The organism is Intrasporangium sp. (assembly GCF_035688975.1).
Lineage (GTDB): Bacteria > Actinomycetota > Actinomycetes > Actinomycetales > Dermatophilaceae > CALMNV01.
On the sequence record NZ_DASSMH010000085.1, the window covers coordinates 1 to 49,909 of the forward strand.

The following is a 49,909-nucleotide window of genomic DNA, read 5'->3' on the forward strand; positions in this document are numbered from 1 at the left end:
AACAACACCCGAGGCCTCTTCACCTCCACCGACCCCCTCGCAGGCGGCAACACCACCGCCTACACCTACCCACAAGATCCCGTCAACGGATTGGATCTCGACGGTAACTGCTGGTCGTGGGCTCAGTGGGCTTGCGACGGAGCAAGGGCAGCGGGTGGCTGGGTATGGGACCACAAAGCGGACGTCGCTCTCACGGCAGTCTCCTTTGTGCCCGTGGTGGGCCCAGCCGCCTGGGCATATCGAGCCTTCCGGATCGTCAAGTTTGCTCGGGACGCGCGACGGTTGGTAGACGGCGTGCGGGCAACGCGAGCGACAAGTTGGCTGGCAGGTCGACTGTGGACCGGTAGAGGCGCTCAAGCTGGTTTTGCGCGGAACGGAGTGACCAAGATGAGAACAGCCCAAAATGGCGGTCGGACTTGGCGAGGTCCTTCTAAGTCGGGCAGGGGATACAAGTCCAACTTCACGCAGGGGGTAGAGGGCACTCACCGCTACGGCAATTATCACGTAAACCACAGGCGACCACGACGTTGGGCGCCATGGTGGTGACAGAGAACCTACCGGCCCTCTACGTTGGAGCGCTATTTCATGAGGGTACTATGTTCGGCCAAATCGCTTTGTATGAAGAGGTGTGGCTAACCAAGCAGCGCGTCGGTTTCAGGACCAGAAGGAGTCTTCGACGCACGGTCGATTGGCGCATTATCTTCGATGCTCGGGAATTCAACGAGTCAGGGCTGGTTGACGCGGAGACTTACGCCTCCCTCCGGGACGCGGCCCAGTTCTTCCACGGGGGAACCATACTTCAAGTAGCAGACATTCAATCGCGAGTGGCGAGACTTAGAGCAGTTGAGCGTTTCATGGCTGAGGAGGTTATGCAGAAGTTCCATCTATTCCCAACTCTGGCAGCCTTTTGTGGGGCGATCGATATGCAGAGCAAGGACGTCGACCTGGACTAGCCCTGGACTAGCCCAGGAGGACCTAGCCTTGGGTTAGGCCGAGTCTAAAGAAAATGCCAGGTCGCGGCCACGTACTGGACGCCGAATGGGTCGTCGGCGAAGGGCACCCCCGCCGCCATCCGGCGCCCGGCGGCGCCCTGCAGGGCCGCTCCGGCGAGGATCTGCAGCGCAGCCCGCCCCTCGCAGAGCAGCTCCGCGGCCAGCTGCGGGTCCAGGTCGAGCAGCGGCTGCGGATCCCCGGCCCGCACCGCCCCCACCCAGGCGGCGTCGAAGCCGGCGGCGCGGGGGTCGAGGTAGCCGGGGGCCTTCTGCGTGCGGCGGGCCGAGCCGTCGGCGAGCACGAGCAGCACGACGGGCTCCGGACCGGACACGAGCGAGGCGCCGAGGCGCACGCAGCCCGCCACCGGCTCGCCGAGTGCCACGGCCTGCAGCGCGTCGACCCGGCAGCCCGCGGCGGTGAGCAGCTGGCGGCCGAGGGCCACGGCATACGGCAGTTCCTCCGGGTCGGAGGCTCGGCGCGTGCCAAGGAAGGCGGCTGCCGAGCTCGGCTCGTCGGGGCCGTGCGAGCGCGTCCGGGGGCCGCCGGCGACGACGACGACCCGCGCCCCGGCCTCCTCGGCACGGCCGCGCACCCACGAGGCCACGTCGGCGCAGGCGGCCCGCAGCTCGGGCACCGGGTCGACGGAGCCCCGCAGACCGTCGAGGAGCAGGGGCGGGTGGGGGCACAGGCCCGCGGCGATCAGCACGACCGGCTCCTCGGGGCCGTGGGGGCCGGGCCGGTCACGCCAGGCCTCGCACGAGCCGCGCGGGCGCCCTGGTGCCGCGGATCGTGGCGACCATGTCAAGCACCTGCTTCGTCTCGCGCACCTGGTGGGCGCGGTAGACCCGGGCGCCCTGCCACGCGCACACGGCCGTGGCGGCGAGCGTGCCGAAGACGCGCTCCTCGACCGGCAGGTCGAGCGACTCGCCGACGAAGTCCTTGTTGGACAGGGACACGAGGACGGGCCAGCCCGTCGCCGTCAGCTCGTCCAGGCGGCGGGTCACCTCGAGCGTCTGGGGGGTGTTCTTGCCGAAGTCGTGGGCCGGGTCGATGAGGATGGACTCGCGGGCCACCCCGGCGGCGAGCGCGCGCTCGGCATACGCGACGGTCGCGTCGACGACGGTCCGCACGACGTCGGCGGGGTAGGCCACCCGGTGCGGGCGCACCCGCGGCGCGAGCCCGCCTGCATGCGTGCAGACGATGGCGGCGTCGTGCTCGGCCGCGACGTCGACGAGCGCGGGGTCGTGGCCGCCCCACGCGTCGTTGAGCAGGTCGGCACCGGCCCGGCACACCTCGCGCGCCACCTCGTGACGCCACGTGTCCACGCTGATGACGACCTCCGGGTGGGCCGCGCGCACGGCGGCGACGAAGCCGACGGTCCGGCGCAGCTCCTCGTGCACGTCGACCTCGTCGCCGGGCGCCGCCTTTACCCCGCCGATGTCGACGATGGCCGCGCCCTCCTCGACGACGCGGTCGACGCGCTCGAGCGCCACGTCGTGCGCGTAGGTCGCCCCGCGGTCGTAGAACGAGTCGGGCGTGCGGTTGACGATCGCCATGACGAGCAGCTCGTCGTCGTCGAAGACGTGTCGGCCGAGGCGCAGCATTCAGCGTCCTTCGCGGGAGGTGCGGCGGGCGGCCGGCACGGTGACCGCCGGCGGCCGCTCGGCGAGCGGGATCTGGCGCGAGCGCCAGGCCGGCGAGCCGTCCTCGCGGACGGGCTGGTGGAGCGCGGCCGAGGCGAGGGCGCCCGCGTGGCCGCGGCGCCGGTCGACGACCGCGAGCAGCTCGGCGGCCATGAGGCCGAGGTCGTGCACGTGCTGGTGCTCGTGGGCCCGGGAGCCGAGGTCCACCTGGGCGATGGCGTCGAGCCCGTGCCGCTCGAAGGTGTCGATGAGCGTGGCGATCTCGATGCCGTATGCCGTGGGCACCGGGAGCGTCTCGAGCAGCGCCCGGCGGATCGCCCACTCCCCGGCGAGGGGCTGCACGACCGCGGCGAGCTGGGGCCACCACAGGCTGAGCACCGGGCGGGCGACGAGCTCGGTGACCCGGCCGCCCTCGGTGCTGTGCGCGCGGCCCCCCTCGGCGAGGATCCGGTCGTAGAAGCCCTTCACGAGCAGCGTGCCCGGGTCGCTCAGCATCGGGCCGAGCAGGCCCGTGACGAAGTGCGTGCCCCAGTGGCGCAGGTCCGCGTCGATGAAGACGAGCAGGTCGCCGGTCGTGACGAAGAGCGACTTCCACAGGGCCTCGCCCTTGCCGGGATGCGTGCCGAGCTCGGGCGCGACGGCGGAGGAGGCGAACACCTGCGCGCCGGCGGTCGCGGCGACGTCCGCGGTGGCGTCGGTCGAGTCGGAGTCGATGACGACGAGCTCGTCGACGAGGGGCAGGCGCTCGACGAGGTCGCGCCGGACGAGCCGCACGACGCCGCCCACGAGGTGCGCCTCGTCCCGGGCCGGGACGACGACGCTGATGCGGTGCCCGCCGGCCTGCTTGAGCTCGAGCAGGCGCTCCGGCGGCCAGGTGGAGCTGTCGGTGGTGCGCCGGCCGTGCCAGGCGCGTGCCTCGTCCCAGGCGGTCGCGACCTCGGTCACGCGTCCTCCTCGTCTCGGGGCCGGCCGGGTCGTCCGGCCGAGGCAACCGTAACCCGCTGCGCTACGGTCTCCAGACGAGGTGCGAGGAGGGCGCCGTGGCCTGCGCCACCGGCGTCGCCGAGCACGCTGACGAACCCGACCGAGAGGACCCCTCCCGCATGAAGATCCACGGCAACGTCGCACTCGTCACCGGCGGCGCGTCCGGCCTCGGCGAGGCCACCGTCCGCCGGCTCGTGGAGGCGGGCGCCCGGGTCGTCGTCGTCGACCTGCCGAGCAGCAGGGGGGAGGCGCTCGCGGCCGAGCTCGGGGAGGGTGTCGTCTTCGCGCCTGCCGACGTCACCGACGAGGCGCAGGTGGCCGCGGCGGTCGACCGGGCCGGCGAGCTGGGCAGCTTCCGCATCGCCGTGAGCTGCGCCGGCATCGGGACGGCGGCCAGGACGGTGGGCCGGGACGGCAGCCCCCACCCGCTCGCGGACTTCACCCGCGTCGTCACGGTCAACCTCGTCGGCACCTTCAACGTCATCCGGCTCGCGGCGGCCCGGATGGTCGCCGGCACCGACGTCGTCGACGAGGAGCGGGGCGTCATCGTCAACACGGCGTCGATCGCGGCCTTCGACGGCCAGGTGGGGCAGGCGGCCTACAGCGCCTCCAAGGGCGGAGTCGTCGGCATGACGCTGCCCATCGCCCGGGACCTCGCGCAGTCCGCGATCCGGGTGGCCACCATCGCGCCGGGTCTCTTCCACACGCCGCTCCTGGCCGGGCTGCCCGAGGAGGCCATCGCGTCGCTCGGCGCCCAGGTGCCGCATCCTCCGCGGCTCGGCAGGCCGGCCGAGTACGCCCAGCTGGTGCAGGCGATCGTCGAGAACCCGATGTTCAACGGCGAGACCGTCCGCCTCGACGGCGCCATCCGGATGGCGCCGCGCTGACGACGCCGCGCTGACCGGAGGCGGCGGGTCGGGTGGGCATCCACATCGGCACCTCGGGCTGGAGCTACGCCCACTGGGAGCCGGAGCTCTACCCGCCGGGCACGCCCCCTGCCGGGCGACGGGAGATCTACACGCGCAGCTTCTCGACCGTCGAGCTCAACGCGAGCTTCTACCGGTGGCCCTCGAACCGGACGTTCGCCGGCTGGCGACGGGCGCTCCCGGCCGGATTCCTCATGTCGCTCAAGGCATCCCGCGGCCTGACCCACGCCAAGCGGCTCTACGCGCCCGAGGCGTGGACGGAGCGGCTCGCCGGGGCGTGGCACGAGCTCGGCGACCGCCGCGGCGTCGTCCTCGTCCAGCTGCCGCCGGGTCAGGAGCGCGACGACGCCCGTCTGGACTACTTCCTCGCCGGGCTCCCACCGTGGATGCGGGTGGCCGTCGAGCTGCGCCACCCGAGTTGGCACGACGAGGCGGTCTACGCGCTCCTCGAGCGGCACGGGGCGGCATACTGCGTCCTGAGCGGCGCCCACCTGCCGTGCGTCCTGCGCGCCACGGCGCCCTTCGTCTACGTGCGCCTGCACGGTCCCGACCACGACCACCTGTATGCCGGGTCGTACGGCGACGCGGACCTGCGCTGGTGGGCCGACCGCGTCGGCGAGTGGGACCGCGCCGGCCGGGACGTCTTCGTCTACTTCAACAACGACGGCGACGCCAACGCCGTGCGCAACGCCCGGAGGCTGCGCGAGCTCACCGGCTGGGGGTGAGCCTCGCCGTCGAACGCCGTTGCGCCAGACGGGGATCGGAGGGACGCTGGAGCGGCAGCACCCGCCCCCGATGGAGCCGCGGGGGAGTCGCGAAGGAGGCCCGATGAGCGAGCCCGTGATCCACATCGTGCCGGTGACGCTGCCGGAGGGGGTCAACCTCGTCTTCGGCCAGGCGCACTTCATCAAGACCGTGGAGGACCTCTACGAGGCGCTCGTGGGCTCCTCGCCCTATCTGCGCTTCGGGGTCGCCTTCTGCGAGGCGTCGGGGCCGCGGCTCGTGCGCAGGGCGGGCAACGACCCCGACCTCGTCGCCGGGGCTGTGGAGCATGCCACCGCGGTGGGGGCCGGCCACTCGTTCGTCGTGCTCCTGCGCGACGGGTTTCCCGTCAACGTGCTCAACCAGGTCAAGGCCGTCCCGGAGGTGTGCCGCATCTTCTGCGCGACGGCCAACCCCGTCCAGGTGCTCGTCGCCGAGACCGATCAGGGCCGGGGCGTCCTCGGGGTCGTCGACGGAGCGTCCCCGCTCGGCGTCGAGACCGAGGAGGACGAGCGGGCCCGCCGGGCGCTGTTGCGGGACATCGGTTACAAGTGCTGAGCGGCGGTGCCACACTGGCCTGCCGGGAGCCGATCAACGGGAGGTCGACATGTCGCGTGTGGTGCACTTCGAGGTCCAGGCCGACGACGTGGAACGCGCCAAGAGCTTCTACGCCGCCGTCTTCGACTGGTCCTTCGAGGACTACAGCTCGTTCACCGGGTCCACGTACTGGGGGGTCGTGACCGGACCGGACGACCAGGCCGGCATCAACGGCGGCCTGCTGCAGCGGCCCGCGCCCACGCCCGGCGCCCACCAGGGCACGAACGCCTTCGTCTGCACGATGCAGGTCGAGGACTACGACGAGACCGAGCAGCGCATCCTCGCCGCCGGCGGGCAGGTCGCCCTGCCGAAGGCCGCCTTGCCCGGCATGGCGTGGCAGGGCTACTACCTCGACCCGGAGGGCAACACCTTCGGCATCCACCAGCCCGACCCCGAGGCCGCCTGACCGCGACGGCAGAGGCCGCGTCCCGTGGCCGGGTGGGCGCGGGGTTCCCTCCGGACCCCGCTGGGGCCTACGTCACTGCTCCACTTTCTGCAGCAGTGACGTAGGGCTAGCCGTGACGTAGGGCTCAGAAGTCGCCCGCGCCCGAGCGCAGGGTGGTGAGGACGCGAAGCAGCGTGCGCAGGTCGGCGCCGGGCAGGCCGAGGCGGCCGAAGACCTCGTCGTTGAGTGCCGCGGTGGCCTTCTCGGCGAGAGCGCGGCCCTCGGGGGTGAGTGCGACGAGGACCGCGCGACGGTCTTCGGCCGAGGGCGTGCGCGTCACGAGAGCGGCCGACTCGAGGCGGTCGACGGCATTCGTCACGCTCGTGGGATGCACCTGCAACCGGGAGCCGATGACCTTCATCGGGAGGGCGCCGCGCCGGCTGAAGAGCAGGAGCATGAGCACCTCGTAGCGGGCGAAGGTCACGCCCAGGGGGCGCAGCGTCGACTCGACGCGGGCCAGCACGATCTGGTGGGCGCGCATGAGCGACGTGACGGCCGCCATGCCGTCGGCGGCGTCGCCCCAGCCCCGCTCGGCCCACTGGGCGCGGGCGGCCTCGATCGGGTCGAAGGGAAGCCCGCGTCGCGGTGCGCCTGCTGCCATGCGGCCCATCCTAGGCCGAACCCGCGCCTTGTGTTGACGTCCGTTAGTCGGAGGTCCTACTTTTTAGGGGCCTCCCTTTCCTCCACAGCGCCCCCTGGAGTCGACCCGTGACCACACCTGCCCCCCTGCACCGGCCGACCTCCCACGTCCGGCTCGTCACGGCCTCCAGCCTCTTCGACGGTCACGACGCGTCGATCAACATCATGCGGCGGATCCTGCAGAGCCAGGGCGCGGAGGTCATCCACCTCGGCCACAACCGATCGGTGCAGGAGGTCGTCGACGCGGCGATCGAGGAGGACGTGCAGGGCGTGGCGGTCTCCTCCTACCAGGGCGGGCACGTGGAGTACTTCGAGTACCTCGTCGAGCTGCTCCGGGTGGCCGGCGCGGGCCACATCCGGGTCGTCGGCGGTGGCGGGGGCGTCATCGTGCCCGAGGAGATCGCCCGGCTGCGGGAGTCCGGCGTGACGATCTTCTCGCCGGAGGATGGGCAGCGGCTGGGCCTCGCGGGCATGATCAACACCGTCATCGCCGACTGCGACTTCGACCCGTGGGCGGTGGCCGCCCCCACGCTGGACGCCGTCCTCGCCGGCGACCGGGCTGCCGTGGCCCGGGCCATCACGGGCGCCGAGCAGGGCGAGCTCGGGGCGGACCTGCTCGCCGGCATCCGCGAGGCCGCCGGGAGGCGCTCCGTCCCCGTCCTCGGCATCACCGGCACCGGCGGCTCCGGCAAGTCCTCCCTCACGGACGAGCTCGTGCGCCGCCTGCGCCTCGACCAGCAGGACAAGCTGCGGGTGGCGGTCCTCGCCGTCGACCCCACGCGGAGCCGAGGCGGCGGCGCCCTCCTGGGCGACCGGATCCGCATGAGCACGCTCGACGGGGACCGGGTCTTCTTCCGCTCGCTCGCCACGAGAGGCGGCAGCCAGGTCCCGGACCACCTCCGGGACATCCTCGCCATCCCGCAGGCCGCCGGCTACGACCTCGTCGTCCTCGAGACCCCTGGCATCGGTCAGGGCGACGCCGCCATCGTCGACTACTCCGACGTCTCGCTCTACGTCATGACCCCCGAGTTCGGGGCCTCCTCGCAGCTCGAGAAGATCGACATGCTCGACCGCGCCGACGTCGTCGCGATCAACAAGTTCGAGCGGCGCGGCGCCGAGGACGCCTTGCGAGACGTGGGCCGCCAGCTGGTCCGGAACCGGGAGGCGTTCGGCAAGGGTCCGGCCGACATGCCGGTCTTCGGCACGTCGGCGGCCACCTTCAACGACGACGGTGTCACCGCGCTCTACCACCACCTGCGCGGGCTGCTCGCCGAGAAGGGGCTGCCGGTCGGCGAGGGAGTCCTGCCGCCCGTCGCGACGAAGCAGTCGACGCGCATCTCCACGATCGTCCCGGCGGCCCGGGTGCGCTACCTCGCCGAGATCGGGGAGACGGTCCGGCGCTACCACGCCGACACCCAGAGGTATGCCGCGCACGCCCGGAGGGTGCAGCGCCTCGAGGCGGTGCGCGGCGAGCTCGCCGCGGCGGGCGCGGACGACTCTGGCGTCTCGGCCCTCCTCGACGCCGCTCGCGCAGCCCTGCCCGACGAGGTGGCCGAGTTCCTCGCGGGCTGGCCGGCCCTGCGCGAGTCATATTCGGGCGACGAGCGGGTCGTCACCGTGCGCGACAAGGAGATCCGCACCCCACTGACGCGGGAGTCGTTGTCCGGCAATAGGATCCCTCGCGTAGCCCTGCCGCGCTACGCCGATCATGGCGAGCTCGTGAGCTTCTGGCGTCGCGAGAACCTGCCCGGCTTCTTTCCCTTCACCGCCGGGGTGTTCCCCTTCAAGCGGGAAGGGGAGGACCCTGCGCGCATGTTCGCCGGAGAGGGCGACCCGTTCCGCACCAACCGGCGCTTCAAGCTGCTGTCCGCGGACAGCCCCGCCACGCGGCTGTCGACGGCATTCGACTCCGTGACCCTCTACGGCCGCGACCCCGACCCCCGGCCGGACGTCTACGGCAAGGTCGGCACGTCGGGCGTGTCCGTCGCGACGCTCGACGACATGAAGGCCCTCTACGACGGCTTCGACCTCGTCTCCCCGACGACGTCGGTCTCCATGACGATCAACGGCCCCGCCCCGACGATCCTCGCGTTCTTCCTCAACACCGCCATCGACCAGCAGCTCGAGGCCTTCCGGTCCCGCGAGGGACGGGCGCCGACCGAGGAGGAGGCGGACGGCATACGGGCGCACACCCTCGCCACCGTGCGCGGCACGGTGCAGGCCGACATCCTCAAGGAGGACCAGGGGCAGAACACCTGCATCTTCTCGACGGAGTTCTCCCTGCGGATGATGGCCGACATCCAGCAGTGGTTCATCGAGCACCACGTGCGCAACTTCTACTCGGTGTCGATCTCCGGCTACCACATCGCCGAGGCGGGGGCCAACCCGATCAGCCAGCTCGCCTTCACGCTCGCCAACGGCTTCACCTACGTCGAGAGCTACCTCGCGCGGGGCATGGCCATCGACGACTTCGCGCCCAACCTGTCCTTCTTCTTCAGCAACGGGATGGACCCGGAGTACTCCGTCCTGGGCCGGGTCGCGCGACGCATCTGGGCCGTGGCGATGAGGGACAAGTACGGCGCCAACGAGCGGTCCCAGAAGCTGAAGTACCACGTGCAGACCTCGGGCCGGTCGCTGCACGCGCAGGAGATGGACTTCAACGACATCCGCACGACGCTGCAGGCGCTCATCGCCATCTACGACAACGCGAACTCCTTGCACACCAACGCCTTCGACGAGGCGGTGACGACCCCGTCGGAGGCGTCGGTCCGGCGGGCGCTGGCCATCCAGCTCATCATCAACCGGGAGTGGGGCCTGGCGATGAACGAGAACCCGCTCCAGGGCTCGTTCATCATCGACGAGCTCACCGACCTCGTCGAGGCCGAGGTGCTGCGCGAGTTCGACAAGATCACCGAGCGCGGCGGCGTCCTCGGCGCCATGGAGACCGGCTACCAGCGTGGGCGCATCCAGGACGAGTCGATGCTCTACGAGCACCGCAAGCACGACGGCAGCCTGCCCATCATCGGCGTCAACACCTTCCGCAACCCCCGCGCCGACGCGGAGGCCAACACGACGATCGCGCTCGCCCGGGGCACCGAGGAGGAGAAGCAGTCGCAGCTCGCCCGGGTGCGCGCCTTCCGGAAGGCGCACGAGGCCGAGGCGCGGGCAGCCCTCGAGGAGCTCAAGCGCGCCGCCATCGCGGGCGACAACGTCTTCGACGTGCTCATGCGCGCGGCGCGGGTCTGCACGCTCCAGCAGGTGACGGAGGCGTTCTTCGAGGTCGGTGGTCAGTACCGCCGCAACGTCTGATCCCCGAGTCCCCCCGAACGGCCCGCGTGGTTGGCTGGTCGCATGTTGGTCGACGACCTCGGGTATGCCGTCGAGCTCGACCGCGCCCCCCGTCGCGTCGTCTCCCTCGTCCCGTCGATCACCGAGGCGATCGCGGCGACCTGCCCGGACCTGCTCGTCGGGGCGACCGACTGGTGCACCCACCCGGGGGACCTGGCGGTGCAGCGCGTGCGGGGCACGAAGAACCCGGACCGGGCAGCCATCGCCGCGCTGGAGCCGGACCTGGTGGTCGCCAACAAGGAGGAGAACCGGGAGCTCGACGTGCGCCGCCTCCGGGAGGGCGGCATACCGGTGTGGGTGACCGACATCGAGACGGTGCCGGGGGCCCTCGCGTCACTGGAGCGGCTCCTCGTCGTGGGCCTCGGCCAGGACCGGCCAGCGTGGCTCGAGGAGGCCGCGCGCGAGTGGGCCGGCCCGGTCCCCGCGCCGACGGCCCGCGTGGCCGTCGCGATCTGGCGCGACCCGTGGATGGTCGTCGGCCGCTCGACCTTCACGGGCGACGTCGTCGCGCGCCTCGGGTGGCACAACGTCTTCGGCGGGTCGGCGGAGCGGTATCCGCACGTGGGGCTCGAGCAGCTGGACCGGGACGACGTCGACGTCGTGATCCTGCCGGACGAGCCCTACGTGTTCACGCCGACGGACGGGCCCGAGGCCTTCAGCCGCACGCGGACGGCGCTGGTGAGCGGGCGGCTGCTCACGTGGTACGGCCCGTCGCTCGTCGGCGCACGCGCGGTCCTCGGGGCGGCGGTCGGCTGACCCGCGTGGCCTGACGCGCACGAGCCCCGGGCCGTCGTGCGGCCCGGGGCTCGTCCTTGCGCCGGTCCCGACGTGGGACCGGCGGGCGGCTCAGCGCGTCAGCACCGACTCGCGCTCACTGGCGCCCGCGGCTGGGTGGTGGACCGGGTTGCCGAGCTCGGCGAGCGGCGTGGCGTGCGTCTCGCGGGCCGTCAACGCGCCGATCACGGCGATGAGCGAGGACCCGGCGACGATCCACGCGGCCGGCAGCCAGTGCGACTTGTCGGACCCGACGAGCGCGGTGCCGAGCAGCGGGGTGAACCCGGCGCAGAGGATCCCGACCTGCAGGGCGATGGCGACGCCGGTGTAGCGGACCCGGACGTTGAACAACTCGGGGAACCACGCGGGGTAGATCCCGTTGGACATCGCGTAGGTGCCGGCGGTGATGAGCGTGCTCGTGACGAAGATGACGGGCAGGTTGCCGGTCGAGATGCTCCGGAAGTAGAGGAAGATCATCACCGCCGACCCCAGGACGCCCGCGATGAAGACGGGCTTGCGGCCGACGCGGTCGGAGAGCCGCGCGAAGAGCGGCTGGGTCGCCACCGCGCAGAGGTTGCCGACGACGCTCACCCACAGCATGGTGCGGGTGGGGACCCCGACCGACACGGCATACGCGAGCCCGAAGCTCTGCATGAAGGTGTTGGTCACCGTCTCGAACGACATCGCCGCGACCTGGAGGAACTGGATCGGGTGGGTGCGGAACATCTCCGTCAGCGGCAGCTTGACCAGGTCGTTGTGCTGCGCCTTGTCCTCGAAGACCTCGGGCTCCTCCAGCGCGCGCCGGACGACGAAGGCGACGGCGAGGACCAGGACGGAGGCCCAGAAGGGGACGCGCCAGCCCCACGACAGCCGGTCCGCCTCGTTCATCGACGCGACGGGCAGGAAGGCCAGCGAGGCGATGACGATGCCGGCGGAGATCCCGGAGATGGTGAAGCTGGGGAAGAACCCGCGCCGCCCGACGGGCGACTCCTCCATCGTCAGGGACGACGCCCCGGCGGTCTCGGCGCCGGCGGACAGCCCCTGCAGGAGCCGCAGCACGACGAGGAGGGTCGGCGCGAGGGCGCCCACCTGGGCATAGGTGGGCAGCAGCCCGATGAGGAAGGTGCTGGCCCCCATGAGCACGAGGGTGAGCACCATGGTGTTCTTGCGGCCGATCCGGTCGCCGAGGTGGCCGAAGACGATCGCGCCGAAGGGCCGGGCCACGTAGGCCACGCCGAGCGTGGCGAACGACGACAGCTGCGCCACGGTCGAGTCCGTGCTGGGGAAGAACAGCTTGCCGAAGATCAGCGAGGCCGCGGTGGCGTAGAGGAAGAAGTCGTAGTACTCGAGGGCGCCGCCGAGGAAGGCGGCCAGCGCCGCCTTCTTCGCGCGCCGCAGCCGCCGCGCGGCTGCCTCGGGGGACTCGTGGTCGGGAGCCGCGCTCCTGGGCGTGGTGGTGGACATCGCTCCGCTCCTTTGCGGTGAACTGCGGGGTGGTGTGGCCAGGGAGACCGGCCTGATGGATGGGCGTTTCTGTTGTTCGTATGCCGCACAGGTGTTCACTATGCGAAGTGTTGGGTGTACGCTACCGACTGTTCCGGTCCGCGGCAAGAGGTGCCGTCGATGAATTGCCCTCCCGCGGCCACCGAATCGCCCGGCTTTCACGAAGGAGTGAAATCGCATGAGCACCACGGAAGAGGCGTTCCTCGTCGGCCTCGTGGGGGACGGGGTCCTGCCCTCCCTCAGCCCGGCCCTGCACGAGCGGGAGGCCGACGCCGTGGGCCTGCGCTACCTCTACCGCCCGCTCGACCTGCCGACGATGGGGCGGCGCCCCGACGAGGTGGGCGCGATCCTGCGCGAGGGCGCGGCCCTCGGCTACAACGCCTTCAACATCACCTACCCGTGCAAGCAGCTCGTCCTCGACGCGCTCGACGAGGTCGATGAGGACGCCGCCCGGCTCGATGCGGTCAACACTGTCCTCGTCCGCGACGGGCGCCTCGTCGGGCGCAACACGGACTGGACGGGCTTCGCGGCCGGCCTGGCCTCGGGCCTGCCGGAGGCCGACCTCGCGCACGTCGTGCTCGTCGGCTCAGGAGGGGCCGGCTCCGCGGTCGCCTACGCCCTGCTGGCCGCGGGCGCGAGCCGGCTCGACGTCGTCGACCTCGACGCCGGCCGGGCCGAGGCGCGCGCCGCCTCCCTGGCGGCCCTCTTTCCCGCAGCGACGGTCGGCGCCGGCGGCATCGACCTCCTCCCGGCCCTGCTGGCCGCCGCCACGGGGCTCGTGCACGCCACCCCGGTGGGGATGCACCACCACCCGGGCCTGCCGGTGGACCGCGCCCTGCTGCGGCCCGGCCTCTGGGTCGCCGACATCGTCTACCGGCCCGTGCGCACGCAGCTCGTCGCGGCTGCCGAGGACCTCGGTTGCCCGGTCCTCGACGGCGGCCACATGGCCGTGGGGCAGGCCGTGGACTCGTTCCGGCTCATCACCGGCGTCGAGCCGGACCGGGACCGGATGCGAGCGCACTTCCTCCAGCTCGTGGCCGCCGGCCGCTGACCAAGCACCCGCCATCCGCACCCAACCCGAAGGAGAGCTCTCATGACCGCAGCCGAAGGTGCAGTCGTCGACGATGCGTTCGACGACCCGCGGGTCGTCACGTCGTCGGACGCCGCGTCGAGCAGCCAGGAGGAGGTGAGCCGGCAGATCGCGGCGCTGCACGCGGCATACGTGCGCGGGCCGGCGACGGCCACCCCGCCGACGCAGCCGAGCCTCGACTTCGCGCCCTACCGCAGCTCCATCCTGCGGCATCCGACCAAGGACCTGCACCACGCCGACCCGGAGGACGTCGAGCTCGCGGCCCCCATCTTCGGCCACCGCGACGTCGGCGAGCTCGAGGCCGACCTCACCATCCAGCACGGTGGGGAACCCGTCGGGGAGCGGCTCGTCGTCACCGGCCGGGTGCTCGACGGTGACGGCCGGCCCGTGCGGCACCAGCTCGTCGAGGTCTGGCAGGCGAATGCCGCGGGGCGGTACGTCCACAAGCGGGACCAGCACCCGGCCCCGGTCGACCCGAACTTCACCGGCGTGGGCCGCTGCCTCACCGACGCCGACGGGGTCTACCGCTTCACCACGATCAAGCCCGGCCCGTACCCGTGGAAGAACCACGACAAGGCGTGGCGGCCGGCTCACATCCACTTCTCCCTCTTCGGCACCGACTTCACCCAGCGGATGGTGACCCAGATGTACTTCCCCGGCGACCCGCTCCTCGCCCTCGACCCCATCTACCAGTCCATCCTCGACCCCGCAGCCCGGGCCCGACTCGTCGCGAGCTACGACCACGGCGTCACCCAACATGAGTGGTGCACCGGCTACCGCTGGGACATCGTCCTCACGGGCAGCCACCGCACCTGGGTCGAGCAGGACGGGGGGCTGTCGTGAGCACCCCGCCCCGCGTGCCTGCCATGCCGGTCCTGCCCGTCACGCCCATGGGCCGCCCCGACGGGGACCTGGCTCCCACCCCGGGCCAGACGGTCGGGCCGTTCTTCGGCTACGCGCTGCCCTACCCCGGCGGCGACGAGCTCGTCGGCCCGCAGCATCCACGACCGGTGCGCCTGCACGGCACCGTCCGCGACGGCCACGGCGTCCCGGTGCCGGACGCGCTGGTGGAGATCTGGCAGGCCGACGAGGACGGCACCGTGCCCGCCATCGCGGGGTCGCTGCGCCGCGACGGGTGGACCTTCACGGGTTTCGGCCGGGCGTCGGTCGACAACGTCGGCCACTACTCGTTCCGCACCGTGGCGCCGGGTCCCACGCGGCCGGGGGCGGCCCCGTTCGTCGCGGTCACGGTCTTCGCCCGGGGGCTGATGAACCGCCTGTTCACGCGGGCCTACCTGCCCGACGACCCCGCGGCCCTCGCATCCGACCGGCTGCTCGCGTCCCTGCCCGGGGACCGACGCCAGACCCTGGTCGCCGTGCGTGAGGGCGAGCAGTCGCTGCGCTTCGACATCCGGCTGCAGGGCGAGGGGGAGACCGTCTTCCTCACCTACCCTCGGCACTGACCCGGCCCGCGCCACGCGGCCGCAGACCCACGGGAGGACCCGCCCATGTCGGCAGACCTGCTCTGGCCCGGGCTGCACCGAGCCGGCGGCCTCTTCGACGACGCCGCGATGGTGGCCGCGATGGTCGACGTCGAGGCGGCCTGGTTACGCGCGCTCGCAGGTGCCGGGCTCGCGCCGCCGGGGGCGGCCGAGGCCGTGGAGTCCCTCGACCTCGCCGCCCTCGACCTGGCCGCCCTCGCGGTCGAGGCCGAGGCGGGCGGCAACCCCGTCATCCCCCTGCTCGCAGCCCTGCGAGCGTCCCTCCCCCCCTCCTCCCAGATATCTGCGGGGCTGGATATCGCTATGACGACATCTAGCCCCCCAGACAACGGGGGGGCGGGGGAGGCGGCGGGGCGGCTGCTGCACCTGGGGCTGACGAGCCAGGACGTCCTCGACACGGCCCTCGTCCTGTGCGCGCGCACCTGCCTGACCGCCGTGGCCGCCGACCTCGACGCGCTCGTCGAGGCGTCGGCGGCTCTCGCGGACCGTCACCGCGGGACCGTCATGGCCGCGCGGACGCTGGGGCAGCACGCGGTGCCCACGACGTTCGGGGCGCGGGCCGCCGGCTGGTGCCGTGGCCTTGTCGCCGCCCGCGAGGCGGTCGCGCGGTGCCTGGAGACGCTGCCGGTGCAGGTCGGCGGCGCGGCGGGCACGATGGCGCGCGCGGTGGAGGTATGCCGTGCGGCGGGCAGCGCGGACCCCGTGGCCGCCACCGAGCGGCTGGTTCGCGACCTTGCTCAGGCCCTCGGACTGCAGGTCGTCGCGCCGTGGCACACGACCCGGCACCCGGTCACGGGGATCGCCGACACGCTCGTGACCGTGTCCGACGCCCTCGGCCACGTCGCCAACGACGTCGCCCTCCAGTCGCGGCCCGAGGTCGCCGAGCTCGCCGAGCCAGCGGGCGCCGGGCGAGGCGCGTCCTCGGCCATGCCGCAGAAGCGCAACCCCGTGCTGTCGGTCCTCCTGCGCCGGCATGCCCAGTCCGCCCCGCTCCTCGCGGCCCAGCTCCATCTCGCAGCCGCGGGGGCGCTCGAGGAGCGTCCCGACGGGGCGTGGCACATCGAGTGGGCCGGCCTCCGAGACCTGTGCCGCCGCACCGTCGCGGCGACCCGGCAGGCGCGCGAGCTGCTCGAGGGACTCCACGTGGATGCGCCGGCGATGCGAGCGCACGTCGACGCGGCCCTGCCGGGGCTGCTGGCCGAGCGCCTCGTGCCGGCGCTCGCTTCGCTCCTGGACGGGGGTCGGGGGGCCGCGTCCTCGCTCGTGTCGTCCGCCGCGTCGCCCGCGGAGCTCGTCGACGCCGCCGTGTCCGCCTCCGCCGGCCGACTCACCGAGGCCGACGTGCGCGCCCTGCTCGACCCGACGGCATACCTCGGGTGGGCGGGAGAGCTCGTCGACGGCGCGGTGGAGGCCGCCCGGTCCTCCACCGCCACGGCCGCCCCCGTGCCCACTTCCGTGCCCCCTTCCACCGACCCGACCAGGGAGTAGCCGTGCCCGTTCCAGTCCTCACCGCGACCCACCTCTCGCCTCCGCGGGACGGCTGGCGGCCGCTGCTCGTCCTCGGGCCGTCGCTCGGCACGTCGACGCGGCTGTGGACGGCCTGCGCCACCCTCCTCGCCGAGACCCACGACGTCGTCGCGTGGGACCTGCCGGGCCACGGCAGGAGCGCTCCGGCGACCGCGCCGTTCAGCATGGCCGAGCTCGCCGCGGGTGTGCTCGACGTCGTCGACCGGGTCGAGGCCGACCGGTCCGACGCGTCCGGCACCACGTCTCCCGCGCCGCGTCGGCGGGCGTTCCGCTATGCCGGCGACTCCGTCGGCGGCGCCGTCGGGCTGCAGCTGCTCCTCGACGCCCCGGACCGGGTCGAGGCCGCAGCCGTGGTCTGCTCCGGGGCACGCATCGGCGACGAGCAGGGGTGGCGCCAGCGCGCGACCCTGGTCCGCCGCTGCGGCACCCCGGTCATGGTGGAGCCGTCCGCCCGCCGATGGTTCGCCCCGGGGTTCCTCGAACGCGAGCCCACGGCCGGCTCCGCCCTGCTGCACGACCTGCAGGAGGCCGACGCGGAGTCCTATGCGCTCGTGTGCGAGGCCCTTGCCCAGTTCGACCTCACGGGCCGGCTCGCGCAGGTGCGCCCGCCGGTGCTGGCGCTGTCCGGCTCCGAGGACCCGGTGGCGACGCCGGAGCTCGGGCGGCGCGTGGCCGACGGCGTCGCTGACGGGCGGTTCGTGCTGCTCGACGGGGTGGGGCACCTCGCGCCGGCCGAGGCGCCGGAGCGCACCGCCAGTGCCCTGCTCGGCTTCTTCGCCGGCCTGCAGACCCTGGGCGAGCTCCATCGCTCCGGGATGGCGGTGCGGCGCGCCGTCCTCGGCGACGCCCACGTCGACCGCGCCACCTCGGCGGCGGACGACACGACGCGTGACTTCCAGGAGCTCATCACCCGCTTCGCGTGGGGCTCGATCTGGACCCGCCCCGGCCTCGACCGCAGGTCCCGCTCCATGATCACGCTCACCGCCCTCGTCGCCCACGGGCACTGGGAGGAGCTGGCCATGCACGTGCGGGCCGCCCTGACCAACGGCCTGACCCGCGCCGAGGTCGCCGAGGTGCTCCTCCAGTCGGCGATCTACTGCGGCGTCCCGGCCGCCAACTCGGCCTTCCGGACGGCGCAGGAGGTCTTCCGCTCCATGGACGCCGAGCGGGCCGACCAGGACGTTGACGCGGCACCGCCCACGGCTTAGCATTGCTGTGTTCATATAACGCACAACCGTTCGCTTAGTGAACGATCTGCGATGGTCCCCCGACAGACAAGGATGTGATGAGGGTGACGGCGGCCTACGTCTACCAGGCAGTGCGGACCCCGTTCGGCCGTTTCGGGGGAGCCCTCGCGGCAGTGCGCCCGGACGACCTCGCGGCGACGGCCCTCACCGCGGTGCTCGACCGACTCCCGGCCCTCGACCCGGCCCGCATCGACGAGATCGTCCTCGGCAACGCCAACGGCGCCGGTGAGGACAACCGCAACGTCGCCCGGATGGCCGGTCTCCTCGCGGGCCTGCCCGTCTCGGTGCCCGCCACCACGGTCAACCGGCTCTGCGGCTCGAGCCTCGACGCAGCCATGATCGGCTCGCGCCAGGTCGAGACCGGCGATGCCGACATCGTGCTCACCGGGGGCGTCGAGTCGATGACCCGCGCCCCCTGGGTGCTCCCCAAGCCCGAACGGGCCTACCCCGCGGCCAACGCGACCCTGTCGTCGACCACGCTGGGGTGGCGGCTCGTCAACCCCGCGATGCCCGCCGAGTGGACCGTCTCCCTCGGCGAGGCCAACGAGCAGCTGCGCGAGCGGTATGCCGTGAGCCGCGAGCGGCAGGACGAGTTCGCCGTGCGCTCGCACCGCCTCGCGGACGAGGCATGGGCGGCGGGGTTCTATGACGACCTCGTCGTGCCGGTGCCCGGCGTCGAGCTCGCCCGCGACGAGAGCATCCGGCCGGGCTCGACCGTCGAGCGCCTCGCGGCGCTGACGCCGTCGTTCCGTTCGGACGGCACCATCACCGCCGGCAACGCCTCACCGCTCAACGACGGGGCGTCGGCGGTCCTCATCGGCAACGAGTCGGCCGAGCAGCTCGTCGGGGCCCGTCCCCTCGCCCGGATCGCCGGCCGGGGAGCCCACGCCGTCGAGCCACAGCTGTTCGGCTACGCCCCGGTCGAGGCGGCCGGGAAGGCCCTCAAGCGGGCCGGCATCGGGTGGGACGACGTCGGCGCCGTCGAGCTCAACGAGGCCTTCGCCGTCCAGTCGCTCGTGTGTGTCGACGCCTGGGGGATCGACCCCGACATCGTCAACGCCCGCGGTGGCGCCATCGCCATCGGCCACCCCCTCGGTGCGTCCGGCGGGCGGATCCTCGGCACGCTCGCGAAGCGGATGCACGAGGGCCATCACCGCTGGGGTGTCGCCGCCATCTGCATCGGCGTCGGCCAGGGGCTGGCCGTGGTCCTCGAGAGCACCGCGCCGTGAGCCGGCTGCTCGTCGCCGCCGACCCCGACGAGGCCGTGGCCGGCGTGAGGGACGGGGCCACGGTGCTCATCGGGGGGTTCGGCACGGCCGGACAGCCGATGGAGCTCATCGACGCCCTTCGCCGCACCGGAGCGCAGGGCCTCACGGTCGTCAACAACAACGCCGGCAACGGCAGCCAGGGCCTCGCGGCGCTCCTGGCCGGGGGCCAGGTCGCCAAGATCGTCTGCTCCTTCCCCCGGCAGAGCGACTCCTACGTGTTCGACGAGCTCTACCGGGCTGGCCGCATCGAGCTGGAGGTCGTCCCCCAGGGCAACCTGGCCGAGCGCATCCGGGCCGGTGGGGCGGGGCTCGGGGGCTTCTACACGCCGACCGGCGTCGGCACGCTGCTCGGCGAGGGCAAGGAGCGGCGCACGCTTGGTGGGCGCGACTACATCCTCGAGCTGCCCATCACGGCCGACCTCGCCCTCGTCAAGGCCCTGCGGGCAGACCGGATGGGCAACCTCGTCTACCGCCGCACCGCGCGCAACTTCGGCCCGATCATGTGCACCGCCGCGACGACGACCGTCGTGCAGGTGTCGGAGCTCGTCGAGACCGGTGCGCTCGACCCCGAAGCGGTGGTGACACCGGGCATCTACGTCGACCGCGTCGTCGTCGTCCCCGCTGCTGCCTCGGCGGCCACCGAGGCCACCCGGAAAGGACAAGGACAGTGAGCACCCACGCCCAGCCCGTCGCCGAGCCCACCGCCCAGCCGGTCAGCGAGCACGTGTCCCGCGGCCCCCTGGCTCGAGAGGAGATGGCCCGGCTCGTCGCGCAGGACATCGCCCCCGGCTCCTACGTCAACCTCGGGATCGGGCAGCCCACCCTCGTGTCGGACTACCTGCCCGCCGACAGCGGCATCGTGCTGCACACCGAGAACGGCATGCTCGGGATGGGCCCGGCCGCGGTGGGCGACGAGGTGGACCCCGACCTCATCAACGCGGGCAAGGTGCCCGTCACCGAGCTGCCGGGGGCGGCATACTTCCACCACGCCGACTCCTTCGCGATGATGCGCGGTGGCCACCTCGACGTCTGCGTCTTGGGCGCCTTCCAGGTGGCGGCCAACGGCGACCTGGCGAACTGGCACACCGGTGCCCCCGACGCCATCCCGGCCGTGGGCGGCGCGATGGACCTGGCCACCGGGGCCAAGGACGTCTACGTGATGATGACGCTCTTCGGCAAGGACGGCAGTCCCAAGCTCGTGCCGCGGTGCACCTATCCGCTCACCGGTCTCGGCTGCGTCAGCCGCGTCTACACCGACCACGGCGTCTTCCTCCTCGCCGGCGGCGAGGTGCGCGTGCGGGAGACCTACGGCATCACCGTCACCGAGCTGCAGGAGCGGCTGGACGTGCGGCTCGTCTCCGGGCCGGCTGCCCCGTGCTGATCGGGCGGCCGGAACGGGCGGATATCGTGGCGGCCATGGCAGGGACGTCCGGGCCGGAGGCCCGCGAGCACGGGGACGCACACGTCCAGTCCCTCGGGCGGGGGCTCTCCGTCATCGAGTCCTTCGACGCCGACAACGAGGCGGCGACCCTGAGCGACGTCGCGCGGCGAACTGGTCTGACCCGGGCCACGGCGCGGCGCTTCCTGCTCACCCTCGTCGACCTCGGCTACATGCGCACCGACGGGCGGCTCTTCTCCCTCACGCCGCGGGTGCTGCGGCTCGGTCACGCGTATCTCTCCTCGATGGGGCTGCCGCAGATCGCCCAGCCGCACCTCGAGGCGCTGTCGGCCCGGCTGGGGGAGTCCGTCTCGGTGGCCGTCCTCGACGGCAGCGACATCGTCTACGTCGCCCGCGTGGCGACTCGCCGGATCATGACCGTCGGGATCAGCGTGGGGACGCGCTTCCCGGCCTATGCGACCTCCATGGGCCGCGTCCTGCTGGCCGGGCTCACGCGCGAGGAGCTCGACCACGTCCTCACCGAGACCGAGCTGCGTCCCCTCACCGACCGCACCATCGTCGACGAGGCGGCGCTGCGCGAGGAGCTCGACCGGGTCCGGTCCCAGGGCTTCAGCCTCGTCGACGAGGAGCTCGAGCTGGGGCTGCGGTCCCTCGCCGCGCCGGTGCGCGGCCGCGCGGGGGAGGTCGTGGCCGCGGTCAACGTCTCGACCCAGGTGAGGTCGGTGCGCGCGGACGGGCTCGAGGAGCAGCTGCCGGCCCTGCTCGAGACCGCCGCGGCGATCAGCGCCGACCTCCAGGCGACCCATGGCTGACGCCGCAGCCTCCCCGCGGCCGGCCCATCATCGACTCATGACACGACGTCACGGAGGGCCCTGATGCACAAGGCTATTGCCACGGTCTCGGTGAGCGGCGCACTCGAGGAGAAGCTGACGGCCATCGCGGCCGCGAAGTTCGACGGCATCGAGGTATTCGACAGCGACCTCGTCGCATCACCGCTTCGGCCGGTCGAGGTGGCCCGGCGGTGCGCCGACCTCGGCCTGTCGATCGACCTCTTCCAGCCGCTGCGCGACGTCGAGGGCGTCGACCCGCAGCAGTTCCCGCAGACCCTGCGCCGGGTGGGCCGCAAGCTCGACGTCATGGAGCAGCTGGGCGCGACGACCCTGCTTGCGTGCTCCAACGCGACGCCGTCCGCGGTGGGTGACGCCGACCTCTCGGCCGAGCAGCTCGGCGCAGTGGGCGATCTCGCTCAGGAGCACGGCTTCACCGTGGCGTTCGAGGCGCTTGCGTGGGGCACCCACATCAACCGGGTCAGCCATGCGTGGGACCTCGTCCGGCGGGTGGACCACCCCAGCGTGGCGCTGGCGGTGGACACCTTCCACCTCCTCGCCCGAGGCGACGACGCGACGGCGCTGCACGGCATACCGGGTGACCGGATCGCCTTCCTCCAGGTGGCCGACGCGCCCGTCCTCGCCATGGACGTGCTCCAGTGGAGCCGCCACCACCGGGTGTTTCCCGGACAGGGCTCCTTCGACCTCGCTCCCGTGGTCGCGGCGGTCGTCGAGGCGGGGTACCGCGGGCCGCTGTCGCTCGAGATCTTCAGCGACGTGGTCCGTGAGGCCGACCCCCACGTGACGGCCCTCGACGCCATGCGCTCGCTGCTGCACCTCGAGGAGGAGCTGCGCCACCGCTGGGACGGTGCCGCCGCGGGCCCCGACAAGCCGCAGCGACCCAGGATCGAGCTGTTCGACCCGCCGCCGGCCCCGAGCGAGGTCGAGCCGGCCTTCGTCGAGGTGGCGACGCACGGGCCCGATCTCGACCGGCTCCTCGCGGCGATGGGCTTTCACGTCGCCGGGCGGCACCGGACCAAGCCGGTCACGTGGTGGCGCAACGGCGGGGCGAACGTCCTGCTCAACGGCGCCGGGGACCTCGAAGACCGCTGGGCGACCGCGGCGTCGCGCCCGTCCATCACCGGAATCGGTCTGGCCGTCGACGACGTCCCGGCGTTCGCGGCGCGTCGATCCGCCCTCCTGTGGCCCGGCCTTCCCCTGCGACACGGGCCGGGGGAGGCGGTCATCGCCGGGGTGGACAGCCCCACCGGCATCCACACGTTCGTGACCGGCCGGCCGGGGCAGGCCGACGACTGGCAGCGTGACTTCGTCGCGGTCGCCGACCCCACGGCGGACGGTGAGGAGGAGCCGGGGGCGGGCTGGGTGGGCATCGACCACGTGGGGTATGCCGTGCCCTTCCGGCTCAGCGAGGCGGAGATCTCCTTCCACCGCACCCTCTTCGGGATGCTGCCCGGAGCGGTCTCGGAGTTCACCGACCCGCGGGGGCGGGTTCGCAGCCGGGTCATGCGGCCGCCGACCGGGGCACTGCGGATCGTGCTCAACGTCACCGAGGGTCTCGCCACTCGGGCCGGTGGACCGGCCGGCATCAACCAGGTCGCCTTCGCGTGCCCGGACGTCCTGCGTGCCGCCCGGGCGATGCGCGCCGCCGGCGTCGGGCTCCTCGAGGTGCCCGACAACTACTACGACGACCTCGCGGCTCGCTTCGACCTGCCCGCCGCCCGGATCGCCGAGCTGCGTGCCGAGGGCGTGATGTACGACCGGGACGAGCGAGGGGAGTTCCTGCACGTCTACACCCGCCGGATCGCCGGGGCCTTCTACGTCGAGGTCCTCCAACGGCTGGGTGGCTATGACGGCTATGGCGCCGCCAACACCCCGGTGCGGCTGGCGGCCCAGGCGGCCCAGGTCCGCGACGCGCGGCCCGCCTGACCCCGGCCATCGGACCGTCTCCGGGCCCCGCCCCTTTGGGTTGGGTCGGTCGACCCGCCTTTGCCGCGGCGGCACCCGGTTTAATGTTTGTCATGGGTTTGTAAAAGGTTTAGCCTTGCGCATGACGGGCGGACGTCAGAAGGTGGCCGTGGGGCCCATCGCGCCGGCCCTGAGCTGAGGAGGGCACGCGTGACCCACGACGCCTCGCGGACGGTCGATCGCCGCCAGCTCGCGGATGCCTCCTCCACCCTGGCGGGCGTGGACGAGCTGCTCGCGGGCCTCTGCGACGGGCTCGCGGCCGAGTGGGGTCGGCGCAGCCCTGAGCCGGTCGACGTGCTGCGTGCCGACCTGCCGCTGATGCTGCGGGCGCGGCTCGTCCCTGGTGCGGGCAAGCGGCTCCGGCCGGTCATGTGCCACTGGGGATGGGTGGCCGCGTCCGGCGCCGTCGACGGGCGCGGGCACGATGCGCTGCTGCGCACCGGCGCGGCGCTGGAGCTGCTGCACCTCTTCGCGCTCGTGCACGACGACGTCGTCGACCGGTCCGACTCGCGCCGCGGCCGGCCGGCCGCCCATGTCGAGGCCGGTGCGGCCCATGCCGCGGCCGGGGCACTCGGCGACCCGGCGGTCTTCGGAGACGGCATCGCCGTGCTGCTGGGGGACCTCGCCCTCAGCGAGGCGAGCGCGCTCATCGCCGACACGCCCCCTCCCGTGCGCCAGCTGTGGCGGGCGATGCTGCGAGAGCTCGTCCACGGCCAGCTGCTCGACCTGACGGCCGCGGCCGCGCGGCGACGCGACCTCGACCTCGCCAGGCGCATCGCCCGGCTCAAGTCGGGCGCCTACAGCATCCAGCGACCGCTCCTGCTCGGCGCCGCCCTCGCGGCGCCCGACCCCGCCGTGACCGCAGCCCTCGCCGGCTACGGCGAGCACCTTGGGGAGGCCTTCGCGCTCCGTGACGACCTGCTCGGCATCTGGGGCGACCCCGCCGTCACCGGCAAGCCGGTCGGCGACGACCTGCTCTCCGGCAAGGCGACCGTCGTCCTTGCCGCCGCCCGGCGCCTCCTGCCTCCGGCACAGAGCGAGCGCTACCTCGGGTCCCGAGCGGTCATCACGGAGGCGGACGTGCCGCGGCTGCAGCGGCTGCTCGACGGCTGCGGCGTGCGCGACGACGTCGAGCGGCGGATCACGGACGAGGCCGCCTCGGCCCTCGGCGCCCTCGACGGCGTGGGGCTGGACCCCGACGGGGTCGCTGGACTCACCCGGATGGTCCATGTCATCGCGTGGCGCGACGCGTGAGCGTCGTTGCCGTCATCGGCGCCGGGCTGGCCGGGCTCTCGGCGGCCTGCCACCTCGTCGGGCACGGCCACGAGGTCGTGCTCCTCGAGCGCGAGCAGGCGGCCGGTGGTCGGGGCCTGCGGGTGCGCCGGGACGGCTTCTCCTTCGACACCGGACCCACCGTCATGACGATGCCGGACCTCGTCGACGACGCGCTGCGCGCTGTGGGCACGACCGTCCGAGACGCACTGCCCATGCGGCGCCTCGACCCGGCATACCGCGCCCGGTTCGCCGACGGCAGTGAGATCTTCGTCCGGCACGGCGTCGAGGCGATGCGTCAGGAGATCGCCGACACCTGCGGCAGCGTCGACGCCGCCAGCTTCGTCGACTTCGCCCAGTGGCTGCGCCGGCTCTACCGCGTCGAGATGCCGGCCTTCATCGACACGAACTTCGACTCGCCGCTGGACCTCCTCTCCTCGCCTGCGGCAGCGGCCCGGCTGGTGCGGCTGGGGGGCTTCCGCCGCCTGGGGCCCGTCATCAGGCACTGGTTTCGTGACGAGCGGCTGCACCGCCTCTTCTCCTTCCAGGCGCTCTATGCCGGCGTGTCCCCGGAGCGCGCCCTCGCCCTCTACGCCGTCATCACCTACATGGACTCCATCGAGGGGGTGTGGTTCCCCGAGGGAGGCATGGATGCCGTCCCGGCCGCGATGGCCCGTGCCGCCGCCCGCGCGGGCGTCGACGTCCGCTACGGCACGACGGTCGACCGGCTCGTCCTCGACCGTCGCGGCGCGGTCGCCGGAGTCGAGCTGGAGGAGGGCGGGCTGGTGCGGGCGGACGCCGTGGTCTGCACGCTCGACCTGCCCACGGCATACGACCGCCTGCTGGCACACCTGCGCCCCCCACGGGTCGTGCGGTCCGGGCAGTACTCGCCCTCTGCCGTCGTGTGGCACGTCGGGGCGCGGGGCCTGCCGGCTGCGGGGACGACGCACCACACCATCCACTTCGGCGCCGACTGGGAGGGGGCCTTCGAGGCACTCATCGGAGACGGCCGGCTCATGCCCGACCCGTCGCGCCTCGTCACGGTGCCCACGGTGACCCAACCGGATCTGGCCCCCCAGGGGCACACCGTGCTCTACGTGCTCGAACCGGTGCCGAACCTCTCGGGTCGCGTCGACTGGTGCCGGGAGCGGGAGCCCATGCGTGAGCGGCTGCACGAGTTCCTCTGTGCAAACGGCTATCCCGCGGACGTCGTGACGGAAGTCCTTGTCACGCCGCTGGACTGGAAGGCGATGGGCATGCATCTCGGCACCCCGTTCGCGCTCGCGCACACCTTCGCCCAGACGGGTCCCTTCCGTCCGCCCAACGTCGAGCGCCGGGTGCCGGGCCTCTTCTTCGCCGGATCCGGCACCGTGCCGGGGGTTGGCGTTCCCATGGTGCTCGTGAGCGGCAAGCTGGCCGCTCGCCGCGTGGCCGAGTACCTCCCGGGGGGCCCCGCATGAGTGCCGTGGGCTCCGCGGGTGCCTCGGGCGCGGCGGGTGCCTCGGGTGCCTCGGGCGCGGCGGGTGCCTCGGGCGCGGCGGGCGCGGGGGGCGCCGCGGGCTGGGCGGTCGCCGCGGGTGCCCCGCAGCTCGAGGTGGGCTACCGCCTCTGCGCCGAGATCACCCGCCGGCATGGGACGACGTACTACTGGGGGGCCAGGCTGCTGCCGGCGGAGCGACGCCGACACGTGCACGCCGTCTATGCCCTGTGCCGGCTCGCCGACGACATCGTCGATGCCCCGGGGGCCACCGAACCGGACCGCGTGGTCGCGACCGGGTCCGCGCTGGGCAGGTTCGCCGCCGCCTTCGCCCGCGCCGTGCAGGGCGAGCCCGCGGTGAGCCCGGTCCTCGCCGCCGCCGCCGCGAGCGCTCGCGCGTGCGACATCCCCGCGGAGTGCTTCGACCGCTTCTTCGGGGCCATGGCCCAGGACCTCACGACGACGGCATACGACTCGTGGGACGACCTGCTCGCGTACATGGACGGATCGGCCGCCGTCATCGGCGAGATGATGCTGCCCGTGCTGCGTCCGACCGACCCGAGGGCGCTCGCGCCCGCCCGCGCTCTGGGGCTCGCCTTCCAGCTGACCAACTTCCTGCGCGACGTCGGCGAGGACCTCGACCGGGGCCGCGTCTACATCCCCCAGGAGGACCCGCGTCGGTTCGGCGCCGACCCCGCGCAGCGGCAGGCGACACCGCCGTGGCGAGAGCTCATGCGCTTTGAGGTGGCCCGCAACCGGGAGCTCTACCGGGAGGCCGATGCCGGCATCCCGATGCTGCCGCCCGCCTCGGCGCGGTGCGTGGGGACCGCCCGCGAGCTCTACGCACGGATCCTCGACCGGATCGAGGCCAACTGCTATGACGTCTTCACGACCCGGGCGCGAGTTCCCCTGTGGCGCAAGGCTGCTGTGAGCACGCGCATTCTGGCCCTCGGGCCGCCCGCGCGAAAGGCAGGCATCGCATGACGCTCCGGACGACGACCGACATGGCGCCGCACCACGGTGAGTCATGGAGCCCGCTCCGACGCCTGCCGGCGCCACCACGTGACCGGCTTCCCGAGACGTGGCGCGATGCCCGCCCGGGCCGGATCCGCCGTGCCCTGGACGCGGCGCAGCGGCGCGACCCGGGTGGCTGGCACGTGGTGGGGGCCTCGAGCGACCTGCCCCGGGACCGCTCGATCATCCGCACCGTGGACGGTCGGGAGGTCGTGCTCTGGCGTGCCGGCGACGGCCGCGCGCTCGCCGGACCGGGTGCCTGCCCGCACCTCGGTGCGCTGCTCGCGGGGTGCGAGGTGATGCACGGAACGGTCTTCTGCCGGTGGCACGGGATGGCGCTGGGAGAGCGCGGACGCCGTGACTGGCAGCCGTATGCCGCCCTCGACGACGGGGTGCTGGTGTGGGTCCGGCTCCCCACCCCGGGTGAGCAACCCGGCGACCGGCCGGTGCTGCCCGTGCGCCCGCGGCAGGAGTCGTCCCTCGCCACCGTGATCGCCGTGCGCGGGCGGTGTGAGCCGGTCGACGTCATCGCCAACCGGCTCGACCCCTGGCACGGGGCGTGGTACCACCCCTACGCGTTCAGCCACCTCACCGTGGACGACGCCGCCTCCGACGACGGGCGGCTCGTCGTCGACGTCGCCTTCCGGGTGTCGCGTCGGTGGGGCGTCCCCGTGCGGGCAGAGTTCACGTGCCCCGACGCGCGCACCGTCGTCATGACGATCACCGAGGGCGAGGGCGTGGGCAGCGTCGTCGAGACCCACGCGACGTCCCTCGGCCGGGACGCCCAGGGTGCGTCGTGGACGGTCATGACCGAGGCCACGATCGCGACCTCGTCGCGGCCCGGGTTCGCCGTCGCCCGCCGGCTGGGGCGGCTCATCCGCCCCGCCGTCGCCTCGACGGCGGCCCGGCTGTGGGTCGACGACATGGCGTATGCCGAGCGGCGTGCGCTGTTGCGGGCCCGCGGTCAGTCCTACGGCGCGTAGCCCCCACCGCTGCTCCCAAGTCGAGTGGCCACTTCTGTGCGCCGCGCCCTCGTCGAGTGGTCAGTTTCGTGCGGCGCGCCCTCGTCGAGTGGCCAGTTTCGTGCGGCGCGCCCTCGTCGAGTGGTCAGTTTCGGGCGCGCTTTCCGTGGTCAAGTACCCGTACTCGATGGCCGCGCCCATGAGCGCGACCAAGGGTGCCAGCCGCCAGCGTACCGAAGTGGCCACTCGACGGGTGGGGGTGTGTACGGAAGTCGCCACTCGACGGGTGGGGGTGTGTACGGAAGTGGCCACTCGACGGGTGGGGGGTCAGGAGGTTTGCGAGCTGCGGCGGCGGGGCAGGTGTGCGAGACCCCTGCGCAGGGCGCGCGCAGCGCGCTCATGCCGGCCCCGCACGGGAACAGTCCAGATGTCGTGCCCCGCGATGCCGTAGCCCGCCAGCAGCACGTTGGCCGCCAGCCACCCTGTCGTGGCGGCGCGTTCCATGAGCGCAACCGGGTAGTCGCACCGGATGCCGTCACCGGCGAGGACGACACGCTCGTCGGGGGTGGGCACGCCCGGTCGCGACGCCCACGGGTCGGTGCCGGCGAGGGGACAGTCGTCGTGAACGAGCCACTGCTCGAAGAGCGTTCGCGCGCCGTCGAGCTCAGGATGGATGCGCACGAGCTGACGCATGAGCTCCGCCCGCAGCAGCTCGGCGTCAGTGCCCGCTGGCACGGCATACGCGTGCAGCTCCACGACGCTGCCGCCGGTGCCCGCCGCCCACTCCGCCGCCCCCCGGTCCATGCGGTCGACAAACGAGACGTTGTCGAGCGGCCCGAAGCCGCTCGTGCCGAGAAAGGCCTCGGTGCCCGGTCGTGGCTCACGGTCGAGCCAGAGCCGCCACACGGCGAACGGCGGGGCACTGCGCTGTGCGGCCACGCGCGCCCGCCAGTCGTCGGTCCCGAGCCAGGCCGCGTCGCCCACCAGGCGCTGCAGGGCCGCACGGTCCGTCGCGAGCACGACGGCATCGGCTTCCACAGTTACGGGGGCCCGAGAGTCACGGTCCCCGGCCAGGGCCACGGCGATGCCGTTGCGGCGCTCCTCCAGCGCGACCGCCGGCCGGCCGAGGAGGATCGCGACGCCCAGCCCGCGCAGGTGCCGCGCCAGGGGCCCCCACAGCGCCTCGTCGTAGGAGACGTCCGGCACGTCGAAGAGGAGGCCCTCGGCCGATCCCGTGAAGTACGTGTGGAACATCGCGATGAGCTCGCCGCCGGAGAAGTCCCGTGGGTCGGCGAAGAAGCTGCGCGCGAAGACCTCGAGTGCGAGATGGCGGGCCTGCTCGGGAAACCGGAGCCGGTCGAGCACCTCGGCCGCGCTCATGCCGTCGTATGCCGCATACGTCTCCGGGAAGCGCACGTCGAGCAGTCCCAGCGCGGCGCCGACGTCGACCGAGCGCAGTGCGGAGAGCGGGAAGCTCGGGCTCCGCGCCACGAAGGCGGCGATGCTGAGCGGCGGCGTCCGGGGAATGCGCGCGAAGGAGTCGGTCGGACCGCCGGCGAGCCGCAGGGGATAGTCGGGCACCGCGACCAGGCGCTCGAGTCCCGGGTCGCCCCGCCGGAGGAGCGCACGCAGGTTGTAGTACTGCCGGAAGAAGGCGTGGAACCCGCGGCTCATGGTCGCCCCGTGGCCGTCGGGCAGCGTCACTGGCCAGGACCGCACGCGCCCGCCGAGGGTCGCCTCGCGCTCGACGAGCGTCACGGGCACGCCCCGCTCGGCCAGGCCGGTCGCCGCAGCCAGCCCCGCGATGCCGCCGCCGACGACGACGACGCCGTGACGCGGTGGGCTGACCGACGCCGTGCGCGGGGGGATGGGGGCGTGGCGCACCGCCGCACGGTCCAGGCCGGGCCGCCAGGTCGGCGGTCTCATCGGGTCGACACGGGGCGGGGGGCGGGGCGGCGGGCGTGGAAGGTGTGGATGATGCCGCGTTGCCAGCCGCTGACCGACCGGGTGCGCACGTCCTCGAAGCCGGCCTGCTGCAGGCGCTGCGTGAGTCGGGCGGTCGAGTCGAAGTCGAGCACGCTGCGCCACAGGTAGCGGTAGAGCCGCGTCCGTCGGGACGTCAGCCAGCCGAGCGGCACGACGACCGCCCAGCAGACGGCGGTCCACACCGCGGTCGGCAGTCGGCGCCCGGCGACGGAGTACTCGTGCACGACGAGGACACCCCCGGGTGCCAAGGCGGCCCGGAGCGCACGCAGCAAGGCGTCGCGGTCGGGCACGTTGCGCACGAGGTATGCCGCGAAGACGGCGTCCAGCCCTCCGTCGCCGACGAGGTCGGCCCGGTCCGCCAGCTCCTCGGCGCGGGCCTGCACGAAGGAGACGCCCGCCGGCCAGGCCTTGGCACGGGCAGCCTGGAGCATGCCGGCGGACCCGTCCACACCGATCACCTCCACGGCCATGTCGGCCGCCGCGCAGGCGTCGAGCACCGCACGGGTCGACGCTCCGGAGCCGCACCCGAGGTCGACGACCCTTGCGACCCGGCGGGATCGGCTCCCTGCCCGGGATGCCAGCGATGCCACGAGCACGTCGGCGGAGGCCCGCAGATGGGCGTGGTAGCCCGGGTTGAGCGCCACCATGAGGTCGTAGCGGTCCGCGACCTCGTCGAAGGCCTCGGGGACCTCGCCGCGCGTGACCGGTCGGGCGCTCCTCATGTTCTCTCCTTCTGTCGCTCCCACAGCACGAGGCAGGTCGTCACCAGCGAGAAGCCGAAGAGGAAGTCCTCGACGGGGATGTCCCAGGGCCAGCGGATCCCGAGGTGGTGCTCCGGGTTGTAGATCACGATCGGCGCGGCGAGCTTCGTCAGCCAGCCGTCCACCGCGGCCTGGAAGGCGACCACGATGGCCAGGGCGACCCAGTACTGGGCCCGCCGGAACAGGTCGACGCGCAGCGCGCGAGCGAGCAGGACGGTGCCGCCGACCGAGAGCAGGGCGAGCAGGGTGTACTCAGGCACCGCGGCCCCGCAGCCGGTGCATCCACCCCAGGACGGTCCCGACCGCCTCGTACGTGAGCAGGCCGCAGAGCGGCACGACGAGGAAGAAGACGAGCTCCTCGAGCGGCATACGCAGCGGCAGCTCCCACCCGGTCACGTAGGCGGGGTTATAGGTCCAGTGGCCTCGCCAGATGCCGACGATGTCCCAGGCGGAGAACACCACCGCGACCGGGAGGACGGCGAGAGCGGCGGTCCGCGCCCGCCGGTAGACGCGGGCGTGCAGGACGAGCTCGAGCGGCAGGGTCACGACGAGGCACAGCGCCATGAGGAGGAGGTACTGGTAGCGCTGCACGGCCCTGCCCTTCGGTGGTCCCTCGGTGCGCCCAGTCTGGCATCGTCGGGCCCCTCGTCGGTTCTCGACGGGCCGCGGGATGTCCGCGACGCTGCCGGCTCACGTGAGGTCGTCGTGGTCCCCCTGCACCCAGGCCGCGTGCCGGTCGGCCGAGTGGCGCACCACCTGCTTGGCGTCGGCGGGCACGACGTCGCCGAAGTTGTTGTAGAGGCGGTCCACGGCGAGCGTTTCCACCAGGCTGGCAATGCGCTGTACCACCCTGCCGGACAACGGGATTCGGTTCGGGTAGCTGCGCAGGAAGCTCACCGTGCGCCGGTCGGGGTTCGGCATGATGGCGTCGCCGGCGAGGAGCACGCCCCGCCCCCCGGCCCCTGCCGACCACTCCACCACCGCCTGCCCGCGGAAGTGGCCCCCGACGCGGTGCAGCCAGAGCCCGTCGGCGACCTCCCGGCAGTCGTCCCAGAAGTCGACGAGGTCGCTCCGGCGCACCCACTCGCGATCCCGCTCGCAGACGAGCACCGGCACGCCGCCGAGGGCCTTGGCCCACTCGACCTGAACGCCGTACATGTGCGGGTGGCTGGCCGCGACGGCGAGCGGGGGGCCGAGCCGGTGCACGAGCTCCACGGCGCCGTCGTCGAGGAACCCGACGGGGTCCCAGAGCAGCGTGCCGACCGGGGTGACGACGAGCATGCTCTGCTGGCCGATGCCGACGACCGGCTGGGTCCGCAGCCCCCACAGGTTCGGCTCGACCCCATGCATCACGACGCGGTGTCCCGTGGACCGCAGCCGGTCCAGGGTCGTCCAGCGCTGCCCGGAGGCCGGGACCCACTGCCGCTCGTCCTCACAGATGGCGCAAGACCGCGGCGGCGACTCGAGATCCGCCGTCTCCACAGCGCACGTGGCACAGATCCAGATCATGGACACACTGTCTCGTGCCGGCCCGCAGGCGCGCGAGCCCCCTCAGCTGCCGGCGGGGCCCCTCAGCGGGCAGCGGGGCCGCTCGGCCCGTCGGCCACGACGACCGTGCCCGCCTGCCAGTCGACGGCGCTGATGTCCTCGACCGGGATCACGGGGTCGTCGCGGTGTCGAAGCCGCCAGAGGGCGGCGAGGAGCGCCGGTCCCTGCACGGCATCCGTTGCCCCGTAGCCCAGCCGGGCACCTGCCGAGTGCGGCGTGCCGTGCAGGTGGGTGACCCGCAGCGGGGCCTGCGGTCCGTGGGCCGGCGGCCCGACACAGCGCAGCTCCGAGACCCGACCGAGGTCGCGGCCCTGCCCGTCGACGAGGCGCGCGCCGAGCAGGCCGCTGGCCGGATGCCCGCCCGGCCGGGCCACGAGGACCTCCTCGCGCTGCCGTTCGCCGCTGGCCTGTTCACCGGCCTCCGGGTCCTCCGCGTCGTCGCCGCCCTTGGCGCCCGGGATGCGCGAGACGACGTGGCGACGCAGCCACAGCTCGAGCCCGAACGTGCCCAGCAGAGCCTGGGCGGCATCCTCCGTGACGGTCACCGCGGAGCCGACGCGGGTGACCTGTTCCATGGGGACGACGACGTGCTCGTCGGGTCCGCGGTGCAGGCGGCGCCACACGGCTTGCACCCACTCGCCGAGCCGGCCCGGCAACCGCTCGCCGAGGGCGGCCGGCCCCACCAGGAGCCCCGTGACCATCAGGGCGCCGTCCGCCTCGACGAGCTCGAGGTCGTCGACGTTGCCGAGCAGCTGGCCTCGAGGGCCGACGATCTGGTGGTCGAGGAGGCGGAGTGCCACGTCGCACCTGTGTTCGCCTCCGGTCCCGGCACGCCCGGCGTCCATCTCACTGCCCTGCCTTGGTCACGAGCATGAGTGGGATCGCCGCGATGGCCGCCACGACCACGAGCAGCAGGTATGCCGTGCCCAAGGCGTTGGCGAGCCGGCCGTTGGCGTGCCGGCCCATGTAGGTCCGGTCGTTGGCCACGACGAGGATGGGAAAGTAGGTCAGCGGCAAGGCGATCGCGCTGAAGACGACGGAGTACTCCGTCAGCATGATCGGGTCGATGGTGGTCAGGAGCACCCCGATGGCGACGATGGTCGTGAGCAGGATGACCGTGTGGAACCGCGCGGCGCGCAGCGGCTCGACGAACTTGCCCCACTGCCAGCCGAAGTACTGCGCGATGCTGTAGCCGACGGAGAGGCCGGTCTCGCACGCCGCGCCGAAGGTGGCGGCGAAGAAGCCGAGCAGGACGAGCGCCAGCCCGATCTTGCCGAGGGCGAGCGGCACTGGCAACGCGATCTGTCCCAGGGTGTCGACCTGGATCCCGTTGGGCAGGTAGAGGATCGCTGCGACTGCGGCGATGGCAAGCGAGAGTATGCCGCCGAGCGGGAACCCGATGAACACGTTCGCCCGCATCGTGGCGAGGTCCTTGGCCGTCCACCTCTCCTCGACGCCGCCGGACGAGAAGAAGAACACCTCGTACGGCGTCATGGCGGCGCCGAAGAGCGCGATGGCGTAGTAGAAGTACGTCGCGTGGCTCTCGTCGTGGGGCACGAGCGGCGCGGAGGCCTGCCGCCACAGCGCGCCCCAGTCGGGTCCCAGCCGCCACACCGCGACCGCGAAGACGACGAGGGCGAGCCCGGCGAGCCCGAAGGCGTCCTCGAGGACGGAGAACTTCACCCGCCACAGCACGAGCCAGACGGCGGCGCCGACCACCGGCACCCAGAGGTAGCGGTTCACGCTCGTCGTGAGTTCCAGGGCCAGGGCGACGCCGCCGATCTCGGCGATGAAGGTGAGGCTCGTGACGGCCATCGAGGCCACGAGGTTGGTCAGCCCGACCCGCGGACCCAGCCGCTCGCGGACGAGGTCGAACGTCGCGCGGCCACTGACTGCGGCGACGCGCCCGCTCATCTCGGCGAACGCGCAGATCCCGACGATCCCGAGCAGGACCACCCAGGCGAGGGACATCCCGAACCGGGCCCCGACGAGCCCGTTGGTGACGAGGTCGCCGATGTCCACGAAGCCGCCGATGGCCGTGAGGATTCCAAGCGCGACGGCGAAGAGCCGCTTCACTGCAGGTCCTGCTCGAGCTGGTCGAGCGAGTCGCCCAGCCGGGCCAGCTCGCCCACGCTCGACCGCAGCCGCGCGTCGTCCTGGCGGCGCACCGCGATGCGGGCGGTCGTGAGGGCAGTGGCGGCATCCTGGAGCAACGTCACGACGCGCTCGCGCAGCGCGTCGTCCCGCCGCGACGGCGGGTCGACGACCCCGAAGCTGTCCTCGATCGGGCCGAGCGCGCTCTCGCTCTCGGTCACCACCGTGTTGACATAGGCCTGCGTCACGCGGTCCTCGAGGCGGGCCCGCAGGGCGAGCGCCACGGTCCGCACCTCGCTGCGGGCGGAACCCGCGGCGGCCCGCGCGTTGGCCTGGAAGGCTCCGGAGTCGAAGGCGGGAGCCACGCAGCCGGCGAGTCCCATCGTCAAGGCGGTCGTGAGCAGCACCACGGGCCTGGCGCGCCCCGGCCGGCAGCCGGTCACCGAGCGCCTCGGAGCAGGAAGACGGCGAGCACGACGAGCAGGGCCACGAAGAGAAGCCAGCCGCCGCCCAAGGCGAATCCCTCGGTCATGACCACGGTCCTTTCTGGTGCACCGGTCCTGATGAACCGATCCGGCCTGCGGCGACCTGACCTGTCCATACCCCTTCCGGGCGGAGCACACCTGCGGGCGCCGTCGTTGCCGCTGCCCCAGGTTTCCAAGATGATGCCTGGGTGACCGATGGAGCTCTCGCCATGCCTGCGTCGTCGTCCTCGCGACGGGGCCGCGGCCCCGCGGCGGTGCGGGCGACGGCGGTCGCAGCAGCCCTCGCACTCGGTGTCGCCGGCTGCACGGGCACCGCGCCGGGTAGCCCGTCCTCGAGCCCGTCCCCGTCCTCCAGCGCGACGACCAGCGCGTCGGCGGGTGGGCCGACCGCCACGGCGTCGGGCGGATCGACCGGCACGGGTGGCTCGACCGGGAACACCGGTGACCTGTCCGCGGTGCCCCGGGTCGCCGCCCGCGTCCAGCCCAGCGTCGTCACCATCCTCGTGAGCGGCGGCCTGGGCAGCGGGGTCGTCTACACGGCCGACGGGCTCATCCTCACCAACGAGCACGTGGTGCGCGGCAACACCGACGTCCAGGTGGCGTTCGCGGACGGGCGCCGAGCCGCGGGCCGCGTGACCGCGACCGACCCCGTGACCGACCTCGCCCTGGTGCAGGCTGACCGAAAGGGCTTGCCCCCGGCCCGGTTCCAGACGCAGCTGCCGCAGGTGGGCAGCCTCACCGTCGTCATCGGCAGCCCGCTCGGCTTCCAGAGCACCGTCACGGCGGGCATCGTCTCCGGCCTGCACCGCCAGATCCCTGGCAGTGCCGCGGAGGGCCAGTCCCTCGTCGACCTCCTCCAGACGGACGCGCCGATCAGTCCTGGCAACAGCGGCGGCGCCGTCGCCAACGCCGCGGGGGAGGTCATCGGCATCAGCGAGGCCTACATCCCGCCCCAGGCAGGCGCGGTGGCGCTCGGTTTCGCCATCCCCGCCGCCACCGCCGTCAGCATCGCGGACCAGCTGCGGCGCGACGGACGGGCCCGCCACGCCTTCGCCGGGCTCGTCCCGGCGCAGATCACGCCCGAGATCGCGGCCCAGCTCGGCCTGTCCAGCACCGCCGGGGTCATCGTGGCCGAGCTCGTCCGGGGCGGTCCGGCAGATCGCGCCGGGCTCGCCCCCGGCGACGTCATCACGGCCGTGGACGGGCGCCCGACAGCGACCCCGGAGGACTTCCTCGCGGTGCTGCGCCCGCACGCGCCCGGCGACGTGGTGGCCGTCGAGGTCACGTCCCCGGGCCGAGGCGCCCGCACGGTCAAGGTCGCGCTCGCGGATCGGCCGGGATCCAGCTCGCCCTGATCCCAGGCGCTGAGGCGCCCGGGGCTCGGCGGCGGCGGGGGCCCTGGGGGCCTGGGGGTGGCAGGGGCCCTGGGGGTGCAGGGGGCGCCCACGGGCGTGGGGCCCGGCAGGATGGGCCCGTGATCCTGCACCTGCGGGCTGCCGTGCAGCAGTTGTATGCCGCGCCGCCGGCCCGGTTCACGCCGCTGCGGAGCGAGCTGGTGGCGCAGGCCAAGGCCGCGGGTGACCCAGCCCTGGCCAAGGACATCGCGGCGCTGCGCAAGCCCACCGTCTCGGCCTGGGCCCTCAACACCTACGTGCGCGAGCATCCCGAGGAGATGGACGAGTTCGGCGCGTTCGCCGAGCTGCTGCGAGAGGCCCAGCGCACCCTCGACGCGGAGCAGCTGCGGGTCCTCGGCCGCGAGCGATCCCGCCGTGTGGGCGAGCTCGCCGGTCTCGTCACGGCGGCAGCCGCGGCCGCCGGGCAGCCGCTCGGCCCGGCCCCGGCGCAGGAGGTCCACGACACGCTGACCGCGCTCGTGGCCGACGAGGACGCCGAGCGGTCCATCCGGACGGGGGCGCTCGTGCGCCCGCTGCGTTACTCCGGCTTCGGCTCCGTCGACATCGAGGGCGTCCTGGCCCACCCTGCCGCCGCAGACGAGGCCGCAGACGAGGCCGCAGACGAGGACGCCGACGAGGACACCGCAGCCGCCACCCGACCCGCCGGCCCGGGCCGGCCAGGGGCCGCGCCGGCGCCTGTCGCCGCGGCGGAGCTCGAGGAGCGCCGCGCCCGCCGCCGGGTGGAGGAGCGGCGCCGGCTCGTGGCCGCGCTCGCCGACGCCAGCCGGGCCCTCGAGACCGCCGACGCCAGGGTCGACGTGCTCACCGCCCGGCACGGCGAGGTCGTCGAGGGCATCGCCGACCTCGAGCGCCGGCTTGCAGCCGCCCGACGCCGGCTCGACGCGGTGACGGCCGAGCTCGAGGAGGCGCGCGGCATACGGGACGCCCGCCGGGACGACGAACGCAGCGCCGAGGCGGCGCTCGAGGCCCACGAGCGGGCCAACGAGCGAGCCCACGAGCGGGCCAACGAGCGAGCCCACGACCCGGCCGACGACCGGGCCGACGACTCCCGGCAGGAGTGAGCGGGAGCGCTCAGGCCGGCGGCCGGGACACGCACTGGGCCAGGTAGAGCGGCTCGCCCAGCCTGTCCATGAGCTCGAGCTGGGTCGTGAGGTAGTCCACGTGGTGCTCCTCGTCGGCCATGATCTCCTCGAGCAGGATGGCGCTCGTCGAGTCCTGCCGCTCTCGGCACATGACGATCCCGGGCTTGAGCCGCGCCACCACGTCGAGCTCGATCTGCAGGTCGCTCTCGAACTGTTCGCGCAGGGTCTGTCCGACGTTGAGCGAGAAGAGCCGCTGGTAGTTGGGCAGCCCGTCGAGCAGCAGGATCCGGTCGGTGAGCTTCTCGGCGTGGGTCATCTCCTCGAACGACTCCCGACGGGTCGCGGCCGCGAGCTCCGTGAGGCCCCAGCTCTCCTGCATCTTGGAGTGGAGGAAGTACTGGTTGATCGCGGTGAGCTCGCTCGTGAGCTGCTCGTTGAGCAGGGTGAGCACCTCGGGGTCTCCGGCCATGATCGCTCCTCGTGTCCAGGCCCCGCGGGGCGTCGTCGCCGCGGCGCCCGCTTGCCACCCCGACGTGCCCGCCATTCAATGATGTACCGATCCTCCTCCGCAAGGGTGGTGCACCCGTGTCGCAGACCGTCGTCTCCCACGTGCTCGCGACCGACCACGTGGTGCCCGACCGCGACCGGTGGTGGGAGGCGGTGACCTCCCGGGCGGCCCTCCTGCACCGGCTCGGGGCCCACCACGTCGTCGCGTATGCCGCCCTGCGTGACCCCGAGCGCGTCTTCGTCACCATGGGGCTGCGGCACCGGGACCCGCTGGAGGGGGTGCTGCGCTCGCGGGCGGTCCTCGACTGGTTCGACGCCACCGGCGTCGAGGAGATCCCGCCACTGTTCGCGGGCAGCGTCGTGGAGAAGATCGCCGTCGTGCCCGAGGACGCCGCGCCACCGCACGGCGCCCACGAGGAGCAGGCCCACCACGGTGCCGTCGTCGTGGCGGCGATCACCGAGGTCCCTGACGTCGAGCTGCTGCGGACCTCGGTCCACGCCCATCTGGACCGGTTCCGGTCGGCCGGCGTGCGCAAGGTGTGGCTCTACCGGGCCCTCGACGTGGGGCGGGAGGTGATGGTCCTGCAGGAGGTCGCCTCCGAGGAGCAGGCCCAGCGCTGGCTCGACCACCCCGACGCCTCCGTCGACTGGATGGACTCGGCGGGAGTGGGCGTCTACCCGCCGCTCTTCGTCGGCCGGCTGCTGCGCGTGCTGCACCTCGACCCGGCCGAGGGGGCGGCCACCGCCGCGTCGACCCCGCCCGCGCTGCCTCACGAGGAGCGCTGACGTGTACGTCTGCCTCTGCACGGGCGTCAACAGCGAGACGGTGACGCAGGTGGTGGCGGCGGGGGCCCGCACGTCGCAGGAGGTGGCGGACGCCTGCGGGGCCGGCTCGGTGTGCGGGCGCTGCCGATCGACGGTGCGCCGGATCATCGCGGCCGAGCTCGCTGCCGCGGGTGAGGCGGCACCCGCCGCGCTCGTCGCCGAGGAGGCGGCGGGGTGGCCGCCCGAGGAGGCGGCGGGGTGGCCGCCCGAGGGGGCGCCTTCCCGTCCACGCAGGTCGGTGCCGTGGCGCACGCGGCTCGTGGAGGTGCGCACGTATGCCGTGCGCCCCGCGGACGCGGAGCGGTTCCACGAGCGGGTCGTCCTCGCCGGGCTGCCCCTGCTCGGCGAGCAGGGGGTCGACGTCGTGCACTTCGGGCCCTCCGAGACGCCCCGGGACCAAGCGGTCGACTTCGTCCTCATCCGCAGCTTCCCCTCGCGCCGCGCGCTGGAGCGGCTGGAGGTCGAGCTGGAGGGCTCCGCGCGGTGGCGGGCCGCGCTCGGTGCAGACGCTGCCGACGCGGTCGTGGAGGAGCGCCAGGTGGCCCTGCTCCTCCCGGTGGACGCGGTCGACGGGCTGAGGTCTCGGCTGCGCGGCGCGGATTTCACGCCGGAGGCCGGCACCGTGTAGTCTCGCCGTCGCACAACCGGTCGCCCTCGGGCCGGCCGCGCCCCAATAGCTCAGTCGGCAGAGCGTTTCCATGGTAAGGAAAAGGTCTAGGGTTCGATTCCCTATTGGGGCTCTCGTCGGTCGGCCGCTTCACGGCGCCGACGGACGTGGCGGGGTAGCTCAGCTGGTTAGAGCGCACGACTCATAATCGTGAGGTCGCGGGATCGAGCCCCGCTCCCGCTACCACAGTCACGACCCGAGGATTTCGCAACTTCGCGCGTGTCGCGTAGCCTAGGACGTCGCGTGCGCCCCCGGTGGCGGCCCGCCGTCGTCCCGCAGTTTTTTCAGTTCCAGCGTTCCCGAGAGCAGGTTGCCGTGGCCAGCAAGAGCACCGATGTCCGTCCGAAGATCACGATGGCGTGTGTGGACTGCAAGGACCGCAACTACATCACGAAGAAGAACCGTCGCAACAACCCGGACCGTCTCGCGATGAGCAAGTTCTGCCCCAAGTGCGGCAAGCACACGGAGCACCGCGAGACCCGCTGACCTCGGCGAGCCCGCGTTCGACCGCTCCCTCGGCCCAGAGCCGGGGGAGCGGTCTGCGTCTGCGGCGAAGGATAGGGTGCCGCGTATGCCGATCAACGCGCAGTTCCAGGGTCGGGTGTATCCGCCGACCCCGCCCTACATCGTGAGCGCGGCCAAGATCCGCGAGTTCGCCGAGGCAGTCGGCTCGACCGACCTGTCCCACACGGACGCGGAGGTGGCGCGCTCCCGTGGTTATGCCGACGTCATCGCGCCGCCCACCTTCGCGGTGCTCATCGCGCAGCAGTGCGACGCCCAGCTCATCTCCGACCCGGAGGCAGGGATCGACTTCTCCCGGGTCGTGCACGGCGAGCAGAAGTTCGTGCACCACCGGCCGCTCACGGCCGGCGACGCCGTGCTCGGCACGCTCCACGTCGACTCGGTGCGCCAGGCCGGCGGGCACGCGATGGTGACGACCCGGACCGAGCTCACCACCGAGGCGGGCGAGCCCCTGTGCACGGCCACGTCCACCCTCGTCGTCCGGGGGGCAGACGAATGAGCACCCAGCCGCGACCTGTGCGCGCGCTCGCCGACGTGGCGGTCGGGGACGAGCTCCAGGCCGTCACCATCCACGTCGACCGCCCGCGGCTCGTCCAGTACGCCGGCGCGTCGCTGGACCGCAACCGGATCCACTGGGACGAGCGGTTCGCCAAGGAGGTGGGCCTGCCCGACGTCATCGCGCACGGCATGTTCACCATGGGTGCGGCCGTCACGGTCGTCACCGACTGGGTGGGCGACGCGGGTCGGATCGTCGAGTACGGCACCCGGTTCACCAAGCCCGTCGTCGTGCCCTACGACACGGGCGCCGACCTCGAGGTCGGCGGCGTCGTCAAGGCCGTCGACCCGGACACCGGCCGGGTCACGGTCGAGCTCTCCGCGACGTGCGGCGGCGAGAAGGTGCTCGGCCGCGCCGTCGCCGTCGTGCGCCTCGACTGACCGGAGCGACGTGCGAGAGGAACGCGACGTCCCGCTGGCCGCCCTGACGACGATGCGGGTCGGCGGCCCGGCCACCCGCATGGTCACCGCGGAGACGAGCGACGAGCTCGTCGACGCCGTCCGGGAGGTCGACGACGCCGAGGAGCCGCTGCTGCTGCTGTCGGGCGGCTCCAACCTCGTGGTCGCCGACGCGGGGTTCCCCGGCACCGTCGTGCGCGTCGCCACTCGCGGCATCGAGGTCGAGGCCGGCGCCGAGCGCGGGGCCGCGTCGTGCGGTGGCGTGCTCGTGCGCGTGGCCGCCGGTGAGGACTGGGACGCCCTGGTGGCCCGGGCCGTCGCGGAGGGGTGGGCGGGGGTCGAGGCCCTCAGCGGCATACCGGGGCTCACCGGGGCCACTCCGGTCCAGAACGTCGGCGCCTACGGCCAGGAGGTGGCCCAGACCATCGCCTCGGTGCGCACGTGGGACCGGCGTGACCAGCGAGTGCGCACCTTCGCCAACGCGGACTGCCGGTTCACCTACCGCCACTCGCGCTTCAAGGGCACCGACCGTTACGTCGTCCTCGACGTCGTCTTCCAGTTCGAGGCCGCGGACCTGTCCCGACCGGTCGCGTATGCCGACCTCGCCGCCGGTCTCGACGTCGACCTCGGCGCCCGGGTGCCTCTCGCCGATGCCCGGGAGGCGGTGCTTGCGCAGCGGCGCCGCCGCGGCATGGTGCTCGACGCCGACGACCCGGACACGTGGTCCTGCGGGTCCTTCTTCACGAACCCCATCCTCGGCGAGGCGGAGTTCGCGGCGTTCGCAGGCCGCGCTGCCGAGCGGCTTGGCGACGGGATCCGACCCCCGCACTGGCCGGAGCCGGGCGGCCGGGTCAAGACGAGCGCCGCCTGGCTCATCGACAAGGCCGGGTACGGCAAGGGGTTCGGGCTGCCGGCGCCCGCGGCGCTGTCGACCAAGCACACGCTCGCCGTGACCAACCGCGGGGGCGCCACCGCGGCTGACGTCGTGGCCCTCGCACGGCAGGTGCGCGATGGGGTCGAGGACGCCTTCGGCGTCCGCCTCGTCAACGAGCCCGTCCTCGTCGGCCTGGAACTCTAGCCAGCCCTCCTCGTCGAGTGGCCACTTCCGTACACCCCCACCTCGTCGAGTGGCCACTTCGGTACACCCCACCTCGTCGAGTGGCCACTTCGGTACACCCCACCTCGTCGAGTGGCCAGTTTGGTGCGGTCGGGTCGGTACGAAAGTGGCCACTCGACGACGTGGAGGGGGTGCACGAGGCCCCGGCCTGTCGAGTGGCCAGTTTGGTGCGGTCCGGGTCGGTACGAAAGTGGCCACTCGACGGAAGGGGCGGCCGGGGGACCGCCACCGCGCCTGGCCCCGTGACGTCAGGGGGCGATGACGACCGGGAAGGACTGGGCCGGGATGTCGACCGCGGTGTTGGATACCCGGTAGGCCGGTCGGTTGTAGGCGAGCGTGAGGGGGTGCGAGCCCTTGGGCTCCACCTTGAAGACGAGCCAGCCGCGCTTGGTCTCGCCGCGGCCGGCGGTGGCGATGGCGGGCATGCCCAACTTGGCGTATGCCGCCTGGAACTCCTGGGTGGCGGGCGCCGGAGTGGGGTCCGAGCCCTTGAGCGTGAACATGCCCTGCTCGATGGTCGCGGAGTACCGGGCTCCCACCCGCCACTCCATCTCGACCGCCACGAGCTCGACGGTGTCCTGGCCGGCGGGACCGGTGGCCGGCCAGGGGGCGTTGCGCACGACCCGCTTCACGGTCATCCCGTGCCCGAGCGCCGGGTCGTGCAGCTCGACGCTGGTAGCCAGGGTCGTCGGCGCCGGGGTGGACGTGCTCGTGGCCGAGCCCGTGGTGGACGCGGCGCCCTCGGTGCCGGCCGCCGAGGGGGCCGGCGCGTCGCCTGTGCAGGCTGCGAGGGCGAGCAGAGGAACCACGCCGGACAGCAGGGCCAGCTGTCGCAGCCGTCGCGGTCGTCTCAGCCGTCGGAGCGTGGGCGCGGAAGGGGTGGGCGGGGCGTCGACAGCCGGGAGGGAGATGTCCATATCGCCTCCAGCATGGCCAACGCAGGGGATCAGGGGCAAACTCGGCCCGCGTCGGCGCCGTCCGCGAGCCAGGCGTCGACGCCGGCGAGGGCGGCCGTGCGGACGTCCGCCGGGGCCCGGCTGGCCCGCAGCGAGCCCCGGGCGAGTTCGGCCAGCTCGGCGTCGTCGAGGCCGAGGTCGCGGGCCGCGGCATACTGGCTGGCGAGTCGGGAGCCGAAGAGCAGGGGGTCGTCCGCGCCGAGGGCCACCGTGACGCCGGCGTCGAGGATCCGCCGCAGCGGCACCTGCTCCGGACGGGCGACGACCCCGAGCGCCACGTTGCTCCCCGGGCAGACCTCGAGCGCCACCCCGGCCTCGGCGACGGCGTCGAGCACCTGGGGGTCCTCGACGGCGCGGATCCCGTGCCCGATGCGGTCCGGCTCGAGGAACTGCAGGGTCTCCATCACCGACTGGGCCCCCAGCAGCTCGCCGCCATGCGGGACGAGGGCGAGCCCCGCCCGCCGGGCGATGCGGAAGGCGGGCGCGAAGTCGGCCGTGCTGCCCCGCCGCTCGTCGTTGGACAGGCCGAAGCCGACGACCGCCCCGGGCCCTTCCCCGGCATACCGCGCCGCGAGCCTGGCCAGCGTGCGCGCCTCGAGCGGGTGGCGCATCCGGCTGGCCGCGACGACGACGCCGACCCCGGTGGCCCGGCCGGCGGAGACGGCCCCCGCCTCGTCGAGGACGATCTCGAGGACCGGGGTGATGCCCCCGGCGAAGGGCGCATACGAGGTGGGGTCGATCTGGAGCTCGAGCCACCGCGAGCCCTCGGCGGCGTCGTCGAGAGCGGCCTCCCGGACGATGCGCCGCAGGTCGTCCTCGCCGCGCACGCAGGCGCGCGCGGCGTCGTAGAGGCGCTGGAACCGGAACCAGCCCCGTTCGTCCGTGCCGTGCAGGCTCGGCGGCCACCCGTCGAGGAGGGCGCCGGGGAGGCGGATGCCGTGACGGTCGGCCAGCTCGCGCAGGGTGGCGAGGCGCATCGAGCCGGTGAAATGGAGGTGGAGGTGCGCCTTGGGCAGCACCTCCACCTCGCGGGTCATCCGGTCGGTCTCTCAGTCCTCGATGATGTGCATCGCGGCCTCCTCGGCCGACGCGGCCGCACCGTCGATGCCGACGTCGCGGGCCACGACCTCCTTGTCCTGGTCCTCGTGGGCGCCCTCGTCCGGCGCGACGAGCCGCCCCGCGCGGCGGTCGCCGACCTCGGCGTCGCCGAGCCAGTCGTCCTCGGCGCTGATCGCGTCGGGGTCGTCGCCGCCCACGAGGTCCTCGTCGAGGCCGCTCTCGTTGTCCGGGGCGCCGTAGGCGCTGTTGGGGTCGGGCTCCTCCTGGAGGATCCGCTGGTCGATCGTCTCGTCGAGCGACTGCTCGTATGCCGTCGTGCCGAACGCGTCGACCCCGGCGGGGCGGTCGTTGGCGGCGTAACCCCGGTCGAGCTCGTCCTCGACGTCGTCGCCGACCAGCGTGTCCTCCGGCTGCAACTGGTCCTCGTCGTCCAGGCTGTAGCTGGTGAGGTCGTCGTCGAGGTTCTCGTTGAACTCGCTCATGGGTTCCTCTCCTCGTCTGCCGCTCAGCGGGCCTCGCCGAGCAGCTTCTGGATGCGGCCGACGCCCTCGGCCAGGTCTTCGTCGCCCAGCGCGTACGACAGCCGGAGATACCCACTCGGGCCGAAGGCCTCACCTGGCACGACCGCGACCTCGGCCTCGTCGAGGATGAGCCCGGCGAGCTCCGCCGACGTCGTGGGCACGCGGCCGCGGATCTGCTTGCCGAGCACCCCCCTGACAGACGGGTAGACGTAGAAGGCACCCTGCGGCGTGGGGCACTGCACGCCCGGGATGTCGTTGAGCATGCCCACCATGGCGCGGCGGCGTCGGTCGAAGGCGACGCGCATCTCCTGCACCGCGGAGAGGTCCTCGGTGAGCGCCACGACGGCCGCCCGCTGGCTGACGTTGCAGACGTTGCTGGTCAGGTGCGACTGCAGGTTGGTCGCCGCCTTGATGACGTCCCGCGGACCGATCATCCAGCCGACCCGCCATCCCGTCATGGCGTACGTCTTGGCCACGCCGTTGAGCACGATGCACGTGTCCGCCAGGGCCGGCACCTCGACCGGCATCGACACCGAGCGCGCGCCGTCGTAGGTCAGGTGCTCGTAGATCTCGTCGGTGACGACCCAGATGCCGTGGGCCAGGGCCCACTCGCCGATGGCCCGGATCTGCTCAGGCGGGTAGACGGAGCCCGTCGGGTTGGACGGCGAGCAGAAGAGCAGCACCTTGGTCCGGTCGGTGCGGGCCGCCTCCAGCTGCTCGACCGTGACGAGGTAGTCCTGCGTCTCGTCGGCGAACACCTCGACCGGCACGCCGCCCGCCAGCTTGACCGCCTCGGGGTAGGTCGTCCAGTAGGGCGCCGGGAGCAGCACCTCGTCGCCCGGGTCGACGATGGCGGCAAAGGCCTGGTAGACCGCCTGCTTGCCACCGTTGGTGACGAGGACGTGCTCGGGCGCCACCTCGTAGTCGGAGTCGCGCCGCGTCTTGGCGACGATGGCCGCCTTGAGCTCCGGCAGGCCACCGGCCGGCGTGTACCGGTGGTTGACCGGGTTGCGGGCCGCCTCGACGGCGGCCTCGACGATGTAGCCGGGTGTGGGGAAGTCGGGCTCGCCGGCCCCGAACCCGATGACGGGCCGGCCCTGCGCCTTGAGCGCCTTGGCCTTGGCGTCGACGGCGAGGGTGGCGCTCTCGGCGATGGCGCCGATGCGCCCGGACACCCGCGGACGCGCCGTCGACGCCGGGTGTGAGTCGGAGGTCTCGTTCTCGGTCACGTCGTCATGGTGTCACGACTGTCTGCGCCCGGGGCACCCGAGGTCGTATGCCGCCGAGCCGTGCCGTTGCGGGAGGCCGGCAACCGCCCGAGGTCCGGCATAATCGACCAATGGGTCGCAACCAGCCCGTTGGGCGTGATGACCTCGTGAGCGGCCCCTCCGTCGTGGACCGGCCGGAGCATCGCGCCGCCAGGGCACCCGCCTGCCCGTCATCGCGATGACGGCTGCGGCCATGGCCGGTGGTAAGGAGGAGAATGTCTGAGAGCGGAGACGGACCGGTGACGCAGGACGAGCCGGATGGTGCCCTCGACTGGCAGGCGCTCCAGGCCCTCCGCGAGGAGCTGGAGGATCCCGGCGACACCTTCCTGCGCCGGCTCGTCGCCGGGTTCGAGGAGCACTCGGCCGAGGCGGTCGCGGCGATGCACGACGCCGCGCGTCGCGGAGACCGCCAAGGGCTCCGGCTCGCGGCGCACTCCCTCAAGGGCAGCAGCGCCCAGCTCGGCGGCACCCGGCTCCCCGCGATGTGCGCGCAGCTGGAGCACGACGACTCGCCGCCGGACGAGCTGAGCCGTCGGATCCACCTCGCCGACGCCGAGCTCGGCCGGCTGCGCGCCGAGCTCCGCCGGTTCCTGGTGACATGAGCAGGCGGCGCGGCGGGCGGCATACGGGCCGGTTCGCCACAGCCGAGCCCAGCCCGTATGATCTCTACTCGGACGGTCCGCGCTGGCCATGCTGACGCATGCCGTCCCGCCGGGGCCTCCAGCCGGTCCGGGTGAAGGGCAATAGCTCAATTGGTAGAGCACTGGTCTCCAAAACCAGCGGTTGGGGGTTCGAGTCCCTCTTGCCCTGCGCATCAGGCGCGACGCCGAGACGGCGTCCGCCGTCGGAGGGCGAAGGAAGGCAGGCGGCTCCGGCGCGAAGGTGCCGGGCTGCCGCCGACGAGCCAGAGGCAGAAAGTAGGAATCGTGACCGAGACGAGCGCCAGGCGCGAGTCCGACCGGACCGGGAGGGCCCGGCGCGGCAACCCGGTGTCGCGGTTCTTCGGCGCGGTCGGCCTCTTCGTGCGGCAGATCCTCGACGAGCTGCGCAAGGTGGTCCGCCCGACGGGCCCCGAGCTCGTCCGCTACACGACGGTCGTCGTCGTGTTCGTCATGATCATGATGGCGCTCGTCTCCGGGCTGGACTTCGGCCTGAGCAAGCTCATCTCGTGGGCCCTGACCGGCAAGACCATCTAGGCCCACGGGAGTATCCCTCCGGTCCTGCGGGTCCGGACCACGGCAAGGAAGTAGGTCAAGCGTGTCCGACGAGTTCGCCCCCCGGGGCGCAGTGAGCACCGAGCGCGAGGGTGCCGACGTCACCACGGACGCCGACGTCGACGACCTCGACGTCACCACGGACGCCGACGTCGACCTCGACGTCACCACCGACGGCGACATCGAGCGCGTCGGCGACGTCGACGGTGCCGGCGACATCGAGAGTGCCGGCGACGTCGCGAGTGCCGGGGACGTCGACGGTGCCGGCGACGTGCAGGCCGCGGCGACCCCCACCGCTGCGGGCCACGAGCCGGCGGCGGACATCGACCCGGTCGCGGCGTTCAAGTCCGAGCTGCGCTCGAAGCCCGGCGACTGGTATGTCATCCACTCCTACGCCGGCTACGAGAACCGGGTGAAGAGCAATCTCGAGACCCGCATCTCGACGCTCAACATGGAGGACTACATCTTCGAGATCGAGGTCCCCATGGAAGAGGTCACCGAGATCAAGAACGGCCAGAAGAAGCTGGTGCGCCGGGTCCGGATGCCCGGCTACGTCCTCGTCCGGATGGACCTGACGGACGAGAGCTGGGGGGCGGTGCGGCATACGCCCGGGGTCACCGGCTTCGTCGGCAACGCGCACCAGCCGGTGCCGCTGTCCGTCGACGAGGTGTTCACCATGCTGGCACCCACCCTCGAGCCCGCGGCCGGCGGTGCGGCGGCGAGCGGTGCCGCCGCGGCGTCCACGGCACCGCGGGACGTGCGCGTGGTCGACTTCGAGGTCGGCGAGTCCGTGACCGTCATGGAGGGCCCGTTCGAGACCCTGCCGGCCACCATCTCGGAGATCAACATCGAGTCCCAGAAGCTCAAGGTGCTCGTCTCCATCTTCGGCCGGGAGACCCCGGTCGAGCTCTCCTTCGGGCAGGTCGCCAAGATCTGAACCCGCCCTCGGGGGCTCACGGCCGCTGCCGGCCTGCGCCCCCGAGCACCCCCGAAAGCTCGCGTGGTTCGCCTGCGCGTCAGCAAGTACAACAAAAGACCGCCAGAAACGCTTCGCGTCCCTGGCAGTGCAACCGGGTCATCGCCCACGGCGTCGGCCCACCACCACCAGAAGGCAAGGAATCATGCCCCCCAAGAAGAAGAAGGCCACCGGCTTCATCAAGCTGCAGATCAACGCGGGTCAGGCCACCCCGGCGCCGCCGGTCGGCCCCGCCCTCGGTCAGCACGGTGTCAACATCATGGAGTTCGTCAAGGCGTACAACGCCGCGACGGAGAGCCAGCGTGGCAACGTCATCCCCGTCGAGATCACCGTCTACGAGGACCGCTCGTTCACCTTCGTGACGAAGACGCCCCCGGCCGCGGAGCTGATCAAGAAGGCCGCGGGCGTGGCGAAGGGCTCCGGTGAGCCGCACAAGACCAAGGTCGCCAAGCTCTCCCGTGACCAGGTGCTCGAGATCGCCCGTCAGAAGATGGAAGACCTCAACGCCAACGACGAGCAGATGGCGGCACGCATCATCGCCGGCACGGCCCGGTCCATGGGCATCGACACGGAGCTCTGACGAACCTGCAGCGCAGGTTGGGGGCCGAGCTTGCGAGGCACCCGGCCGAAGCGGAAGGTGAGGAAGGGCGACAGTTAGGCACGGAGCTCTGACGAACCTGCAGCGCAGGTTGGGGGCCGAGCTTGCGAGGCACCCGGCCGAAGCGGAAGGTGAGGAAGAGCGACCGAGGGTTGGGAGCTCTGACGAACCTGCAGCGCAGGTTGGGGGCCGAGCTTGCGAGGCACCCGGCCGAGCGGCATACCGTATGCCGTTCCCGACGTGGGAGGACCAGCGCTGGTCCGCACCACGACTCCACCACCACCTAGGAGCAGAACATGAAGCGCAGCAAGAACTACCGCGCCGCAGCCGAGGCGATCACCCCCGGCAAGGTCTACCCGCCGCTCGAGGCGGTCCGCGTCGCCAAGCAGATCGCCAAGGCGAAGTATGACGAGACCGTCGAGGTCGCCCTGCGGCTCGGGGTCGACCCCCGCAAGGCCGACCAGGCCGTCCGTGGCACCGTCAACCTCCCGCACGGCACCGGCAAGACCGCCCGGGTGCTCGTGTTCGCCGGCGGTGACCGGGCCGAGGCCGCGCGCGAGGCGGGCGCGGACTACGTCGGATCCGACGATCTCATCGAGCGCATCAGCGGCGGCTGGCTCGACTTCGACGCCGTCGTCGCGACGCCGGACATGATGGGCAAGGTCGGCCGGCTCGGCAAGGTCCTCGGCCCCCGCGGCCTCATGCCCAACCCGAAGACCGGCACGGTGACGATGGATGTCGCCAAGGCCGTCACCGACATCAAGGGTGGCAAGATCGAGTTCCGCGTCGACAAGCACGCCAACCTGCACTTCATCATCGGCAAGGTCTCCTTCGACGAGAAGCGCCTCGTCGAGAACTACGCCGCGGCGCTCGACGAGATCCAGCGCCTGAAGCCGTCCGCGTCGAAGGGCCGCTACATCGAGAAGGCGACCCTCTCGACGACGATGGGCCCCGGCATCCCGCTCGACTTCACCAAGACGCGCAACCTGCTCGTCGAGGAGGGCGCGGAGGCCTGATTCCCGGCATACCGCGCTGGAGAGCCCGCCACCCCCGGGGGTGGCGGGCTCTCGTGCGTGTGGTGCTCTCCTGCGCGTGACTGTGCTCGCCTCCGGTCGAGTGGCCAGTTCCGTACCGGGCCCGCCGCCGCGTCCCCCTTTCCGGTCGAGTGG

Annotated in this window: 52 protein-coding genes and 3 tRNA genes; 37 read left to right on the forward strand and 18 right to left on the reverse strand. The window is 72.8% G+C overall.

The window, feature by feature from the left end; translation table 11 throughout:
* Positions 1-536: 536 nt before the first annotated feature.
* Positions 537-953, forward strand: coding sequence for a hypothetical protein (locus VFJ94_RS08935; protein ID WP_325003854.1), 417 nt, complete (start codon positions 537-539; stop codon positions 951-953).
* Between the two features lie 44 nt (positions 954-997).
* Here VFJ94_RS08935 and VFJ94_RS08940 read toward each other — a convergent pair whose 3' ends face one another.
* Genes VFJ94_RS08940 through VFJ94_RS08950 form a run of 3 tightly spaced genes read right to left on the reverse strand, consistent with a single transcriptional unit; the run spans position 998 to position 3,581 of the window.
* Positions 998-1,699, reverse strand: a complete 702-nt coding sequence (locus VFJ94_RS08940) for a hypothetical protein (RefSeq protein WP_325003855.1) — start codon at positions 1,697-1,699, stop codon at positions 998-1,000.
* A gap of 34 nt (positions 1,700-1,733) precedes the next feature.
* Entirely contained in the window at positions 1,734-2,597 is an 864-nt protein-coding gene (gene folP / locus VFJ94_RS08945) for a dihydropteroate synthase (protein WP_325003856.1), read from the reverse strand.
* Positions 2,598-3,581 (reverse strand): glucosyl-3-phosphoglycerate synthase, encoded by a 984-nt coding sequence (locus VFJ94_RS08950; RefSeq protein ID WP_325003857.1) that lies wholly within the window; start codon positions 3,579-3,581, stop codon positions 2,598-2,600.
* Between the two features lie 158 nt (positions 3,582-3,739).
* On the opposite strand from VFJ94_RS08950, the gene VFJ94_RS08955 reads away from it, so the two are divergent.
* From VFJ94_RS08955 to VFJ94_RS08970, 4 genes are all read left to right on the forward strand, one after another.
* The gene (locus tag VFJ94_RS08955) at positions 3,740-4,507 is read left to right on the forward strand and encodes a 3-hydroxyacyl-CoA dehydrogenase (protein ID WP_325003901.1); all 768 of its coding nucleotides are present in this window, start codon (positions 3,740-3,742) and stop codon (positions 4,505-4,507) included.
* 32 nt (positions 4,508-4,539) lie between these two features.
* A complete protein-coding gene (locus VFJ94_RS08960) occupies positions 4,540-5,271 on the forward strand; it encodes a DUF72 domain-containing protein (protein ID WP_325003858.1) in 732 nt (243 codons plus the stop codon).
* Positions 5,272-5,374: 103 nt separating this feature from the next.
* Entirely contained in the window at positions 5,375-5,866 is a 492-nt protein-coding gene (locus tag VFJ94_RS08965; protein WP_325003859.1) for an adenosine-specific kinase, read from the forward strand.
* 49 nt (positions 5,867-5,915) lie between these two features.
* A complete protein-coding gene (locus tag VFJ94_RS08970) occupies positions 5,916-6,311 on the forward strand; it encodes a VOC family protein (RefSeq protein ID WP_325003860.1) in 396 nt (131 codons plus the stop codon).
* A gap of 124 nt (positions 6,312-6,435) precedes the next feature.
* On the opposite strand, the gene VFJ94_RS08975 is transcribed toward VFJ94_RS08970, so the two are convergent.
* Complete coding sequence (locus tag VFJ94_RS08975) at positions 6,436-6,951, reverse strand: MarR family transcriptional regulator (RefSeq protein WP_325003861.1); 516 nt, start codon at positions 6,949-6,951, stop codon at positions 6,436-6,438.
* A 107-nt stretch (positions 6,952-7,058) separates the two neighbouring features.
* On the opposite strand from VFJ94_RS08975, the gene icmF reads away from it, so the two are divergent.
* Together icmF and VFJ94_RS08985 are read left to right on the forward strand one after the other, a co-directional pair.
* Positions 7,059-10,298 carry a fused isobutyryl-CoA mutase/GTPase IcmF gene (gene icmF / locus VFJ94_RS08980; RefSeq protein ID WP_325003862.1) on the forward strand — a complete coding sequence of 1,080 codons (3,240 nt, stop codon included), beginning with the start codon at positions 7,059-7,061 and terminating at the stop codon, positions 10,296-10,298.
* A gap of 42 nt (positions 10,299-10,340) precedes the next feature.
* On the forward strand, positions 10,341-11,093 hold the full coding sequence (locus VFJ94_RS08985; RefSeq protein WP_349256084.1) for a helical backbone metal receptor: 753 nt from the start codon (positions 10,341-10,343) through the stop codon (positions 11,091-11,093).
* 90 nt (positions 11,094-11,183) lie between these two features.
* Here VFJ94_RS08985 and VFJ94_RS08990 read toward each other — a convergent pair whose 3' ends face one another.
* On the reverse strand, positions 11,184-12,575 hold the full coding sequence (locus VFJ94_RS08990; protein WP_325003863.1) for an MFS transporter: 1,392 nt from the start codon (positions 12,573-12,575) through the stop codon (positions 11,184-11,186).
* Between the two features lie 217 nt (positions 12,576-12,792).
* Between VFJ94_RS08990 and VFJ94_RS08995 the strand changes: the two genes are divergently transcribed.
* From VFJ94_RS08995 to VFJ94_RS09060, 14 genes are all read left to right on the forward strand, one after another.
* Entirely contained in the window at positions 12,793-13,665 is an 873-nt protein-coding gene (locus VFJ94_RS08995) for a shikimate dehydrogenase (protein ID WP_325003864.1), read from the forward strand.
* Between the two features lie 42 nt (positions 13,666-13,707).
* Positions 13,708-14,547 carry a protocatechuate 3,4-dioxygenase subunit beta gene (gene pcaH / locus VFJ94_RS09000; RefSeq protein ID WP_325003865.1) on the forward strand — a complete coding sequence of 280 codons (840 nt, stop codon included), beginning with the start codon at positions 13,708-13,710 and terminating at the stop codon, positions 14,545-14,547.
* Between the two features lie 47 nt (positions 14,548-14,594).
* Complete coding sequence (gene pcaG, locus VFJ94_RS09005) at positions 14,595-15,167, forward strand: protocatechuate 3,4-dioxygenase subunit alpha (protein WP_325003903.1); 573 nt, start codon at positions 14,595-14,597, stop codon at positions 15,165-15,167.
* Positions 15,168-15,212: 45 nt separating this feature from the next.
* Positions 15,213-16,694, forward strand: coding sequence for a lyase family protein (locus VFJ94_RS09010; RefSeq protein WP_325003866.1), 1,482 nt, complete (start codon positions 15,213-15,215; stop codon positions 16,692-16,694).
* A gap of 2 nt (positions 16,695-16,696) precedes the next feature.
* Entirely contained in the window at positions 16,697-17,941 is a 1,245-nt protein-coding gene (gene pcaC / locus VFJ94_RS09015) for a 4-carboxymuconolactone decarboxylase (protein ID WP_325003867.1), read from the forward strand.
* 83 nt (positions 17,942-18,024) lie between these two features.
* Positions 18,025-19,209, forward strand: a complete 1,185-nt coding sequence (locus VFJ94_RS09020; RefSeq protein WP_325003904.1) for a thiolase family protein — start codon at positions 18,025-18,027, stop codon at positions 19,207-19,209.
* On the forward strand, positions 19,206-19,919 hold the full coding sequence (locus VFJ94_RS09025; RefSeq protein WP_325003868.1) for a 3-oxoacid CoA-transferase subunit A: 714 nt from the start codon (positions 19,206-19,208) through the stop codon (positions 19,917-19,919). The genes VFJ94_RS09020 and VFJ94_RS09025 overlap by 4 nt, the downstream gene beginning before the upstream one ends.
* 83 nt (positions 19,920-20,002) lie before the next feature.
* The gene (locus tag VFJ94_RS09030; RefSeq protein WP_325003905.1) at positions 20,003-20,629 is read left to right on the forward strand and encodes a 3-oxoacid CoA-transferase subunit B; all 627 of its coding nucleotides are present in this window, start codon (positions 20,003-20,005) and stop codon (positions 20,627-20,629) included.
* A gap of 35 nt (positions 20,630-20,664) precedes the next feature.
* A complete protein-coding gene (locus tag VFJ94_RS09035; protein ID WP_325003869.1) occupies positions 20,665-21,459 on the forward strand; it encodes an IclR family transcriptional regulator domain-containing protein in 795 nt (264 codons plus the stop codon).
* Positions 21,460-21,522: 63 nt separating this feature from the next.
* On the forward strand, positions 21,523-23,421 hold the full coding sequence (locus tag VFJ94_RS09040; RefSeq protein ID WP_325003870.1) for a sugar phosphate isomerase/epimerase and 4-hydroxyphenylpyruvate domain-containing protein: 1,899 nt from the start codon (positions 21,523-21,525) through the stop codon (positions 23,419-23,421).
* 189 nt (positions 23,422-23,610) lie between these two features.
* Positions 23,611-24,714 carry a polyprenyl synthetase family protein gene (locus tag VFJ94_RS09045; RefSeq protein ID WP_325003871.1) on the forward strand — a complete coding sequence of 368 codons (1,104 nt, stop codon included), beginning with the start codon at positions 23,611-23,613 and terminating at the stop codon, positions 24,712-24,714.
* Positions 24,711-26,192: a phytoene desaturase family protein gene (gene crtI, locus VFJ94_RS09050; RefSeq protein ID WP_325003872.1), complete on the forward strand. Its 1,482-nt coding sequence runs from the start codon at positions 24,711-24,713 to the stop codon at positions 26,190-26,192. The genes VFJ94_RS09045 and crtI overlap by 4 nt, the downstream gene beginning before the upstream one ends.
* A complete protein-coding gene (locus tag VFJ94_RS09055) occupies positions 26,189-27,193 on the forward strand; it encodes a phytoene/squalene synthase family protein (RefSeq protein WP_325003873.1) in 1,005 nt (334 codons plus the stop codon). The genes crtI and VFJ94_RS09055 overlap by 4 nt, the downstream gene beginning before the upstream one ends.
* A complete protein-coding gene (locus tag VFJ94_RS09060) occupies positions 27,190-28,206 on the forward strand; it encodes a DUF5914 domain-containing protein (protein ID WP_325003874.1) in 1,017 nt (338 codons plus the stop codon). The genes VFJ94_RS09055 and VFJ94_RS09060 overlap by 4 nt, the downstream gene beginning before the upstream one ends.
* Positions 28,207-28,512: 306 nt before the next feature.
* Here the strand turns inward: VFJ94_RS09060 and VFJ94_RS09065 are convergent, their stop codons facing one another.
* From VFJ94_RS09065 to VFJ94_RS09100, 8 genes are all read right to left on the reverse strand, one after another.
* On the reverse strand, positions 28,513-30,069 hold the full coding sequence (locus VFJ94_RS09065; RefSeq protein WP_325003875.1) for an FAD-dependent oxidoreductase: 1,557 nt from the start codon (positions 30,067-30,069) through the stop codon (positions 28,513-28,515).
* A gap of 38 nt (positions 30,070-30,107) precedes the next feature.
* On the reverse strand, positions 30,108-30,893 hold the full coding sequence (locus VFJ94_RS09070) for a class I SAM-dependent methyltransferase (RefSeq protein ID WP_325003876.1): 786 nt from the start codon (positions 30,891-30,893) through the stop codon (positions 30,108-30,110).
* Positions 30,890-31,192, reverse strand: a complete 303-nt coding sequence (locus tag VFJ94_RS09075; protein ID WP_325003877.1) for a lycopene cyclase domain-containing protein — start codon at positions 31,190-31,192, stop codon at positions 30,890-30,892. Before VFJ94_RS09075 ends, VFJ94_RS09070 begins: the two co-directional genes overlap by 4 nt.
* Positions 31,185-31,523 carry a lycopene cyclase domain-containing protein gene (locus tag VFJ94_RS09080; protein WP_325003878.1) on the reverse strand — a complete coding sequence of 113 codons (339 nt, stop codon included), beginning with the start codon at positions 31,521-31,523 and terminating at the stop codon, positions 31,185-31,187. The genes VFJ94_RS09075 and VFJ94_RS09080 overlap by 8 nt, the downstream gene beginning before the upstream one ends.
* Before the next feature lie 99 nt (positions 31,524-31,622).
* Positions 31,623-32,441 (reverse strand): hydrolase, encoded by an 819-nt coding sequence (locus tag VFJ94_RS09085; RefSeq protein WP_325003879.1) that lies wholly within the window; start codon positions 32,439-32,441, stop codon positions 31,623-31,625.
* Between the two features lie 62 nt (positions 32,442-32,503).
* Entirely contained in the window at positions 32,504-33,280 is a 777-nt protein-coding gene (locus VFJ94_RS09090; protein ID WP_325003880.1) for a hypothetical protein, read from the reverse strand.
* Between the two features lie 46 nt (positions 33,281-33,326).
* On the reverse strand, positions 33,327-34,556 hold the full coding sequence (locus VFJ94_RS09095; RefSeq protein WP_325003881.1) for an NRAMP family divalent metal transporter: 1,230 nt from the start codon (positions 34,554-34,556) through the stop codon (positions 33,327-33,329).
* Entirely contained in the window at positions 34,553-34,984 is a 432-nt protein-coding gene (locus VFJ94_RS09100) for a hypothetical protein (protein WP_325003882.1), read from the reverse strand. Before VFJ94_RS09100 ends, VFJ94_RS09095 begins: the two co-directional genes overlap by 4 nt.
* Before the next feature lie 263 nt (positions 34,985-35,247).
* Here VFJ94_RS09100 and VFJ94_RS09105 point away from each other — a divergent pair, with 263 nt between their 5' ends.
* The gene (locus VFJ94_RS09105; RefSeq protein ID WP_325003883.1) at positions 35,248-36,414 is read left to right on the forward strand and encodes a S1C family serine protease; all 1,167 of its coding nucleotides are present in this window, start codon (positions 35,248-35,250) and stop codon (positions 36,412-36,414) included.
* Between the two features lie 119 nt (positions 36,415-36,533).
* A complete protein-coding gene (locus VFJ94_RS09110; protein WP_325003884.1) occupies positions 36,534-37,535 on the forward strand; it encodes a hypothetical protein in 1,002 nt (333 codons plus the stop codon).
* 10 nt (positions 37,536-37,545) lie between these two features.
* Here the strand turns inward: VFJ94_RS09110 and bfr are convergent, their stop codons facing one another.
* Complete coding sequence (gene bfr / locus VFJ94_RS09115) at positions 37,546-38,025, reverse strand: bacterioferritin (protein ID WP_325003885.1); 480 nt, start codon at positions 38,023-38,025, stop codon at positions 37,546-37,548.
* Positions 38,026-38,141: 116 nt separating this feature from the next.
* Between bfr and VFJ94_RS09120 the strand changes: the two genes are divergently transcribed.
* The 8 genes from VFJ94_RS09120 to VFJ94_RS09155 all read left to right on the forward strand — a co-directional run bounded on the left by VFJ94_RS09120 (position 38,142) and on the right by VFJ94_RS09155 (position 42,109).
* A complete protein-coding gene (locus tag VFJ94_RS09120; RefSeq protein WP_325003886.1) occupies positions 38,142-38,849 on the forward strand; it encodes a hypothetical protein in 708 nt (235 codons plus the stop codon).
* A gap of 1 nt (position 38,850) precedes the next feature.
* Complete coding sequence (locus tag VFJ94_RS09125; protein WP_325003887.1) at positions 38,851-39,516, forward strand: (2Fe-2S)-binding protein; 666 nt, start codon at positions 38,851-38,853, stop codon at positions 39,514-39,516.
* Positions 39,517-39,555: 39 nt separating this feature from the next.
* Positions 39,556-39,628: transfer RNA gene (locus VFJ94_RS09130), tRNA-Thr, on the forward strand.
* A 36-nt stretch (positions 39,629-39,664) separates the two neighbouring features.
* A tRNA-Met gene (locus VFJ94_RS09135) sits at positions 39,665-39,741 on the forward strand.
* A gap of 129 nt (positions 39,742-39,870) precedes the next feature.
* Positions 39,871-40,041: a 50S ribosomal protein L33 gene (gene rpmG, locus VFJ94_RS09140; RefSeq protein ID WP_325003888.1), complete on the forward strand. Its 171-nt coding sequence runs from the start codon at positions 39,871-39,873 to the stop codon at positions 40,039-40,041.
* Between the two features lie 85 nt (positions 40,042-40,126).
* Positions 40,127-40,576 (forward strand): FAS1-like dehydratase domain-containing protein, encoded by a 450-nt coding sequence (locus VFJ94_RS09145; protein ID WP_325003889.1) that lies wholly within the window; start codon positions 40,127-40,129, stop codon positions 40,574-40,576.
* Positions 40,573-41,013, forward strand: a complete 441-nt coding sequence (locus VFJ94_RS09150; RefSeq protein WP_325003890.1) for a MaoC family dehydratase — start codon at positions 40,573-40,575, stop codon at positions 41,011-41,013. The genes VFJ94_RS09145 and VFJ94_RS09150 overlap by 4 nt, the downstream gene beginning before the upstream one ends.
* 10 nt (positions 41,014-41,023) lie before the next feature.
* A complete protein-coding gene (locus tag VFJ94_RS09155) occupies positions 41,024-42,109 on the forward strand; it encodes a UDP-N-acetylmuramate dehydrogenase (RefSeq protein ID WP_325003891.1) in 1,086 nt (361 codons plus the stop codon).
* Positions 42,110-42,396: 287 nt separating this feature from the next.
* Here the strand turns inward: VFJ94_RS09155 and VFJ94_RS09160 are convergent, their stop codons facing one another.
* From VFJ94_RS09160 to VFJ94_RS09175, 4 genes are read right to left on the reverse strand one after another with little or no spacing between them, the layout of a single operon-like run.
* A complete protein-coding gene (locus tag VFJ94_RS09160) occupies positions 42,397-43,065 on the reverse strand; it encodes a hypothetical protein (protein WP_325003892.1) in 669 nt (222 codons plus the stop codon).
* Between the two features lie 29 nt (positions 43,066-43,094).
* On the reverse strand, positions 43,095-44,141 hold the full coding sequence (locus VFJ94_RS09165; RefSeq protein WP_325003893.1) for an adenosine deaminase: 1,047 nt from the start codon (positions 44,139-44,141) through the stop codon (positions 43,095-43,097).
* Between the two features lie 12 nt (positions 44,142-44,153).
* Complete coding sequence (locus VFJ94_RS09170) at positions 44,154-44,645, reverse strand: DUF5709 domain-containing protein (protein ID WP_325003894.1); 492 nt, start codon at positions 44,643-44,645, stop codon at positions 44,154-44,156.
* Positions 44,646-44,668: 23 nt separating this feature from the next.
* Positions 44,669-45,913, reverse strand: coding sequence for a pyridoxal phosphate-dependent aminotransferase (locus VFJ94_RS09175; RefSeq protein WP_325003895.1), 1,245 nt, complete (start codon positions 45,911-45,913; stop codon positions 44,669-44,671).
* A gap of 254 nt (positions 45,914-46,167) precedes the next feature.
* Here VFJ94_RS09175 and VFJ94_RS09180 point away from each other — a divergent pair, with 254 nt between their 5' ends.
* From VFJ94_RS09180 to rplA, 6 genes are all read left to right on the forward strand, one after another.
* Complete coding sequence (locus VFJ94_RS09180; protein WP_325003896.1) at positions 46,168-46,554, forward strand: Hpt domain-containing protein; 387 nt, start codon at positions 46,168-46,170, stop codon at positions 46,552-46,554.
* Between the two features lie 135 nt (positions 46,555-46,689).
* A tRNA-Trp gene (locus tag VFJ94_RS09185) sits at positions 46,690-46,762 on the forward strand.
* 116 nt (positions 46,763-46,878) lie between these two features.
* A complete protein-coding gene (gene secE / locus VFJ94_RS09190) occupies positions 46,879-47,148 on the forward strand; it encodes a preprotein translocase subunit SecE (RefSeq protein ID WP_325003897.1) in 270 nt (89 codons plus the stop codon).
* A 61-nt stretch (positions 47,149-47,209) separates the two neighbouring features.
* A complete protein-coding gene (nusG, locus tag VFJ94_RS09195; RefSeq protein WP_325003898.1) occupies positions 47,210-48,103 on the forward strand; it encodes a transcription termination/antitermination protein NusG in 894 nt (297 codons plus the stop codon).
* A gap of 184 nt (positions 48,104-48,287) precedes the next feature.
* Positions 48,288-48,722, forward strand: a complete 435-nt coding sequence (rplK, locus tag VFJ94_RS09200) for a 50S ribosomal protein L11 (RefSeq protein WP_325003899.1) — start codon at positions 48,288-48,290, stop codon at positions 48,720-48,722.
* Between the two features lie 314 nt (positions 48,723-49,036).
* Complete coding sequence (gene rplA, locus VFJ94_RS09205; RefSeq protein ID WP_325003900.1) at positions 49,037-49,756, forward strand: 50S ribosomal protein L1; 720 nt, start codon at positions 49,037-49,039, stop codon at positions 49,754-49,756.
* Positions 49,757-49,909 lie beyond the last annotated feature (153 nt).

Bases quoted from the DNA above. Each gene is read 5' to 3' on its own strand.
- VFJ94_RS08935 (WP_325003854.1), top strand. From the start codon at position 537: ATGGTGGTGACAGAGAACCTACCGGCCCTCTACGTTGGAGCGCTATTT.
- folP (WP_325003856.1), bottom strand. From the start codon at position 2,597: ATGCTGCGCCTCGGCCGACACGTCTTCGACGACGACGAGCTGCTCGTC.
- VFJ94_RS08955 (WP_325003901.1), top strand. From the start codon at position 3,740: ATGAAGATCCACGGCAACGTCGCACTCGTCACCGGCGGCGCGTCCGGC.
- VFJ94_RS08965 (WP_325003859.1), top strand. From the start codon at position 5,375: ATGAGCGAGCCCGTGATCCACATCGTGCCGGTGACGCTGCCGGAGGGG.
- VFJ94_RS08970 (WP_325003860.1), top strand. From the start codon at position 5,916: ATGTCGCGTGTGGTGCACTTCGAGGTCCAGGCCGACGACGTGGAACGC.
- VFJ94_RS08975 (WP_325003861.1), bottom strand. From the start codon at position 6,951: ATGGCAGCAGGCGCACCGCGACGCGGGCTTCCCTTCGACCCGATCGAG.
- VFJ94_RS08985 (WP_349256084.1), top strand. From the start codon at position 10,341: ATGTTGGTCGACGACCTCGGGTATGCCGTCGAGCTCGACCGCGCCCCC.
- VFJ94_RS08990 (WP_325003863.1), bottom strand. From the start codon at position 12,575: ATGTCCACCACCACGCCCAGGAGCGCGGCTCCCGACCACGAGTCCCCC.
- VFJ94_RS08995 (WP_325003864.1), top strand. From the start codon at position 12,793: ATGAGCACCACGGAAGAGGCGTTCCTCGTCGGCCTCGTGGGGGACGGG.
- pcaH (WP_325003865.1), top strand. From the start codon at position 13,708: ATGACCGCAGCCGAAGGTGCAGTCGTCGACGATGCGTTCGACGACCCG.
- pcaG (WP_325003903.1), top strand. From the start codon at position 14,595: ATGGGCCGCCCCGACGGGGACCTGGCTCCCACCCCGGGCCAGACGGTC.
- VFJ94_RS09010 (WP_325003866.1), top strand. From the start codon at position 15,213: ATGTCGGCAGACCTGCTCTGGCCCGGGCTGCACCGAGCCGGCGGCCTC.
- VFJ94_RS09030 (WP_325003905.1), top strand. From the start codon at position 20,003: ATGGCCCGGCTCGTCGCGCAGGACATCGCCCCCGGCTCCTACGTCAAC.
- VFJ94_RS09035 (WP_325003869.1), top strand. From the start codon at position 20,665: ATGGCAGGGACGTCCGGGCCGGAGGCCCGCGAGCACGGGGACGCACAC.
- VFJ94_RS09040 (WP_325003870.1), top strand. From the start codon at position 21,523: ATGCACAAGGCTATTGCCACGGTCTCGGTGAGCGGCGCACTCGAGGAG.
- VFJ94_RS09055 (WP_325003873.1), top strand. From the start codon at position 26,189: ATGAGTGCCGTGGGCTCCGCGGGTGCCTCGGGCGCGGCGGGTGCCTCG.
- VFJ94_RS09060 (WP_325003874.1), top strand. From the start codon at position 27,190: ATGACGCTCCGGACGACGACCGACATGGCGCCGCACCACGGTGAGTCA.
- VFJ94_RS09070 (WP_325003876.1), bottom strand. From the start codon at position 30,893: ATGAGGAGCGCCCGACCGGTCACGCGCGGCGAGGTCCCCGAGGCCTTC.
- VFJ94_RS09085 (WP_325003879.1), bottom strand. From the start codon at position 32,441: ATGATCTGGATCTGTGCCACGTGCGCTGTGGAGACGGCGGATCTCGAG.
- bfr (WP_325003885.1), bottom strand. From the start codon at position 38,025: ATGGCCGGAGACCCCGAGGTGCTCACCCTGCTCAACGAGCAGCTCACG.
- VFJ94_RS09145 (WP_325003889.1), top strand. From the start codon at position 40,127: ATGCCGATCAACGCGCAGTTCCAGGGTCGGGTGTATCCGCCGACCCCG.
- VFJ94_RS09150 (WP_325003890.1), top strand. From the start codon at position 40,573: ATGAGCACCCAGCCGCGACCTGTGCGCGCGCTCGCCGACGTGGCGGTC.
- VFJ94_RS09160 (WP_325003892.1), bottom strand. From the start codon at position 43,065: ATGGACATCTCCCTCCCGGCTGTCGACGCCCCGCCCACCCCTTCCGCG.
- VFJ94_RS09165 (WP_325003893.1), bottom strand. From the start codon at position 44,141: ATGACCCGCGAGGTGGAGGTGCTGCCCAAGGCGCACCTCCACCTCCAT.
- VFJ94_RS09170 (WP_325003894.1), bottom strand. From the start codon at position 44,645: ATGAGCGAGTTCAACGAGAACCTCGACGACGACCTCACCAGCTACAGC.
- VFJ94_RS09180 (WP_325003896.1), top strand. From the start codon at position 46,168: ATGTCTGAGAGCGGAGACGGACCGGTGACGCAGGACGAGCCGGATGGT.
- rplK (WP_325003899.1), top strand. From the start codon at position 48,288: ATGCCCCCCAAGAAGAAGAAGGCCACCGGCTTCATCAAGCTGCAGATC.
- rplA (WP_325003900.1), top strand. From the start codon at position 49,037: ATGAAGCGCAGCAAGAACTACCGCGCCGCAGCCGAGGCGATCACCCCC.